The 57,671-nt window shown below is 53.1% G+C and carries 47 protein-coding genes and 1 pseudogene (1 of these 48 running past the window's edge); 8 read left to right on the top strand and 40 right to left on the bottom strand.

Features of this window, described 5'->3' with window-relative positions; all coding sequences use genetic code 11:
* From WBG83_RS10270 to WBG83_RS10215, 12 genes are all read right to left on the bottom strand, one after another.
* Positions 1–214: the 5' end (the start) of a sugar phosphate isomerase/epimerase family protein gene (locus WBG83_RS10270; RefSeq protein ID WP_336744928.1), read on the bottom strand. Its footprint begins 626 nt before the window's first position; 214 of the gene's 840 nt are visible here — the first part of the coding sequence; it begins with the start codon at positions 212–214; the stop codon falls past the left edge of the window.
* 130 nt (positions 215–344) lie between these two features.
* The gene (locus WBG83_RS10265) at positions 345–1,877 is read right to left on the bottom strand and encodes an extracellular solute-binding protein (RefSeq protein ID WP_336744927.1); all 1,533 of its coding nucleotides are present in this window, start codon (positions 1,875–1,877) and stop codon (positions 345–347) included.
* 110 nt (positions 1,878–1,987) lie between these two features.
* A complete protein-coding gene (locus WBG83_RS10260; protein ID WP_336744926.1) occupies positions 1,988–2,863 on the bottom strand; it encodes a carbohydrate ABC transporter permease in 876 nt (291 codons plus the stop codon).
* A 27-nt stretch (positions 2,864–2,890) separates the two neighbouring features.
* Positions 2,891–3,841 (bottom strand): ABC transporter permease, encoded by a 951-nt coding sequence (locus WBG83_RS10255; protein ID WP_336744925.1) that lies wholly within the window; start codon positions 3,839–3,841, stop codon positions 2,891–2,893.
* A 358-nt stretch (positions 3,842–4,199) separates the two neighbouring features.
* The gene (locus WBG83_RS10250) at positions 4,200–6,524 is read right to left on the bottom strand and encodes an AraC family transcriptional regulator (RefSeq protein WP_336744924.1); all 2,325 of its coding nucleotides are present in this window, start codon (positions 6,522–6,524) and stop codon (positions 4,200–4,202) included.
* Positions 6,525–6,878: 354 nt separating this feature from the next.
* On the bottom strand, positions 6,879–8,438 hold the full coding sequence (locus tag WBG83_RS10245) for a glycoside hydrolase family 43 protein (protein ID WP_336744923.1): 1,560 nt from the start codon (positions 8,436–8,438) through the stop codon (positions 6,879–6,881).
* A complete protein-coding gene (locus WBG83_RS10240; protein WP_336744922.1) occupies positions 8,435–10,672 on the bottom strand; it encodes a helix-turn-helix domain-containing protein in 2,238 nt (745 codons plus the stop codon). The genes WBG83_RS10245 and WBG83_RS10240 overlap by 4 nt, the downstream gene beginning before the upstream one ends.
* A 326-nt stretch (positions 10,673–10,998) precedes the next feature.
* Positions 10,999–11,760, bottom strand: coding sequence for a DeoR/GlpR family DNA-binding transcription regulator (locus WBG83_RS10235; protein WP_336744921.1), 762 nt, complete (start codon positions 11,758–11,760; stop codon positions 10,999–11,001).
* Positions 11,761–11,790: 30 nt separating this feature from the next.
* Complete coding sequence (locus WBG83_RS10230) at positions 11,791–13,263, bottom strand: rhamnulokinase (RefSeq protein WP_336744920.1); 1,473 nt, start codon at positions 13,261–13,263, stop codon at positions 11,791–11,793.
* Positions 13,260–14,480 carry an L-rhamnose isomerase gene (gene rhaI / locus WBG83_RS10225; RefSeq protein ID WP_336744919.1) on the bottom strand — a complete coding sequence of 407 codons (1,221 nt, stop codon included), beginning with the start codon at positions 14,478–14,480 and terminating at the stop codon, positions 13,260–13,262. The genes WBG83_RS10230 and rhaI overlap by 4 nt, the downstream gene beginning before the upstream one ends.
* A 30-nt stretch (positions 14,481–14,510) precedes the next feature.
* Positions 14,511–14,885 (bottom strand): sensory rhodopsin transducer, encoded by a 375-nt coding sequence (locus tag WBG83_RS10220; RefSeq protein ID WP_336744918.1) that lies wholly within the window; start codon positions 14,883–14,885, stop codon positions 14,511–14,513.
* Positions 14,886–15,217: 332 nt separating this feature from the next.
* Complete coding sequence (locus WBG83_RS10215) at positions 15,218–17,287, bottom strand: bifunctional aldolase/short-chain dehydrogenase (RefSeq protein ID WP_336744917.1); 2,070 nt, start codon at positions 17,285–17,287, stop codon at positions 15,218–15,220.
* Between the two features lie 193 nt (positions 17,288–17,480).
* Here WBG83_RS10215 and WBG83_RS10210 point away from each other — a divergent pair, with 193 nt between their 5' ends.
* Positions 17,481–18,596, top strand: coding sequence for a rhamnogalacturonan acetylesterase (locus tag WBG83_RS10210; RefSeq protein ID WP_336744916.1), 1,116 nt, complete (start codon positions 17,481–17,483; stop codon positions 18,594–18,596).
* A 69-nt stretch (positions 18,597–18,665) separates the two neighbouring features.
* Positions 18,666–19,541, top strand: coding sequence for a serine/threonine protein kinase (locus WBG83_RS10205; protein ID WP_336744915.1), 876 nt, complete (start codon positions 18,666–18,668; stop codon positions 19,539–19,541).
* Here the strand turns inward: WBG83_RS10205 and WBG83_RS10200 are convergent.
* The 3 genes from WBG83_RS10200 to WBG83_RS10190 all read right to left on the bottom strand — a co-directional run bounded on the left by WBG83_RS10200 (position 19,538) and on the right by WBG83_RS10190 (position 20,807).
* Positions 19,538–19,729 carry a hypothetical protein gene (locus WBG83_RS10200; protein WP_336744914.1) on the bottom strand — a complete coding sequence of 64 codons (192 nt, stop codon included), beginning with the start codon at positions 19,727–19,729 and terminating at the stop codon, positions 19,538–19,540. The two genes, WBG83_RS10205 and WBG83_RS10200, sit on opposite strands and share 4 nt — an antisense overlap.
* 298 nt (positions 19,730–20,027) lie before the next feature.
* Positions 20,028–20,339, bottom strand: a complete 312-nt coding sequence (locus WBG83_RS10195) for a YunC family protein (RefSeq protein ID WP_336744913.1) — start codon at positions 20,337–20,339, stop codon at positions 20,028–20,030.
* A gap of 366 nt (positions 20,340–20,705) precedes the next feature.
* On the bottom strand, positions 20,706–20,807 hold the full coding sequence (locus tag WBG83_RS10190) for a YjcZ family sporulation protein (protein WP_336744912.1): 102 nt from the start codon (positions 20,805–20,807) through the stop codon (positions 20,706–20,708).
* A gap of 245 nt (positions 20,808–21,052) precedes the next feature.
* On the opposite strand from WBG83_RS10190, the gene WBG83_RS10185 reads away from it, so the two are divergent.
* Positions 21,053–21,628 carry a hypothetical protein gene (locus WBG83_RS10185; protein WP_336744911.1) on the top strand — a complete coding sequence of 192 codons (576 nt, stop codon included), beginning with the start codon at positions 21,053–21,055 and terminating at the stop codon, positions 21,626–21,628.
* 20 nt (positions 21,629–21,648) lie between these two features.
* Here WBG83_RS10185 and WBG83_RS10180 read toward each other — a convergent pair whose 3' ends face one another.
* Together WBG83_RS10180 and WBG83_RS10175 are read right to left on the bottom strand one after the other, a co-directional pair.
* Positions 21,649–23,253, bottom strand: a complete 1,605-nt coding sequence (locus tag WBG83_RS10180) for a sensor domain-containing diguanylate cyclase (RefSeq protein WP_336744910.1) — start codon at positions 23,251–23,253, stop codon at positions 21,649–21,651.
* A 187-nt stretch (positions 23,254–23,440) separates the two neighbouring features.
* Positions 23,441–23,824: a DUF423 domain-containing protein gene (locus tag WBG83_RS10175; RefSeq protein WP_336744909.1), complete on the bottom strand. Its 384-nt coding sequence runs from the start codon at positions 23,822–23,824 to the stop codon at positions 23,441–23,443.
* 175 nt (positions 23,825–23,999) lie between these two features.
* Between WBG83_RS10175 and WBG83_RS10170 the strand changes: the two genes are divergently transcribed.
* Positions 24,000–24,542, top strand: a complete 543-nt coding sequence (locus WBG83_RS10170) for a hypothetical protein (RefSeq protein WP_336744908.1) — start codon at positions 24,000–24,002, stop codon at positions 24,540–24,542.
* Between the two features lie 185 nt (positions 24,543–24,727).
* Here WBG83_RS10170 and arfA read toward each other — a convergent pair whose 3' ends face one another.
* Positions 24,728–26,236: an arabinosylfuranosidase ArfA gene (arfA, locus tag WBG83_RS10165; RefSeq protein ID WP_336744907.1), complete on the bottom strand. Its 1,509-nt coding sequence runs from the start codon at positions 26,234–26,236 to the stop codon at positions 24,728–24,730.
* 411 nt (positions 26,237–26,647) lie between these two features.
* Between arfA and WBG83_RS10160 the strand changes: the two genes are divergently transcribed.
* Positions 26,648–28,177, top strand: coding sequence for a glycoside hydrolase family 43 protein (locus WBG83_RS10160; RefSeq protein WP_336744906.1), 1,530 nt, complete (start codon positions 26,648–26,650; stop codon positions 28,175–28,177).
* A 312-nt stretch (positions 28,178–28,489) separates the two neighbouring features.
* On the opposite strand, the gene WBG83_RS10155 is transcribed toward WBG83_RS10160, so the two are convergent.
* The 17 genes from WBG83_RS10155 to WBG83_RS10075 form a co-directional block, all read right to left on the bottom strand.
* Positions 28,490–31,021 (bottom strand): cadherin-like beta sandwich domain-containing protein, encoded by a 2,532-nt coding sequence (locus tag WBG83_RS10155; protein ID WP_336744905.1) that lies wholly within the window; start codon positions 31,019–31,021, stop codon positions 28,490–28,492.
* A 232-nt stretch (positions 31,022–31,253) separates the two neighbouring features.
* Positions 31,254–31,781 (bottom strand): hypothetical protein, encoded by a 528-nt coding sequence (locus WBG83_RS10150; protein ID WP_336744904.1) that lies wholly within the window; start codon positions 31,779–31,781, stop codon positions 31,254–31,256.
* 56 nt (positions 31,782–31,837) lie between these two features.
* On the bottom strand, positions 31,838–32,857 hold the full coding sequence (locus WBG83_RS10145) for an LPXTG cell wall anchor domain-containing protein (protein WP_336744903.1): 1,020 nt from the start codon (positions 32,855–32,857) through the stop codon (positions 31,838–31,840).
* Between the two features lie 31 nt (positions 32,858–32,888).
* A complete protein-coding gene (locus WBG83_RS10140) occupies positions 32,889–33,851 on the bottom strand; it encodes a hypothetical protein (protein ID WP_336744902.1) in 963 nt (320 codons plus the stop codon).
* Positions 33,844–34,713, bottom strand: coding sequence for a cell division protein FtsX (locus tag WBG83_RS10135; RefSeq protein ID WP_336744901.1), 870 nt, complete (start codon positions 34,711–34,713; stop codon positions 33,844–33,846). The genes WBG83_RS10140 and WBG83_RS10135 overlap by 8 nt, the downstream gene beginning before the upstream one ends.
* Positions 34,700–35,356, bottom strand: a complete 657-nt coding sequence (locus WBG83_RS10130) for a cell division ATP-binding protein FtsE (RefSeq protein WP_336744900.1) — start codon at positions 35,354–35,356, stop codon at positions 34,700–34,702. Before WBG83_RS10130 ends, WBG83_RS10135 begins: the two co-directional genes overlap by 14 nt.
* Complete coding sequence (locus WBG83_RS10125) at positions 35,356–35,961, bottom strand: hypothetical protein (RefSeq protein ID WP_336744899.1); 606 nt, start codon at positions 35,959–35,961, stop codon at positions 35,356–35,358. Before WBG83_RS10125 ends, WBG83_RS10130 begins: the two co-directional genes overlap by 1 nt.
* Entirely contained in the window at positions 35,958–36,590 is a 633-nt protein-coding gene (locus tag WBG83_RS10120) for a phosphate starvation-inducible protein PhoH (protein ID WP_336744898.1), read from the bottom strand. Before WBG83_RS10120 ends, WBG83_RS10125 begins: the two co-directional genes overlap by 4 nt.
* Before the next feature lie 56 nt (positions 36,591–36,646).
* Entirely contained in the window at positions 36,647–37,486 is an 840-nt protein-coding gene (locus WBG83_RS10115; RefSeq protein ID WP_336744897.1) for an ABC transporter ATP-binding protein, read from the bottom strand.
* Positions 37,473–39,218 carry a dipeptide/oligopeptide/nickel ABC transporter permease/ATP-binding protein gene (locus WBG83_RS10110; RefSeq protein WP_336744896.1) on the bottom strand — a complete coding sequence of 582 codons (1,746 nt, stop codon included), beginning with the start codon at positions 39,216–39,218 and terminating at the stop codon, positions 37,473–37,475. The genes WBG83_RS10115 and WBG83_RS10110 overlap by 14 nt, the downstream gene beginning before the upstream one ends.
* Positions 39,215–40,246: an ABC transporter permease gene (locus WBG83_RS10105; RefSeq protein WP_336744895.1), complete on the bottom strand. Its 1,032-nt coding sequence runs from the start codon at positions 40,244–40,246 to the stop codon at positions 39,215–39,217. The genes WBG83_RS10110 and WBG83_RS10105 overlap by 4 nt, the downstream gene beginning before the upstream one ends.
* Before the next feature lie 15 nt (positions 40,247–40,261).
* A complete protein-coding gene (locus tag WBG83_RS10100; RefSeq protein WP_336744894.1) occupies positions 40,262–41,905 on the bottom strand; it encodes an ABC transporter substrate-binding protein in 1,644 nt (547 codons plus the stop codon).
* 497 nt (positions 41,906–42,402) lie between these two features.
* On the bottom strand, positions 42,403–43,299 hold the full coding sequence (locus WBG83_RS10095; RefSeq protein ID WP_336744893.1) for a LysR family transcriptional regulator: 897 nt from the start codon (positions 43,297–43,299) through the stop codon (positions 42,403–42,405).
* Positions 43,300–43,349: 50 nt separating this feature from the next.
* The gene (locus WBG83_RS10090) at positions 43,350–44,051 is read right to left on the bottom strand and encodes a DUF1266 domain-containing protein (protein WP_336744892.1); all 702 of its coding nucleotides are present in this window, start codon (positions 44,049–44,051) and stop codon (positions 43,350–43,352) included.
* 20 nt (positions 44,052–44,071) lie between these two features.
* Positions 44,072–46,135 carry a J domain-containing protein gene (locus WBG83_RS10085; RefSeq protein ID WP_336744891.1) on the bottom strand — a complete coding sequence of 688 codons (2,064 nt, stop codon included), beginning with the start codon at positions 46,133–46,135 and terminating at the stop codon, positions 44,072–44,074.
* Between the two features lie 83 nt (positions 46,136–46,218).
* Positions 46,219–47,919 carry a molecular chaperone HscC gene (locus WBG83_RS10080; RefSeq protein WP_336744890.1) on the bottom strand — a complete coding sequence of 567 codons (1,701 nt, stop codon included), beginning with the start codon at positions 47,917–47,919 and terminating at the stop codon, positions 46,219–46,221.
* A 137-nt stretch (positions 47,920–48,056) separates the two neighbouring features.
* On the bottom strand, positions 48,057–48,743 hold the full coding sequence (locus WBG83_RS10075; RefSeq protein ID WP_336744889.1) for a hypothetical protein: 687 nt from the start codon (positions 48,741–48,743) through the stop codon (positions 48,057–48,059).
* 540 nt (positions 48,744–49,283) lie between these two features.
* On the opposite strand from WBG83_RS10075, the gene WBG83_RS10070 reads away from it, so the two are divergent.
* A complete protein-coding gene (locus WBG83_RS10070; RefSeq protein WP_336744888.1) occupies positions 49,284–50,552 on the top strand; it encodes an ankyrin repeat domain-containing protein in 1,269 nt (422 codons plus the stop codon).
* A 120-nt stretch (positions 50,553–50,672) separates the two neighbouring features.
* Here WBG83_RS10070 and WBG83_RS10065 read toward each other — a convergent pair whose 3' ends face one another.
* The 3 genes from WBG83_RS10065 to imm47 form a co-directional block, all read right to left on the bottom strand.
* Complete coding sequence (locus WBG83_RS10065) at positions 50,673–51,347, bottom strand: hypothetical protein (RefSeq protein ID WP_336744887.1); 675 nt, start codon at positions 51,345–51,347, stop codon at positions 50,673–50,675.
* Between the two features lie 295 nt (positions 51,348–51,642).
* The gene (locus WBG83_RS10060; protein ID WP_336744886.1) at positions 51,643–52,113 is read right to left on the bottom strand and encodes an SMI1/KNR4 family protein; all 471 of its coding nucleotides are present in this window, start codon (positions 52,111–52,113) and stop codon (positions 51,643–51,645) included.
* A 276-nt stretch (positions 52,114–52,389) separates the two neighbouring features.
* Entirely contained in the window at positions 52,390–53,196 is an 807-nt protein-coding gene (imm47, locus tag WBG83_RS10055) for an Imm47 family immunity protein (RefSeq protein WP_336744885.1), read from the bottom strand.
* A 216-nt stretch (positions 53,197–53,412) separates the two neighbouring features.
* Here imm47 and nfi point away from each other — a divergent pair, with 216 nt between their 5' ends.
* Entirely contained in the window at positions 53,413–54,099 is a 687-nt protein-coding gene (nfi, locus tag WBG83_RS10050; RefSeq protein ID WP_336744884.1) for a deoxyribonuclease V, read from the top strand.
* A 103-nt stretch (positions 54,100–54,202) separates the two neighbouring features.
* Here the strand turns inward: nfi and WBG83_RS22610 are convergent, their stop codons facing one another.
* Together WBG83_RS22610 and WBG83_RS22605 are read right to left on the bottom strand one after the other, a co-directional pair.
* Positions 54,203–54,505, bottom strand: a complete 303-nt coding sequence (locus WBG83_RS22610; protein WP_442955824.1) for a hypothetical protein — start codon at positions 54,503–54,505, stop codon at positions 54,203–54,205.
* A gap of 166 nt (positions 54,506–54,671) precedes the next feature.
* Positions 54,672–54,851 (bottom strand): annotated as a pseudogene (locus tag WBG83_RS22605) (DUF6444 domain-containing protein); the annotation flags it as partial.
* A 310-nt stretch (positions 54,852–55,161) separates the two neighbouring features.
* On the opposite strand from WBG83_RS22605, the gene WBG83_RS10040 reads away from it, so the two are divergent.
* A partial coding sequence (locus WBG83_RS10040; RefSeq protein ID WP_336744882.1) for an FG-GAP-like repeat-containing protein occupies positions 55,162–57,671 on the top strand: 2,510 nt, incomplete at its 3' end.

The following is a 57,671-nucleotide window of genomic DNA, read 5'->3' as shown; positions in this document are numbered from 1 at the left end:
AGCCAAGTACGGCAATCGAGACACCTTGGCGGTGAAACGCTTCCGTAATTCTCGTTGCCAGTCCCGGACTTAATTTACCGAGTCCGCAATCCACATCCGCGATAGCCTTGGACAGCGCCAATTGAACATAGGAGAACCCTGCTTCTCCAATATTGGCGGCTAGTTCCGCATAGGGTAATTTCCCGTAGTTATGTGCAAGCACTCCAAGTGACATGAACCTGTTCCTTCCTCTCCAGCTCAAGTTAGTATCAGTAGTATTATACCATGATCCTATAATCAAAAATATGCGCAAGCAATCCAGAGTCAAACTCTTCATTGCTTGCGCAGTCATATACACTTGACGATTATTTTTTGTTTTGTTTCAAATAGTCTGCTTTGTACTCAGCCAGCATTTTTTCGCCGCCGGCTTTTTTCCATTTTTCAATTTCGGCCTGGTAAGCGGCCTCATCGATTTTGCCCATAATAAATTTGGTTTGAGCATCCCAAATCATCTGCTCCAGCTCTTTCCCTTTTTCAGAGTAGGTCGCGGAAGTCAAGTTCAGCGCAGGGTTCGTAACGATGTATTTGACACCCTCGGATTCCATTTTGGTTCCTTTTTCACCAATAGCCACATCCTTGAGGCTTGGTACATTGTAGCCTTCGAGAACCGGCAGGTTATCACGGTAAGGCTTCACTTCACGTTGGAACACGTTAAAGCCGTCGCCTACGAATTCCGTGCGGTTATCATTTGTTTTTGCATAGTGCTTGCCTTCGATACCACGCAGCAGCAGGGTGGACATTTGCTCGTCACCAAGCTGATCCAGGAACTTCAAGACACGCTTCAATTCAGCCTCTGTTTTGACCGAGGATTTCGGGATAACGAAGAATCCGTTGTTACCACTTTCAGCAGCGATTTTCAGTCCGTTCGGACCTTCCAGCGGCATAACATCCACTACAGCGTTCGGGTTGTTTTTGGACAAGCGGTCTTGCTGGCTTTTCCCGTTGGTAGCAACAGCGATCCGGACACCCAGACGGTTTGTGTCAAACAGCTTTTCGGCTTCCGTTGCATCGAATACCGCGAAATCCTGGTTCAGCAATTTCTCGTCATACAGGCGTTTGTAGAACTTCAGAACATCGTTGTATTCTTTCGTGTAAAACTCCGGCGTGAAGTTGCCGTCTTTGTCCACCGCGTATTTGTTCGGTGCGCCTTGGCTTACGGCCAGACGAGTTGTCAGCGCTTCCGTACCTTCGTTATACTTTTTGAACAGCACCATGCCGTACGTATCATTTTTTCCATTTTTGTCAGGGTCCTGCAATGTCATCGCTTTCACAACATTGTACCAGTCATCGAGTGTTTTCGGCTGCTGCAGACCCAGCGCGTCCATCCAGTCTTTCCGATAAACCACCGCCGTACGGCCCATATTCCGGTAAATCGGCACCCCATAAACTTTTCCGTCAACCTTGATATTGCTGTAGAACTGCTCGCTCTTGGCGCTCAGGTTTTTGTAATCCTTCAGATAAGGTCCGATTTCCCAGAACAGACCGGATTGTACAGCATTAATAATGTTCGGCACATACTTGACGCGCAGGAGCGTCGGCATTTCATTGGAGGCAATCATCACGTTGATTTTGTCATCGTAAGCGGCACTAGGAATCCATTGAACATCCAGCTTCGTGTTCGTGTACTTCTCGATTGCTTGCTCAATCTCATTGCCCTTGTTCGGAATGTCTCCGACTTGGGAAATCGCGATGCTGAGGTTCAAAGGCGATGTATCCTCAGCCTGAGATTGCGGCTGATTGGCAGGAGCTTTCTCACCGGCGTTTCCGCAAGCGCTTGCAATTGTTGCTGTAGTAAAAAGCGCCGCACAGATCAATGCAAAACGGGATTTCACTTTCATGTTTCTTCCAGACCTCCTAATGGTTGTGCTTCATCTTTTTTTTATTAAAAGAGCGTCCCGGCATGAACCGGGACAGGCTCCCTCAACCTAATTTAACCTTGGCCTTGCCATTACCCTTTAACTGAACCGAGCATAACACCTTTTGCAAAGTGCTTTTGAAGGAACGGATACACGAGCAAAATCGGAAGTGTTGCGAATACGATAACCGCCATTTTGATGGTAAGCGGTTGAATCTCGGTTTCCTCAATGCTGGTATCGCCGACACGGCTGTTCGCATTGATAACAATTTCGCGAAGCAATACTTGAACCGGCCATTTGACGTTGTCATTGATGTACATAACCGCGTTAAAGTACTTGTTCCAGTGGTCTACCGCATAGAACAGACCGAAGGTGGCCATCGCCGGCATCGACAGCGGAAGCACGATACGGAACAAGACGCCGACATCGTTACATCCGTCGATCTTAGCAGAGTCTTCCAGGCCGTCAGGAATTTGCTGGAAGAAGTTTTTCAGTACAATCAGGTTGAACGCGCTGATTGCAGTCGGAATCATCAAGGACCAAAGCGTATTAATGAGACCCATTGCTTTAACGACATAGTACGTCGGAATCAAACCGCCGCTGAACAGCATGGTGAACAGTACAGCCATCAGCATAATCTGGCGTCCCTTCAACTGCGGACGGGACAGCGGGTAAGCGAGCAGGGAAGTAAAAATCAGATTGATCAAGGTACCGATGACTGTAACGTAAATCGATACACCCAAAGCGCGCATCAGCGTATTGGTGGAGAAGATGTACGTGTAAGCGGAGATCGAGAACTCCTTCGGCCACAGGATGAAGCCGCCTTGTGCAACAATGTGCGGTGCTGTAAAGGACACAGCAAGGACATAAATGAACGGAATGATAGTAACAAGCGCGATAATGGTCAACAGCAAATAGTTGACGCCGTCAAAGATGCGGTTGCCCCAGTTTTTATCATGAGTCGGCACGGTATTGGCCCTCCTAGGAATGATGGATTAATATACGCCTTCTTCGCCGAATTTCTTAGCCAGCCAGTTGGCACCAACGACAAGGACCAGACCTACTGCGGATTTGAACAAACCAACCGCGGCGCTATAGCTGTACTGGGCCTGCGTCAACCCTTTTACATATACATACGTATCGAACACTTCCCCGACTTCACGGTTCGTAGAAGTAAGCATCAAGAAGATATGCTCAAAGCCTGCATCCAGGAAGTTACCAAGACGCAAAATCAGCAAGATTACAATCGTACTGCGGATAGCGGGCAACGTAATGTGCCACAGCTGTCTCCAGCGGCCTGCGCCGTCCATACGCGCTGCTTCATAAAGCTGAAGATCGACACCGGCAAGAGCGGCAAGGAAAATAATTGTACCCCAGCCTACCTCTTTCCAAATCGATTGGCTGACAATCATGGTCCGGAACCAGCCCGGCTCCAGGAGGAATGCTATCTTTTCACCTGTAAGCGCGAAAATCAATTCATTAACTGCCCCGCCCTCTGTCGTAAACAGGATGTAGAAAATACCTACAACTACAACCCAGGATACGAAGTGCGGAATGTAAACTAGCGTTTGAACAAACTTTTTAAATCGTTCTCTTCTAACCTCATTCAGCATCAAGGCCAGTACAATCGGCAGCGGGAAGAAGAACACAAGGTTGTAAATCGCAAGCAGGAATGTGTTGCGGAACAACTGCCAAAACTGTTCTTCCCCGAAGAAACGAACAAAGTGCTTTACTCCAACAAATGGACTGCCAAGAAACCCGAGATGCGGTTTGAAATCCTGGAAAGCCATAATAAGTCCGTACATAGGAACATACTTGAAAACTACGAAATATAAGATACCCGGTAAAGCCATTAAATATAACCAGCGATCTCTTAAGAGGTCTTTCATTAAGTTGTTTTTGCGAATGGTTGCGGGCTGTGAGCTAACATTGGCTCGAGTACTCATCGCTGTTCTTCCCTACTTTCTCTCTGGCGTTTGAGCTTATTATCCCCTGCTCGTTCAGAACATGCTATCCTCTGATTTAAACCTGTTTACAGCACCATCCGAAATGGCGAAAAACCTTGTTAAATCAAGGACTGTGAGCCTTGCTATCATCTGAATTTAACCTTCTGAAGCCGGAGTGTAACTTTAGCATATCGGCCTTTATACCCAGATATATCCAGATATAAAGCTGCGCCGCAGCGGAATGTACATTTACTTTTCCCTGTTTATCCAATGAAAATACAGCTTATCCTCTCCTTGAATAAGGACAATAAAAAGAGCCCGCTGTATGGTAGCCATACGGACGGGCGCTGCGGAATTGCTATTCTTTTTTATTATGCTCTCTGTATTGACCCGGCGTCATTCCGACGATTTTGCGGAAGGTGCGGATGAAGGCGGTCGTGTTCGTGTAATTCAAGCGTTCGGCAATTTCCGATATTTTTAGACTTGTCGTCTCCAGCCAGGTCTTCGCAATATTCATCCGGTAATCGGCCAAATACTCGCTGAAGTTGATTCCCATCTCCTTCTTGAATACCCGGCTCAAATAGACAGGGTGAAAATTGAGCTTCGAGGCGCATGATTCCAGAGAGATATCCTGATCATACCGTTCATGGACCAGCTTGACCATTTGATTCGCGATGTTGATATATTGAGATTCCGCCTGTTCATTCAGGAACGCCATAATCGGCTCAAAAAGGTCTGATTTAAACCAGGCGATAATATCGTTCAGTGTGCTCAGCTTTAACAAACGGTCATAGGTGGCCCGTTCGCCGAGCACTTTTTTCACATTGCCGCCCTGCTCCTGCACCACTTGATACAGCTTGGACACAAGCTGCATCATCAGAACCGGATATTCGCCCGTGTTGACGTTCTTTTCCACCAAATCGGCGATATATTTATCAAACCATTCATGCACCTTCGCCGCATCCCCCAGCTTAATGGCGCTAATGAGCTGGTCCTCCGTCCATTTCAACTGTGTATACACCGTGGCTTCAAGCTCTTTGTTGCGCGCCTGCACATCCTCATAATGCAAAATGATGTTATTGCCGAGGTTAAGCCGGCTTTTGAGGGATTCCAGGCCTTCCCGGTAAGCATGGACGGAGCCGGTAACCTTCTTGAACGGACTGCTGATGCCGATACTAACCGAAATTTGCAGAAATTCCTGCACCTTGGACAAAATAAGCTCCGCCGTTTGATGGAATTGCTCCTTCAATTCAGCGCCCTGCTCCAAATCGCTCGTAATCAGGGTCACCTGCGACTGATCAAGCAGCACCGGACTGAACCGCTGGTGCGCCGGAATGAGCTCGCCCACCATATTGTTTATGGCAAACAGCAGCAGCTCCCGGTCATGATCCCGGTAACGCGTCCCCTGCAGGGTGTCGATTTGAAGCGTCAGCAGGCCAAGATTTTGCCATTCCAAAGGAAAGCCGTAATTTGTGCTGCGGTACGTAAAATCGCTTTCCGAGATTTGTCCTGTCAGCAGCTTGAGCACAAAAAACTCTTTCAACTGAACAAACTGCCCCTGAACCTGCTGCTCCAGCTGCTGGCCGGTGCTGAACAGCGTTTTGAACCGCTGCTCGATCGACACGAATTCGTCCTTCGTATTCGTCTCCCCCGCGTTAACATCCTTCGTGAACTCAAACAACCGTTTAATCGGGGAATACATTTTGCGACTCAGGAAAAAAGCAAGCAGACCGATAACCACAAAAATAATGCTGCAGGCGACGATAGTTGCCATCGCGATTTTGCGGGTTCCTTTGGTCAAATCATGAATAGATACCACAGATACGTAAATCCAGCCGTTGTAGGAAGATGCCCGGTATGCGACGCCGACCTCCTCCTGACCGATATCGGTATTAAAGAATCCGTTTTCCTTGCCTGTAGCCTGGACCATCTGCGCAATTTTTTGGTTTAGGCTCTCGTAGTAGCTGGCTTTAGCGTCCGATTCGGTATCGTAAGCCAAAAAATGCTGCCCCTCCCGGTTAATCACATAAATCGAACCGAGATCACGGCTTCCGGTAAGCTGAGTCAAAAGCTGGGATTTCAAAATTTCAATAACCAAAAATCCTCTTGGCTGCGCTGTAATCGGCACAATCGGCAGCTTATACACCATATTGACTGTAGCCTGCGAAGCTGCCGGGGTTGTATTGCCCTCCGGATCAACCTGATTGCTGTTATCCGCCGCGACCGGATTTGTATCCCAGAACAAGCTTGTCGGGTGCTTCGCATACTGCTCGATTAAGCTTTTTTTCTCGAACTCAGCAAACTTCTTGAAGGAAGTAAAGCTGACAACCCATTCCTTCTCCAGTCCGATCAAGTAACCGTCGCTTATTCCTGCAAAGGTTTGCAAATTGTACAAGCCCATAGATAAGTCACGAATTTTGTCGTATTGTATCGATTCCAGGTTTTCATTAATGGCAGATGTCACCTGGGGCGAATTAATATACTGAATGGAGGTCAGCTCCAGCGTCTTCAGCGTTTGCTCCATTCTCATTTGCGTTTGGAGAAGCAGCTGCTGATTGCCTTCCTTCACCTTCTGCTCCACATCCCCGGTTGCAATATAATAAGAAAAAATACCGAGTGTGATGACCGGAATCGCTCCGATTAAGAAACTAAAGGCGAGCAGACGCAGCATATATTTAGGCAAGTTCAAGTCTCCTCCCTTTAGCTCTGATTTGTCAAAAGTTCAACAGACAACCATCACTAGTTTATAACATTATTGAATCAGTTTCTAGTTTTTATAAAATCTTTTCAATCCAACGATTATCGGGATGACTTTTTTGGACACAAGACGTCGGGCCAAATCCATTTCGAGAGCGTTTTCTTTCTTATAGGCTCATAACTAAGCGCACAGGTGAAATTTACCGTTTCTCCCGTTATATCCGCTGATGAAAAAGCCCCTATTAAGGGGGACTCAGTGAGAAAAGCAGTCCCGGATGAAAGTTCCATCCGAGACCGCTTTTTAGGTTACCTTGCCGCTATAGTTTATTCCTGAATCGTCCTATTTCACAACAAACCAATCTGCATCCACATAGCCTTGGGAGCTGCCTGAAGCTGGATTAACCGCGAAAATACCGACCTTGGCGCCAACCCAGCGGCCTTCCTTGGCTTGGAAATCTGCGCCAATCCGTTCAAAATCAGACCCGTTCAAGCTGTAGCTGAAGCGGCAAACGGCTCCTTCTGCAATATGAACCTGCAAATATACAGGACCTTCCGGGATAGCACGGCTTTCGGTCACTTCCTCTACCCGGCTGCCGTCCTTTTCGGTTCCACATACAAAGTTCAAGCTCCACTGCCCCTGCGCATCCCTGCGGATAGCCGTATAAGCATAATTTAAGCCAAAAATAACGAGGCCCGTCTGATCCGCTTCATGCTGCGGCTTGAACTCCAGCTTCGCGGTTGCGCTGAACGCCAGTGCCGGGAATTTCTGCATCAGCAGCTGGCCTGCATCATACAGTGTTGTCCCGCCTTCCGGCAGCCCCGCGGCGAACAACCGGATGTGCCCCGGGTGATCCTGCAGGGAGTACCACGCTTGCTGCGGGTTCGACTGCCACTGCCATTGCAGCCCCAGCTTCGGCTCATCGAAATCATCCGAGGTGGCAGGAATAGCAAACGGCGCGACGTGGTCTGATTTCGGTTTTTTCCATTTCAGCACCGGCTCGCCTGTGCCGTCAACAATCCGGTCGCCCATCGCCGGCCAGTCATCCATCCATTGTACAGGCTGGAGATGCACGATACGTCCATACGCACCCTTGTCTTGAAAATGGACAAACCACGACTCTCCGTTATCCAGCTCCACCCAGCCGCCTTGGTGCGGTCCATTTATCGGTGTATCCCCCTGGTGCAGAACAATTTTGTCTTCATATGGGCCATAAATGGATTTGGATCGCAGAATGGTCTGCCAGCCCGTGGCGACACCGCCCGCCGGAGCAAAAATATAGTAATACCCGTTACGTTTATACATTTTTGGACCTTCCATCGTCGGATGATCCTGCTCGCCATCGAATATCAGAACGCCATCATCAAGCAATTGCTTGCCGTCCGGGGACATTTTGTGCAGAACGAGCCTGTGCTTAATCCCGCAGCGGCTTCTGGCGAAAGCATGGACCAGATAAGCCTGGCCATCTTCATCCCAGAACGGGCAAGGATCAATCCAGCCCTTCGCTTCCTTGATCAGGTGCAGCGGTGTCCATTCCCCATGCGGGTCAACCGCCGTGCTCATAAAAATCCCTTCATCCGGTGTGCTGAAAACAACCCAGAACTTCCCGTCATGAAAACGAATGCTTGGAGCCCATACCCCATCACCGTGTCGCGGTCGGTCATAGCCAGGTAAATCCAGCCTGGCTATGACATGATTGATGAGGGTCCAGTTCACCAGATCCGTAGAGTGCAGAATCGGCAATCCAGGCATGTGCGCAAAGCTGGAGGCTACCATATAGAAATCATCACCGACGCGGCAAACGTCCGGATCGGAATAATCTGCGTGCAATATCGGGTTTTGGTACATTCCGCTGCCAATATCTGCAGCCCAAACGGGGTTGCTGTTCCCTGCCCTGCTCATTTCTCAATCGCATCCTTTTCTGTGAATTGATAACTTGATGTCGTCGTATATTTCACCCGGTATTCCCCAGGCGTCATTCCCTGCAGCTTGCGGAAAGAACGGATAAAGTTTTGGGAATTGTTATACTGAAGTCTGGCCGCGATTTCCTTAATAGAATAATCCGTTTCGACAAGCCACTTGCGAGCCATTTGATGACGATATTTCGTCAAATACTCGCTGAATGTAATGTTCATTTCCTTATTGAAGATGCCGCTCAAATAGTTGGAATTGTAATGCAGCCGGCCTGCCAGCAGTTCAAGCGACAATTCCGTGTCGAATTCATTACGAATAATATCGACAATCTGATCCGAGATGCTTCTCTTTTTTCGGCCCATCTCTTCATTGATTGCACTGGCGGCCGGCTGAATCAGCATACGAAGGAACCAGTCCTCCGCCTCCTCCGCAGATCGCAAATGGAGCACCTGATGCAGCAGGGACATCCGGCTTGCCTGGAGCGGATTTTCATTTACGCCCCACCCTTGAAGCTTATTCATAAATTCCAGAAGCAGCCGGACAATGGAGATTTCAATAACATTCGGGTTCGGAACGCTGTGGTAAATGTCCTTCATGAGCTGCTTGAGAATCGTTTGCGCACGCTCCATATCCGCAATTTTTACCGCTTCAAACAGCTCGTTCTCCAGACCGCTTGAAGCCGGGAAATACAGCTCCTTGCTTCCGTGCAGCATGTCGAAATGTATCACTGAATTCTCACCGTACCATGTCTTGTATTTGAGCGCCTCCATACTCTCCTTGAAGGCTGCGCCTGCTTCGGCCAAATCCCGGTACAGCTTGCTTACGCCAAGGCTCACGTTTAATGATAAATAATGCTGAATCTGATGCTGAATCAGAGAAACGGTGCCAGCCACATACTCCTGCTGCTCCTGCTTGCCGACCGGCACGCCAACGAGGACAGTCACCTGAACCTGATCCAGAACGATAGGCATAAACCGCTCACTCGACGGGACCAGCTCTTCCACCATATTATTGATTGCATAAAGCAAAAGGCCCTGATCACGGGCAGAAAACCGGGTATGCTCGAGCGAATCGAGCTGCAAGGCCAGCACAATATAGGCGCCCGTGTCCACCTCATAGCCGAGAGCGGACAGCTGGCTTTCCAGCCCGGCGCGGCTCACTCCGCCCTGCAGAAGGGTATGGGTAAAATACTGCCTCATTTGCGGCAGCTGGCTCGTAATCTGCTGCTCCAGGCTCAGGTTTGTCTTTTGCAGCTGAAGCACCTGCTCTTCCTTGCGCTTGAGCTGATCCAGCGGCTTATACCCGTTGTAAACCAGCTTTCTGCGAAGAAACAGGAGCAATCCGGAAAGTCCGGCGGCCAGAGCAAGCCCCCAGCCGGTATACATCAAGGAGAGACCCGATGCAGGCGCTTTTTGAAAAAAGAGCCAGCCGCTTACGTCAGAGATGTCATAAGTGAGCTTCAAGCCCTGGTCGCCAACGGTCAGCACCCCGCCGGTTCCGGCGGCTTCGCGTGCTGCCAGAATCGCCTGATCCGCTTCGGCGTCACTTAGCGTAAAGCCGTCTCCTGCAAGAAGGATGCGCTCCTTTGTATCCATAATCACCGTGTCGCTCAGCAGTGTGTTAAGCGAGGCCAATCGTTCCATGCTGCAGGCGGGGATTTCAATCTTGGCCAATCCCTTGACTGCAATGCCGTCGAGCGGCAGCTTCCGAACAAGCTTGAACGCATAGCCGCATATCGCAGGCTGCCCCTGTCCTGTATCGCTGCGGCGAACAATCGTCCATGAAGAAGCGGCCGGATTTTTCAAATCTGCGCTGTACGCAAGCGGGTCGTCATAGCTGCTCCATCTGACCACACTGGTAGGCGTGACCAGCCAATCCTCCGCGAAATTGACGATCTCGATCGTGCTGATCCCCCCGTCAAAATCCTGAAGCGATACAAGCTGCTCCTGCAAAGGGCGGACCAATTCAAACTGCTCTGCCGATAGCGGCTGATCCCAGGTCCGCCGCACTTCATTCGAAGCCAGCACCTGATTTAAGGAATAATCAACGCTGTGCAGCCACTGATCCAGGGTTGCCCTCAACTGTTCGACAGAATGATTTGAAGATGATTGAGACTGGGATGTGTCAAAAATTGGAGCATACGAGTCCGAAACGAACGCACATACGGAAATTAAACCGCATAACAGACATAAAACCAGCATTTTTGCCAAAATGGGTTTCATGAATTAGGACCTCCTTGACAACATGCCCGTTACTAAGGCCATGCACTGCATGGTCCATATATGTCAATCATTCTATCTCTTTTCGCATGTCATTCAATAATCCGGATTTAACTTCATTCGGCCCGTCTGCGGCCCCTCCTTCAAAAACAACATTCCCTAAACCAATAGCCTGTCAGGATGTGACAGGCTAAATAAGTTGAATTTGGATGATGCCTTGTAATCCGCTTGAATTTAGATGATTTTTACATATAGTGGAAAAATAAAAAAGGGAAGGAATTTCCCTTCCCTTCATTTTACCCCCGGTTATTCCCCGGGCAATAAAATTATTAAACCTGGATCACCTTCACAGGAATGTCACGCAGTTGCTCAATTTGATCCTGCGGCGCTTCACTGTCTGTAACAACGGTGCTGATGCGGGATAACCGGGCTACATGCGCAAATGCGGAAACACCGAATTTGCTGTAATCGGCCAGCATATAAGCTTCATCCGCCAGGCCAATCATTTGCTGCTTGACCCTGGCCTGAAGCTCATTTGACTCGCTTATTCCCCTTTGCAAATGAATGCCCTTGCAGGATATAAACGCTTTGTTTACATGATATAGCTCCAAAGCCCGCTCCGCCAAAGGCCCTACATAGGATAAGGAACGCGGCGCCAAAATCCCGCCGGTAGAGATAACCTCCACCTTTTCTTTACTGCTAAGCTCAAGGGCAACCTTAATCGAGTTTGTGAGAACTGTTAGCGGGATATCGGGAATCATTGAAGCCATGTACCAGGCGGTGGTGCTTGCATCCAGTATAATTTTATCCCTTGGAAAAATATGGTTAACAGCTTCACGGGCAATCCGCCGCTTTTGCTCCATATTCGTGACCTCCCGTTCGAAAAACGGGACCTCCGGATTTTGATGCTCCTTGACGCTCACCGCGCCTCCATGACTGCGTCTCAGCCTGCCGGCCTGCTCCAATTTGTCCAGATCACGGCGAATCGTTTCCTCCGTTACCTCACAAATCTCGCTAAGCTCGGATACGCGGATACTGCCCCGCTCATTGACAAGCTGCACGATTTTTTCATATCTTTCCGCTACTAGCATTCTCACGCCCTCTTTTCCGACCGTTTAAATTTATCGTCCGATCAGCGGTACGAATGTTCCGTACGCACGTTCCCATGCAGTAGAATCCTGCGCTTCGTATGTTTCGATCGGGAACGAGCGGCGCACGATATCGCGTGCTTCACGGAGATTGGCAATTTGTCCAAGCGCGATTAGCTGCACAATGACATTGCCGATCGCACTGCCTTCTGTAGGACCGGCCCAAACAGGCTTGGCAATCGCATTCGCTGTAAATTGGCACAGCAGCTTATTGTTTATGCCCCCGCCGACCATATGAAGTCCGGCAAAGCGTTTGCCTGACAACGATTCGACACTTTCCAATACGTACCGATATTTTAACGCAAGACTTTCCATGACGCAACGCACGACAGCTCCGATCGTACCCGGCGCCTCTTGCCCGGTGCGCTGGCAGTATTCATGAATGGCACGCGGCATATGAACCGGATTCAGGAACAGCGGGTCGTCGGGATCGATTAGGCATGCGAACGGTTCGCTCGCCTCGGCAAGCGCAATCAGCTCCGGGAACGAATACGGCTGCCCTTCCTTCTCCCAAGTGCGACGGCATTCCTGCAAAATCCACAGCCCCATGATGTTTTTCAAAAACCGGTATGTTCCGTCCACGCCGCCTTCATTCGTGAAGTTCGCAGACAGCGCCTCCGGGCTCAACAACGGCTTGTTTAATTCCGTTCCCATCAAGGACCAGGTTCCGCAGCTGAGATAAGCGAAATCCGAGTCTACGGCTGGAACTGCCGCAACGGCGGAGCCGGTATCATGCTCTGCGCAGGTCAGGACCGGAATCGGACCAACCCCCAGCTCCTCCTGAACCGATGGCTGCAAATGCCCCGCAGGCTGACCGGGCTGCAGCACATCGCCGAACAAATGTGACGGCAAATCAAGCTTGCCGATGAGCTCCGCATCCCAGCTCTCCTCCAGCGGATTGTACAGCTGGGTGGTGGTGGCATTCGTGAACTCGCTGTGTGCTTCCCCTGTCAGGAAATACCGCAGCAAATCCGGAATCATCAGCAGCCGCTGGCCCTGCGCAAGCTGCGGCGAGCCTGCTTCCTTCAGCGCCACCAGCTGATAAATGGTATTGAAGGGCAGGAATTGGAGTCCCGTCCGGGAGAACAAATAGTCTTTTCCGAGCAAATCGCACACCTGATCCATCACACCGTCGGTATGATGATCCCGGTAATGGTACGGGTTGCCCAGCAATTCGCCGTTGGCTCCAATCAGTCCGAAATCAACCGCCCAAGAATCAATTGCCAGGCTGTCCGGCTGAATGCCCTGATGCTTCGCCTTCAGAAGTCCCTGCTTTATTTCATGATATAGCCGCAAAATGTCCCAGTGCAGCCGGCTGCCCACCTGCACGGGATCATTGGGAAAACGGTGAATTTCCTCGATAGTCAGCTTGCCGTCAGTGAGGCGGCCAATGACCGCCCGGCCGCTTCCCGCGCCGAGGTCATATGCCAGAACGCCTCCACTCACCAGCTCGCACCGCCCTTGCCGCGGCTAAGAATGCTTTGGCCGTAGCCGCTTTGCAGATATGCCTTCATCGGCTCCACAGGAACGCCCAGCTCTTCACGTACAGCATACAGCAGCGGCGTTACATCAAACTCAAACGCCTTCCGGACAGCATCCTCTGCAGCCAGCACATCACTCGCTTCCTGCGCGCGCTTCACTTCTTCGTGATCCACAAGCAGCGCCTTAGCATACTGGGTTTGAACATTGAGGATGGAACGGATCATCGCTGGAATTTTGGCTTCGATATTATGCGACTGGTCAATCATATAAGCAATGTTATTTACTGTTTCACGAATGCCTTGCTGCGAATCTTGTCCGGCTTCGATGATTTGGTAGAAAATAAGGAACAGCTCGTATGGATTGACCGAACCGACAATCAGATCGTCATCTGCATACTTGCGGCTGTTGAAGTGGAAACCGCCCAGCTTTTGCTCGTCAATCAGATAAGCAACGATGTGCTCAACGTTAGTGCCCGGCGCATGGTGGCCTGTATCCACAAGCACCTGAGCCTGCTTCCCGAGCTTGTTCGCCAAGTTAAACGCCATGCCCCAGTCAGCCAGATCGGTATGATAGAACGCAGGCTCGAAAAATTTGTATTCAATCAGCATCCGCATTTCCGGCGTCATCGCTTTGTACATCTCCGCCAGCGATTCATACATCCACTGCTTCCGCTGGCGGATGCTGCCTTGACCCGGATAGTTGGTGCCGTCGGCAAACCAGAGGCTGATATCCTTGGACCCTGTCGCTTTGGCGATATCCACGCACTCAAGCAGATGATCCGTCGCTTTGCGGCGTACAGCGCTGTCCGAATGGGTCACACTGCCGAGCATATACTCGTCTTCCTGGAACAAGTTCGGGTTAATCGCGCCGATCGACAATCCCAAGCCTTCCGCATGCTGCTTCAGCTTGCCGTAGTCTTCCACTTTGTCCCACGGAATGTGGATAGCGACTGAAGGACACGCACCGGTCACCTTATGTACCTGTGCGGCATCTTCAAACTTCTCGAACGGGCTGCGGGGAACACCGGTTTTTTGGAATACCTTGAACCGGGTGCCCGAGTCGCCATAGCCCCAGGATGGTGTCTCGATACGAAGCGCTTTCAGTTTGGCCTTCACGGCATCCAAATCAATGCCTCTTGCTTTTTGCTGTTCCTCAAACAATGCGTAAGCACGGTCTGTCATTTAGGATCATCCTTTCGGGTGGATTCGTGGTTAAGATGGAAGCGGATAAGCCATGGTGGACATCAACGCATTGGCAGCTTGTGTGCTGTCCAGACGGCTGTACTGCACAATGACCGGAACGTTGCTTTCGACTTCGATGGCGTATGGCACGCCGATCGGAATCGCCCGGCCGTCCCGCGCAAGCGAGCTGGTGCGAATATGCTTCGTCCGCTTGCCCGGCAGCGTCACGGAGATTTGTTCAATGGGAGGCTCGTCTTCAAAATAAATCGTAATCGACAGCAGCGCTTCCTCTTCATAGCAATTGAGCACGCAAATGGACTCGTGACTAAGAAGCTCTCCCGTGCTCAGCGGCGGAATATACCCGTCAGGGATAATCCAGTGAGTTTCCCCTTTTTGCTTCGGCATTGGCGTCCATGCTCCTTACGTTGTGGATTCAAATCCCGTTAATAATATACACCCCGGCTGCTTCAGCACGGGATACAAAAGCTGCAATACAAGCATCTTGCCTGAAAGTAATTCCCTGCAGTCTGAGCCTCGGGTTAAGCCACAACTAATGCCTGTCCGATTTCGAAGCTCGATGCCTGAGCCAGCCTGCAGGAGGTTTGCCTTCAAATTGCTGCATAAAGAAGTTAATCTAAACGCCTTGCGGAAGGGATGGGTTCTGTCTATTATACATTCTCATCCCGTCCTTCGGCTGCTTTTATTCAAGGTCCTAGCGGACTGTAATTGTATGAATCTTAGCGTGTAAATGCCGCCGGTACGCCGCCATCGATGGTCAGCATGCAGCCGGTTGTTTTGTCGGACTTGGACGATGCGAAGAAAGCGATGCCTTCTGCGATGTCTTTCGGATAAATATTCACCAGCAGGGTTGTACGCTTGCGGTAGTACTCCTCCAATTGATCCGGCTCAATACCGTAAGCTGCAGCGCGTTCGTTTCTCCAGTTGGAGTTCCAGATTGCCGAGCCCTGCAAAATAGCATCCGGCAAAATGGTGTTCACACGAATACCGAATTCGCCGCCTTCCGCCGCGATGCAGCGGGCCAGATGCGCCTCAAGCGCTTTGGCTGCACTGTAAGCCGAGGCATTTTTACCGGCATATACGGAGTTCTTGGAGCCGATGAATACCATGTTGCCGCCGATGCCTTGAGCTTTCATCAGGGAGAACGCTTCGCGGGCAACCAGGAAGTAGCCTGTGCCGAGCACGTTAATGTTCAGGTTCCATTCCTTCAGCGAGGTTTCATCAAATGGGCTGGAAGTAGCAAGCCCTGCATTGTTGACCAGAATGTCCACGCCGCCGTAAGCCAGGGAAGTTTGCGCATAAGCCGCTCGCACGTCTTCTTCCTTCGTTACATCCATTTTTACTGCAATGGCACGGCCTTCGCCATATTTGCCGTTGATCTCAGCGGCCACCTTCTCTGCGCCTTCCAAGTTCAGGTCGGCAAGCACGACGTGCGCGCCTTCGGAGACGAGACGGCGTGCTGTTTCACTGCCGATACCGCCCGCACCGCCGGTAATGAACGCTACCTTGCGGGAGAATTCCGCCTCAGCCGGAGCCAGTGTCAGCTTGTACAGCTCAAGCGGCCAATATTCGACATTATATGACTCGTTTTCACTGAGCGAAACGAATTTGCCCAGGGATGTCGATCCACGCATAACCGCAATTGCACGATGATACAATGCGCCGCTTACTTGGGACATCGCCCAGCTCTTGCCGGTATTGATCATCCCGACGCCCGGAATCAAAATCACGCGCGGCGCAGCTTCAAACATAACGTCGCCTTCGTTTTTGTTGCGGTTGAAATAAGCTTCATATTCTTTCTTGAAGCCTACAATGCTTTCGCGCACAAGCTGCTTCAAGCCTTCAACATCGCCGGATGCCGGATTCCAGTCTACGAACAGCGGCACCATTTTGGTGTGAACCAGATGATCCGGGCAAGCTGCGCCAACCTGGGACAGCTCAGCGGCGTCCTTGCTGCCAACAAACTGGAGCACATCATCGCCATCGTCAAAGCTGAGCAGCATTTTTTTCGAATCGCTTACTGCGCCGCGGATAATCGGCATAATCCCGGCAGCAACCGCCTGGCGCTCGCCTGCCGGCAAAGCGGCATATTTTTGACCGCCGAACAGCTTGGACTCGTCCACGCGCGCAGCGATATAATCTTCAGCCTCTTGGATAATGGCCAATGTTTTCAGATAGCTCTCTTCGCTGGTCTCGCCCCAGGTTACCAGGCCGTGCTTCTCCATCAGAACGAGTTCGGCTTTCGGGTTGGCAAGCACGCCCTCAGCGATCATTTTGGACAAAGTGAAGCCAGGACGAACATAAGGAACCCACACGAAGCGGTCGCCGTAAATTTCACGCGCCACTTGCTTGCCGTTGTCCGCGCAGCAAAGGCTGATAATGGCATCCGGGTGTGTATGATCCACGTGCTTGAACGGTAAAAAGGCGTGCAGCAGCGTCTCGATCGACGCGCGCGGATGCTTGGAATCGATCATGCAGTTGACCAGATAGCCAACCATTTCTTCATCTGTCATGCTATCGCGCTCAAACAGCGGACGGATATCGTCCATGCGCAGTCCGGTGAAATTGCCCGCTTTCATTGTAGCCAGGTCGGAGCCGCTGCCTTTGACCCACATGACTTCTACGTCACGGCCGCGGAAATCCTTCTCGATCGTTTTCATGGACGTATTGCCGCCGCCCCAGTTGCAAACGGTACGATCTGTTCCAATCAGGTTGGAGCGGTATACGAGCTCCTCTACTCCCGGCTTCACTCCGGCTGCTTGATCTTGCTTCCACAAATTTGCTGGCATGTTTTGTTTTCCTCCCGCGTGTTTGGTGTTCTCGTTTTTATTGCTGACTTCACTGTATCATATCTTTGTTTATTTTTGAATATTTATTTTTTCGCTTGTTTCATTCTGAAATATGTTGAGTTGCTCTCGAAAAGCAGTGATATAATGACAAAGTACAGCTGCTTTTTACAATAAAAGAGGGGAGTCAATGCCGATGCGCACTTCCAAAAGCTTTGTTTTTGTGGATATGGCGGGACAATCCCTGTCCGATCCGAATTGCATCCCCGTTCATGCCTGCGACTTGTACCGCCCTGGAGAAGCTGTCTTCGGGTTCGCCCTGCGGGAGCAGCCATGCAAAGAAGAGGATGAACGGGATTCCTGGCCCGGAGAATACCACTTCCCCGCTGTGCCGACCTTTTTCGTAGAGGTGCCAAGTGGAAATTACAAGGTTCAGATCGTCCTGGGTCATCCCTCTCGTCCGGGCAGCACCACAGTTAAAGCCGGGCAAGGCCACCTGCTGGCCAATGAAATTCCGAGTGAAGCCGGACAGTCGATTTCGGTTTCTTCGGCTGTTCATGTCGAGGACGGCCGCTTCAAGCTGGCCTTCATGGGGGCTGCACCCGCCGTCCAATCGGTCAGTATGGAGCGCGCGGCCGATGCTCCGACCATTTTCCTCGCGGGGGATTCTACCGTAACGGATCAGGCTTCCGGGCAGTATCCCTATGCAGGCTGGGGACAAATGCTGTCTTTGTTTTTGAATGCTTCCGTTTCCGTCTCAAACCGGGCCCGCTCCGGCCGCAGCTCCAAAAGCTTCATTACCGAAGGACGGCTGGACTGGATATGGAATCATATCAAACCGGGCGATTTCCTGTTCGTTCAATTTGCCCATAATGATGAGAAGGATAATGCCGGCGGCACCAAGCCCTTTACAACCTATCAGCAGTATTTGAAGCAGTACCTGGACGGGGCAAAAGCGCGCGGCGCGGCTCCAGTGCTCATCTCCCCCATGCACCGCAGATTCTGGGAATCGGATGGAAGGATTCAGAACACACATGGAGAATACATTGAAGCTATGCGGCTGCTAGCGGAGGCGGAGCAGGTAGCATTTATCGATTTGGCGGCTGAAAGCAAGCGGTTGTTCGAGCAGCTTGGCGAAGAGGAAACGAAGCGGATTTTCATGTGGACCGCTCCGGGCGAGTATCCGAATTTCCCGGAAGGGACAGCGGATAACACCCACTTCAAGGCGACAGGAGCCATAGAAATCGCCGGGCTGGTTGCCGGGGCGTTCGAGGGTGTTCCCCTATTAGCTGCTTTATTGAAACGCCCGTAGCCCCCGGCAGGAACGCGAATCACAGCAATCCGCTTCTAATTGAAGATGAAAAAGATACGAGGGACGGATATGGCACATATGCCGATTGACAAGGGGGACATGATGCCCGTTTTTAATTTTCCGGCTGCCGGGCTGTGGCTGCGCCGCCTGAGAGAATGGCGCTTCCGGCGGGGAGCTGTCATACATGGCCGTTACCGCATCTTGAAACGGCTGGGCGAGGGCAGCTACGGTGTTACGTATTTATGCGAAGACCGGCGGCACGGCAGCTACTGTGTGCTGAAGCGGATTTGTCCGGCCCGGGGAGGAAGGTCCAGAGCCCGCCGGGTCTTTGAACAGGAAACCCGGATTATGGCCAAGCTGCCGGCGCGGCAGTTTCCCAAGCTGCTCTCGCGCTTTACCTGCGGACAAGAGTCTTGTTTTACGATGGACTATGTACAGGGACAGAGCCTGGAGCAGCTGCTTTTTCAGGAGGAGGCTGCTTTTTCGGAAAAGCATTCCTTGTCTCTCATCCTGCAGCTGCTTGCTGTGGTGGAGGAGCTGCACCGGCTTCGGATTATTCACCGGGACATCAGCATCTCCAATCTCATTCTGAGCGGCGAATCGCTAGCCCTAATTGATTTCGGCCTGGCCCGGGAGCTCTCCGAGTCCCACTCTGAACCGCTTCCGGGGGATGACGTCTGGCCGGATGATCCACTAGACAAGCAGCTGCGGAGACGAATTGATGTGACCAGCGATTTTTATGCGGTAGGCCATTTGTTATTGTTCCTGCTCTACAGCATGTATCCGGATACGGACGAGGAGGCCCAGCGCAGCTGGGAGAACGAGCTGACACTGCATCCAGGCACAAAAAAGCTGCTCCGCCGGTTATTGCTAGCGGAGCAGCCCTATGCAAGCGCCGGGCAAATAATTGATGATATCCGGCACATTCTACGCAGCATCGGCTAGCTGCTGGAGAAAGAGCTTTTCTTATGCTTGCGTTTGTAATACCCATGCCCGTATTGATTATGATTCGAGGAGCCTGACCCGGATTGCCTGCGGCCGTAATCATCACTGCTGGAGCGGTAACGATGCCGGCCGCTGTGTCCATAATGCGAGGATTTGCCGAGAAGCTTTTGCAGCAATTTTTTTAACATGTCCTTCAACCTCCTGTCTTTGCCTTTTGCAGATTAGTACGGAATTGCCCCGCATTCGTTTCGAAATTCCTTCTGTCGTCACATATACCGGTTAAAATCAAGATCGACGGCTGCTGCCGAGAAGCTAAAAAAATCATGCTGCCGCAGCAACGAGCGCCCGGATTCAAATGCCTTGGAGACAATAAAGCCGGTTACAACCGCCAAACGGATACTGTCCGCATAAACAAAGCATACACAGGCCGTGCGATTCCATAAATAAAACCGTGAACCGGGACCTCGCCCTGTTCACGGTTATTCGTTATTGCTGCTCCAGCATACGCTCGACGGCTTGACGTCCGGTCATGCCGGCATAAATACCCAGCTGCTCCGCCCCGTGGGTAACAGACTCCAGCGGAGCGTCCAGCAGCGCCTCCAAGGTTCGGACCCCAACCGCGCGCCCGGCAATAATGCCGCGATCCCGCAGCTTATCGTTTAACAAGGCCACATCGAGCGCACCGCACATAATATAGCCGATTTCAGTCGTAACGGCGAGAAGTGTTGTTTTGGGGAGCAGCACTTCAATGCCGATTGCAGTGTGTCCACCGATGGCCACCGGCTTTGCCGACATCATGGAAACCAACTCCTTCTGCTGTTTGCCAACGGATTGACATTACTATACTATATGGGGTTCCGTACCAGCCGGGTACAACGTCATAGTAACTTGGGCCCGTGCCGAGGCTGCCGCGTCTGGCAGGTGCATAGCCTTGCGTGGCAGCAGCAAGCCGCTATGGCAGACAACCGCATACTGTTATTTTTATGTTATTATGGGTGCGGAATGTGAGATTTGAGATCACAAAGCAATGCCGGCTAAAATAAAATGCAGGAAGGCAGCATGAACATGAACAGTACAAGATCAAGGAAACAGAAAGCACCTGAACATAAAAAAGCCCTCCGTAAAGGAGGGGGTCAGGAGCGCATGCGTATTCTTTGTGCTAGATTAAACGAAAATGCCACAGCTGCAAAGAATGATAACCAGCAGGATAAACAGAACCAGAATCGCACCAGTGCTAGTAAAAGCTCCACCAACTACACCCGACATCTCTCCAACCCCTTTGTTGTGATGTGTACTACACGGTTATGATATTAAACGGAGCCCCGGTTTGTGTGGACGGTTTGGGGAGAAAATGAAAATGGGCTGGAGCTTGCGCCCTGATATGCTATTTATCCTGCGAATTTTTATTGTATATAATGGACATTTTTTTTAAATCCTGAATCTGTTATAGTATAAGATAACTGCGACCTTAGATATACCAGCGATTGACAAAGCAGGGCGGGGGTAACAAGATGGTACAACAATCGACAAAGGCCGCGCAGCACTTGTTTCATGTGGAACTACTAATTGAAGCTGAAACAAACGGTCTGGCTGTGGAGCAGCTGCTGCACGTATTAAACCGCTCCGGATTCAAAGACTTCCGTGTTGTCAGCGGAATCACGCTTGGACGAACGATTGAGGAGGCGCTTCAGGTCCATCCGAACAGTGCGCCCGATACCTCCAAGCTCATCAAAATCAAAGAAGCTTTAAAGCAGTCCGGTACACAACCCGCCAAAGAAACAACTAGCACGACAAAGGCAAGCAATCCCAAGGCCTCTGGTCCTGCCTCGTCAACATCATCAGAAAGCGCCTCGGCCGCTCCGCAAATGAAGGAGTGCGCAGAAGAGGAGCTCCCCAAATTCATTAGCCGAGTGATAAAGGAAGGTACGCTGGTCCGTCTGACCGTCATTAAGCAAAACGGCGTTCAGCTCAGTCTCCCCTGTCGTATCTTGAACTTTGATACGGAAATGCAGAACGTCTCGGTCTATCATGTAGACGAGAAGAACGTGTATATTTTCTCACTCAATGAAATTTTATCCTTCGACTAAACAGCAAACCAGCCGCCGTTCTATCCGGTCAGGCTGGTTTCATTCTTTCCGGCGATAACGGTCCGGTTCTTGCCCCCCTGCTTTGCTGCATACAGCGCCTGATCGGCCTCTTCCAGAAGCGCCTTCATTTCCTTAGCCGATGCGGGATAGGCCGCGATACCAAGAGATAACGTAATTTGTTTGCCGATCGGACTCGGCACCGCTCTCATTTTTTCTCTTAACCGCTCGGCCACCACATAGGCCACCTGCGCGTCCGCATACGGGAGCAGCAAAACGAACTCCTCCCCGCCAAACCGGCAGCATAGATCTCCCCGCCGGGATACTTGGCGCAGCAAGCCGGACAAGTGCTTCAGCACTTCATCGCCGTTCTGGTGTCCGTAGCTGTCATTAATTTGCTTAAAATCATCGATGTCGATCAAAATAATCGCAAACGGCTCCTCGTCCTCAAACCACTGCTCTATCTTCGTATTCATAGCGCGCCGGTTGAACAGCCCGGTCAACGGGTCGGTTTGTGCTTCGCTGGTAAGGTTATCCACCCGCTTGCGCATAAAATGCACCGCATGAAGCATCGCCCGCCGCAGCTCGACGATTTCCACATAATGGCCTGGCAGCACCGGCGCAGGTTCATCCCAATAGCCGCTTGAAATACGCGAGGCGTACCGGGAAAGCGTACGAATGGGTGTGGCGAGCCAGCCGGCAAACCACCAGGATACAAACAGCAGCAGCAGCAAAAACGGCGTTGCAATGACCATCAAATTTTGAATCAGCTTTAACGAAGGCTGCATGAGCAGATTTGCCCGTTTTTGCGCAACAATGCCCCAATTGGTCTCCGGTACACTGGCATACCCGGCCAAGTACAAGGTTCCCTCTTCATCAACCACCTCTTGCCCGCTGCCGCCCTGCATAAGCTGACGAACAACGGCATTGCCGGCCATATTTCGACCGATTCGCTCTGTTCTCGTGTGGTATACGATCGTCCCTGTATTGTCCACCACATACACCTCTGAGCTGTAATCATTAAAATGCTGGCTCAGCAGCTCCTGCAGCATATTGTTCTCATTCAGGTAAATGGTCCCGCCCAAAAAACCGGTATAATTGCCCAAACGATCATAAACCGGAGAGGTGACGAGCACAATCAAACGGCTCTCATCATCGGCATACGGCCTGGAAATCGTCGCCGTCTTATAAATGAACGCATCCCGCACAGCATCCGAATCCAGCTTCACATCCATATTCTGCGCGGACGATGCACCCGGAGCACCGGGAACGACAAGCAGAAGCTCCTCTGCGCTGTTGACGTAGACGACAGAAGCAAATACATCCATTCCCTTGCGTGCCGCCTCCATGTGGCGAAGCATCGCCTCTTCATCGGGAATAGCCTGCGAGAACGCGAGCGCGGACGCTGACAGCATCGTTTTCGCAGACATCAGAACCTCTTCGGTCATATCTCCAAGCTTGGACGCATACATATAATTCATTTCCAATGTACTGGCTGTCATGGCCGATTTACTGATGTAATAGCCCGCAACAAGACAAATCAGCAGCGTAAGCAGCAAAGAACCAACAACCAGAACATTAATCAAAAACCGCAAATTCAGCTTGTGTCCCTGATTCATCCCGGCCATCGGCCCCCCTTCCTCTTCAATTGAATCCGTGTGGCTTCGGCTTCCATCGTATCATCCAAGTAATACTTATTCGACGATAGGGACTTTTCTCCTGCCGTTGTCCAACCATCGTCATACAAAATCATTTGCAAAATAGGCAAAAAAAGACCCGCAGTCCGCTGTACCGCAGGTCCACTCGACTTTGATTTTACTTGGAGCGGCCAGCTCCGGCCGCAGCCATCGCCAGCAGCACCCAAGCCGCCAAAAAGGAAACGCCCCCTAGCGGCGTAATGGCCCCTAGTCCTTTGACCCCGCTAATCGCCAGCGCATACAGGCTGCCGGAGAACAAAATGATGCCGATCAGCATCAGCCGGGCCGACCATAAGATTCTCCAGCCGCTGCCCAGCTTATCCGCCGCAAGAGCAATAGCAATTAAACCTAGCGCATGAAACATATGGTACTGAACGCCTGTTTCATAGATTGCGATCAAATCGGCTCCGACATGGCTTTTCAGCGCATGGGCCCCGAATGCCCCGATAGCGATGCACAGGAACGCGTTAATACAGCCAATGATAAACCAGGTTTTATTCATCTTGACCTCCATAGAATGCTTCGATTTAGTTGCTTCTACCATATCGAACCGGGAAGCAGGAAGCAAGAGATGTCAACAATTTGCCACAGAGTCGCGAGGCTCCGGGCCATGTTTGTTTTTCATTTTTTAGCCAGCTGCTTGTGCACCGCATTTTATAAAAAATGGAGGATGTGCCATGAGTGAAAATCCCGAAAAGCCAAAAACCCCCAAGTCCAGCGATTCATTGACGTCTAAGCCCGGCCAGCCGGTGACGCCCGCAGCGGACGGGACTGACAATATTCAAGCGGGTGACGTTCCGGAGCAAACCGCTCCCCCCGAAGAACAGGAGCAGGAGGATCCTCCTCGCCCCCCGGGCTTGAAGCATTCCGGGCCCGGGATTGCCTCGTTCATTATCTCCGTCACGATGCTGCTCAGCGGCATTGCGCTGCTGGTGATTTCCACGACCTTGCTGAGCGATGGTTCGGGCGGCATTACCTCGGATACGTTCATTGATCCACGTGACGCCGGGATGCAGCAGACGCTTCTGCGAATCGGAACGGGGTTTCTGACAGTCCTGATGATGCTTCTGGCAGCCGCAGTGCTCGGTATACTGGGCCTTGCGCAGAAGCAGCGCAAAAAATGGTTCGCGATTCTGGGAACAGTAATCAGCCTGATTCCGCTAGTCGCATTTATCGTCCTGTATCTCATCGGTCTTGTGCTGGGCAGCTTGGCCGTTTAGCTTGATTTGAGTAGTCCGCGCCTACGGGCCCTCCAAAAATGGACCTGAATGGCCGCTTTCCAGCGGGATTCAAGGTCCGTTTCCTTGTTTAACCGTTTTTCCTGCCGGAATTTCTGAGGCCCGCTTGGGGCTTCAAGCCACGTCAGGGCAATGGGGCGATCGTTCACCGGTCCGATCCGCACGTCTTATTGGCTTAGTCGAATGACGTTCCAAGACAGCTTCGGCAGCAGGGCCTGCACATACCCGTCCTTCACGCCGGCATTGCCGCGGTTATGCGGAACTACACGGTCCGGTGCGGCAGCAGTATTCGCGGCCTTCACATCCGGGTTCTCCAGCACAAGATGCTCTACAACACGGTAACCCGCGAAGCCCCGGATATCCGCTTCGAGCAGTAACCCTTCCTCCGTATCCTTATTGACGGCGAATATCGTCAACGTCTCCTCTTCTTCGCTATAAACGGCTGTCGCCTCCAAATAAGGCACGTCGGTATATTCCTTGCTGTCATACTTCGGAGAATAAATAATCGGATTCAGGGCGATGCCTCTGCCGTAGACGGAAGCATGCATGTAGGGATAAAAAATCGTTTGCCGCCATGCCGCTCCCCCGTTCTCGGTCATAATAGGCGCGATGACATTCACCAATTGGGCCATGCAGGCGATTTTGACCCGATCCGCATGGCGAAGCAGGGTAATGAGCATACTTCCCACCAGCAGCGCGTCCTCAAAGGTATAGACGTCCTCCAATTGCGGCGGGGCGACAGTCCAAGGCTCCAGCTTTTTATCCGCTTCATGGGAATGATACCAGACGTTCCATTCGTCAAAGGACAAGTACATCGTTTTTTTGCTTCGTTTTTTCGCCTTGACATAGTCACAAATGGCAATCACTTCACCGATAAAAGCATCCATATCCAGGCTTTTGGCCAGATAGCTTCGGATATCGTCCGTTCGGTTTCCATAATAGGTGTGCAGGGACAAAAGCTCCACATGATGGTACGTATGATCCAGAACCGTCGCTTCCCAATCGGCGTAAGTAGCCATCCCCCGGCCGGAGCTGCCGCAGGCAACCAGTTCAATGGCCGGGTCTACCCACTTCATCACCTTGGCCGCCTCCTGAGCAAGCCGGCCGTATTCATCCGCCGTTTTATGGCCGATTTGCCACGGGCCGTCCATTTCGTTGCCAAGGCACCATGTCTTGATCGCATGAGGCTCCCGTACGCCGTGGGAGATGCGCAGATCGCTCCAGTAAGAGCCCGACGGATGATTGCAGTATTCGACAAGGTTGCGGGCATCGTCAATGCCGCGGGTTCCGAGGTTAACCGCCATATTCACTTCGGCCTGGACCGATTTGGCCCAGGCCATAAATTCATTCGTGCCGATAACATTCGGCTCGACCGTTCTCCACGCCAGATCCAGCCGCTTGGGGCGCTGCCCGACAGGGCCGATACCGTCCTCCCAGTTGTAGCCGGATACGAAATTCCCCCCCGGATAACGGATTATCGGCACGCCGATTTCGTTAATCAAATCGATGACATCCCGGCGGAACCCGTTCTCATCCGCTGCCGGATGGCCCGGTTCATAAATGCCGCCATACACGGCACGCCCCAGATGCTCGATAAAGGAGCCGTAAATTCTTTTATCAATTTCGCCAATACGAAAATCCTTTTCCAAAATCATTTTTGCCTGTTTGGTGGACATGACAAGACACCTCATTTCTTTTATTTAAATAATTTTAAAATAAAATAAAACAATTACCGTTATTTTCATCATAAAACTGAATTTAAATGGCGTCAACACGATTTATCCACGGGGTATTTCTGTATTATTTTAAATATATATATAATAAAATTTCTATCTGGTGATGCATTTCTTCTGTATCGCTTGCTTTGGAGGCTTTGCTTCAGCCCTCCATCCGCTCGTTTTCGCCCCTTTCCTCCATGATGGTACAGCGAAAAAAGTGATGAAATGATTATCGCCGTGCACATGTAACCTCTTATATAATTTGCGTGAACCTACAAGAACCTCTTTTGAGAACAGGGGAAAAGCACGCTGCTTTCTCCCGCCTTGCAAACCAAGACCAAGACGTTAAACTAAGGAGTGCTGCAAGTCATGACAACCCGAACCTACACGAACCCGATTCTGCCCGGCTTTCATCCCGATCCGTCCATCGTGCGCGTCGGCGACGACTACTATATGGTGAATTCCACCTTTCAATTTTTCCCGGCTATTCTGATCTCGCATTCCCGCGATCTGGTTCACTGGGAAACGATAGGGCATGCGGTGACGCGCAGCGAGGATCTGGATTTGTCCACCCTTCCCGATTCCTTCGGCATTTGGGCGCCGGATATTTCATACCACGACGGCACGTTCTACATTATGGCGACGCTGCGTCTGCACGGGATGGACCGCGTCAATTTTATGGTCAAAAGCGATCGCCCGGAAGGGCCTTACTCCAAGCCTTACATCCTGAACGATTTCGGGCTGGACCCGTCCCATTTCATCGATGATGACGGCACGCATTATATGGTGTACGGAAAAGACGGCTTCTACGTCCAGAAGCTGACAGACGACTGCACAGAAGCCGTAGGGGACCGCATTCACATTTGGGAAGGCACCGGCCGCCATTCGCCGGAAGGTCCGCACATTTTGCGCAAAGACGGGTACTACTACTTAATTATTGCGGAAGGCGGCACAGAGTATGGACACTGCATGACTGTCGGACGCTCCCGCGCTCTGCTTGGGCCTTACGAGCCTTGTCCGGCCAATCCGGTTCATACCCAGACGAACCCCGATGCACGAATTCAGCGCGCAGGGCACGGCAAGCTGGTCGAGACCCAGAACGGCGAATGGTGGGTTGTTCATCTGGCAGGACGGCCGGTGGACGGCAGCTTCTGCGTGCTTGGCCGTGAAACATGCCTTGAGCCGGTTCAATGGACCGAGGATGGCTGGTTTACGGTCAACGGGGGGCATGGGCCGAGCGATGTGCAGACGGCGCCGGATTTGCCTGAGACGGTCTATGAACAGCCCCGGCTGGATACGTTCGACAGTGAGCAGCTGCCGCTGCACTGGCAGTTTGCCCGCAACCCGGATGCAAGCGGCTGGTCCCTGAAGGAACGCCCGGGACATATGCGGATATGGACTGGGGACGGCGATATTAACGCCATTGAGACTAAAAACGTCCTCGTGCGCCGTGAACAGCACCATCGCTATACCGCCAGCCTCAAGCTGGAGTTTGCACCGCAGCAGGACGGCGAACAGGCCGGACTAGTGTGCTATTATGACACCCGCTGCTTTATTAAGCTTTGCCTGACATTCGATCAAGGGCTGAAAATCAAGCTAATCGAAAATCGTGCCCGTGTCACAAGCGAGCTGGCGGAAATTTCGCTGCTTGATCCGGTTCAAACCGTGTATTTGAAGGTGCAAACGGATCGCTCACGGCGGATGTTCTTCTACAGTCTGGATCGAGAAAACTGGATTCAAGCAGGCGTGGTGGAGGATGCCCGGTTCCTAAGCGATGAAGGCACACAGGAGAAAAAAGCATTCACTGGCACCATGGTCGGCCTATACGCTGTAAATGCCGGTTCCGGCCGAAGGATTCCTGCGGATTTCGATTGGTTTCAATACGAGCCTGCGGAATAAGCGGAATCAAGGCTTGTCTTGTAAATAAAACCAACGGCTGCTTCCCCCACAAATAGAAAAAAAGCCTCCGATATCCGCTTTTCAAGCGAGCTGGATTCCGCCGGTTAGACTCGTTCAAACCGGCGGAATCCAGTTCCAAGTGGATATGGAGGCTTTTTATAATGCGGGCTTATTTCTTCGCTGCAGCAGGGCGGCGGACGGTAATCGTGTAGACTTGCTCTTTGAGCCCCTCTGTTGTAACCGTCAGCTTTACCGCCTGATCCCCCTGCACAAGCTTCATCGGCATCACCAGCGGCTGTCCGCCTGAGCCTGTTACCTTGACCTGGCGGTCGGGTCCCGGGTTACCGGTGCCCAGCTCAATGTGTCCGTTCCTGCCGGCACGATAAGCATATAATCCAGGGTTGCCGGGGCAAAGGTTGTCGTGAGGCTGCCCGCGCTGTTTCCAAGCCCCGTGAGTGCTGCGGAAGCCCGGTGTACTTTGACGGTATATTCCTTGGCCTCAAGCCCGGGCGAGCTGATTGTAAATTTCAAAATCCGCTGGCCAAAGGCTACCTCAACCGGACCCGTTAACGGCTGGCCCTGCTCATCTGTTACCTCTAATTGAGCTGTCGGGTCCTTCAGCACCGGCGCCCAGCTCAAGCTCCCGGTACCCTCCGGCACATTCAGAGTATAGCTGACTGTATCCGGCTTAAACAAATCATCCAGCTTGCCTCCGCTAAATCCGAAGCCCGTTACTGATACCGAAGGGCGGCGGACCGTCACGGTATACGTTTTGGCAGCCAGGCCGTCGGAAACGACCTTCCATTTCAAGGTCTGATTGCCGTACTGAACCGGCAGCGGCGAAGAGACCGGCTGGTTGCGCTCATCCAGAACAGCAACCGAAGCGGCAGGATCAAGCAGCACGGGAGCCCAGCTAAGCTTGTCAGCCGTTTCCGGCAAGGCAAGCAAGTAGGACAAGCCGCCGCTGCCCTCTATCGGCTCAAGCGTACCGTCACTGAAGCCGAAATCCTTCACTTCTACGGAAGGACGATGCACCTTTACCGAGTATACGATATCGTTTAGTCCTGCGGAGCTGACCCTGAACAAGAGCGTTTGATTGCCGAACTCCACAGGCACCGGGGATGATACCTTCTCATTCTGATGATGGATGACCGCGACGGTAGCGGCCGAATCACGCTGTACCACGCTCCAGCCAAGCGTTTCCGTCTGTTCCGCCGTTGTCAGAGTATAAGAAGTCGTCCCGGGAGAAAATACCGTGCTCCATTCCCCTGTGTCAAAAGAAATATTCGTTAGAGCCGCTGAAGGGCGATGCACGATGAACGTATAAACCCTGGACTCCCGCCCCTCGGTGCTTACCGTAAAATTCACCTGCTGCTCGCCATAAGCAAGCTGTACAGGGCTTGATATCGGCTCCCCGTTCTGGTCCGTCACAGCAACGGCAGCCGTCGGATCACGCTGTTCCAGCTCCCAGCTCAATGCTTCGACGCTCTCCGGCAAGGTCAGCCGGTATTTGTAAACCTCAGGATCGAACCGGCTGTCCAGCGACCCTGAGCTAAAGGTTACCTTAGCTAAGGCTGCCGAGGGACGGCGCACCGTGACTGTGTAGGCTTGGGACGGCAATCCGGCCGTTGCGACCTGAAGCCTCAGCTGTTGTTCGCCATAGCCTGGCTTCATATTCGAAGCAATCAATGTCTTGCCTTCATGGTCCGTTATACGCAGCGCCGCTGTCGGGTCCAGCTTCACAGGCGCCCAGTCAAGGGTTCCCGCATCCTCCGGCAGCGTCAGCAAATACGACAAGGTTTCAGGGCTGTATTCGGGCTGCAGCGTCCCGCCGCTGAAGCCAAGGTCCACCAGCGATGTCGAAGGACGGCGCACCGTGACCGTATAGGCTTGGGCCAAATGGCCGTTGCTGCGAATCGTAAAATTCAGCCGCTGCTCCCCATAAGGCACCTCCAAAGGCATCGCTGCAGGCTGGCCCCCCTGATCAGTCACGGTGACTGAAGCAGCCGGGTCCCGTGTACGGAGCGACCAGTTCAGCTGCTCTGTGCTTTCAGGCACTGTCAGCGTATAGTCAATCGTATTCGGATTGAACGGGGTTTGAAGGCTTCCCGAATCAAACTGCAGCTCCTCCATCAGTACAGAGGGGCGATGAATGACAGCCGTGTAGACCCGGTCCTTCATCCCGTCAGTCCTTACATGAAGCTTCACCTCTTGTTTGCCGTAAACAAGGGGCAAAGGCTGGCTTACCAGGCTGCCTTCCGCATCCGTTGCTGTAACGGATGCGGAAGGATCGCGCAGCACCCCCACCCAGCTCAGCGTATCCGTATTTTCAGACACCGTCAGCACGTAAGACAGGTTATCCGGTGTAAACCGGTTATCCAGCACCCCTGTGCTGAAGCTTAGGCTTGATAGCGCTGTGGAAGGACGGTGAACGGTGACCGTGTAGGTGGTCAGCTGTCCCCCGGCGGCTGCGGCTTTAAACTTCAAGGTGCTTTTGCCGTATCCAAGAGGCGACAGCGAGTGGATGACACGATCTTCCCCATCGGTAACCCTGATGGTAGCGGCAGTATTCTTTTTTTGCGGGCTCCATGTCAGCTCCTTCGCCGTTTCCGGCAAGGTCAGCGTGTAGGCTGCAATAGCCGGATCAAATGCCGGCTCCAGTGTTCCGGCGCTAAAGCCAAAGCCTTGAAGCACGGAGGCATCCGCTCCGGCCTGGATGCCGGTGTTCCCCGCCTCCGCCCGGGCTGGCGCCGCGCTGCTGTAGCCGACTGCCGCTGCCACTAGCAGCAAGGCCATACCGGCCTGAAGCAGCAAACGATGGGATGAGTTCAGGATACGTAACATATTCTCCCTCCTATTCTATCCCATATTTTACTATAACCCTTCCGAAATCCCAACCCCTTCCGACCAAAGGAATTGGAAGTGTGCCGGTGAGAAACCGTTTTTGGGTTATGTCATACTGAGCGCTGCGCTGCAATCCGCGCGCAGGACGAAAGCCTTGAAGCAGCAACCAGGCTGTCCCCGGCATAGACATAGACTATGAACGGGGGCAGCCTGTTTGCCTGGGACCGGCTATCTAGGAAATGCGTCTTACGTCGAGCAGCTCATCCTGCGGCAAAGCCAGCGCTTGCTCCGAAAGGGACAGCTTCAGCTGGCGGAACTGCTCCTGTTCGGCATCCGTCATCGTGCCTTCCCGGCCTTTTTTCAAATAGTCATAAAAGACGGCGGGCAGGAAGCTCTCTTTCAATACGACCTCTACTGCGTCCCCCGCCAGCGTGGAAATAACAAATGCATACGCCTGCGGACGGTGCGGGTCATACTGGCCCTGCGGATATTGAACATCCACGGTATATTGGCCCCGTGTCAGCGCCCGGGTAACGAATTCGAACGAATCCCGGAAGCCGGGTCCCGCATGACCCGAAATAATCTTGATTTCTTTCCGCTGCGGCACTCTGTCGCCGAACAGCTCCTTAAATGCCGCTTGCTGAGCCCGGAATGCCACAGCAACCGCCATGAGCGCCAAACGGCCGTGATATTTTTCAATATCCGAAAAACCGATTTGCAGCTCGTCCTGGTCATCCATAATGTGAATAACAGTCATCATTGCAGCCCTCCGCCAAATAAGTAATATGGAGTAATGTAATTAATGGATTGAATCATTTATTGCTTTCGTTTCCGTAGAAACAGCCAGCCGGCTAAAAGCAAAACTATTCCCCCTATGACGATAGGAACAATAGGTTCTCCAGCAGAAGACAACGTCTCCAGTGTTTCCTGACCGGACGTTAAACCCGCCTCACTGGCATGGCTGGGTTCATTTGTATGACCCGCATGCCCGGTATGGACGGAAGCTGAGCCCGTAGATGCTGCCGCTTCGGACGCTTTCGCCAAGTCCCGCTGATCAGCGGCGAGTCCATTGGGCGTCCCCGCCGAATCGGCCTGCAGCCCCGCAGCGGAGGAAGACGGCGCAAACACCAGCACCTGAAGCTGCCGTTTGCCGTCCTGCTCCGGTCCGAGCCAGGCCGCCTGAACGGTCTTGCCTTCCCACAGCGCGGCATCCGACGGAGCATGCAGCACCTTCGGGTGGGCATTCAGCTGGGCTTGTTGTCCGCCGATAGTGAGCATGATCCGGGCTGACGTTCTGCCGTCCGCCCCCTTCGTCTCCTGTGCTTCCACCTTCTCCACAGTGCCGGAAGGGCCTGCTGCATAGCCGGCGGCATCAACAATCGTTTTCCCGTTTACCTGTACCGTCAGCAGGGTGCTCATCAGCGTGGCGAAGCCTTCTCGGCTCAGCTGTCCTGACGGTGCCTTGATGCTCGCCTGGCCTTGGAAAAACGCCCGGTTAACGTCCTCCGGAGTGGCATTTCCCTCCAGGCCGGATACCAGCCCTTTGGCCAAAGCCGCCTGGCGGACAGCCTCAGGCTCTGCCCCATCTCCCGCCGCCTTTGCGAAGGAACCGGCCCAATAGGCCAGATCCGCTCTGCTCAGGGGCTCCTTCGGCTTGAATAACGACGCCCCGTGGGCATAAGGAATGATACCGAGCCCGCTCAGCAGCACGATGGAATCACGGGCCTCCGACCATGCGATATCCTCATACAGGCTATCCTCATTGGCGATGTGGGCCCAGGCGGCGGAAGGCAGCAGCAGGACAGCCAGCAGCAGCGAGAAAAAACATGTGCGCATATACAATCGTTCCCCTCCGTAACCATCAGCTCTAATTATGTGTACGCAGCAGAAGCGCGCCGCCTGACTGCTGCAAATAAGCCTGCGTGCCGACCCCGGCCAGGGCCAGCAGCTTGTCGCGGGCAATCCGAAAGCCCTGCAGCTCCTCGATCAGCGTGTCCGGCATCAGGAATCCGTTGAAAAATCCGGCTTCAAACTGCAGTTCCGCCGCCCCGCCGCTCCCGCTCAAAACCTGTCCGATCAAAATGACATGGATGTCCTTTTTCCGGTATACGACATACACATGATCCGGGCGAAAAAAATAGTCCAGCCCGCTCCGGTCGTTCAGCCACTGCTCCTCCAGCCTGTATGGCGCGCCGGGCATGCCGCTGTTGGCGGCGGCCCATTCCTCCAGCCTGGAGTCGGCCAGCTCCCGGTCCTGTTCCAGGCTGCGGAGCAAATGGGGCTCCACCTCGGACATCCAATCAATATCCAGGTAATTGGCAAGCTGTTCAAGCGAAACATCCGGGCTGGCGGCAAGAAAGGCCTGACGCGCATTCAAGTTTTGCTCAATCATGGATAACAGGCGGCGATGCCCCTCCAGCGTCTGTTGGGTGGCCGACAGCCGCAGGAGCTCCGTGTACAGCTCATCCAGCTCCCTCAGGTAGGCTTCCAGATGACGCTCGGCGAGCCGCTGGTTCGCCAGCACATCGACGGGTTCCTGCGCCTGCAGCAGCAGGCCTAGCCACGAGTCAAGCCCCATATCACCGTAGAGCCGCAGCTTCCGTGAGGCCGTCTCCCGGTTGGCTCCGTACTGCCGCTCCAGCTCCCCGACCTGCGGAGCCAAGGCCTCGATTTCCGCTTTGGTACGCTCCAGCTCCGTCTTTAATTTGACCGTCGTCTGCTCATCATGAACGGAGATTAAAAAATCGGCGAATGCTCCCGTCAAATGGGCATAAGCGATTGGCGCCGACAGCAGCAGCAATATCCCGAACATCATCGCCAGCTTACGCATGCTTCATCAGCTTCCCGGTACAGAAGTAACCCGCCGCCACCCCGATAGCCGTTCCCGTTACCAGCAGCCCCAGCAGCAGCCCGTAGAGTCCAGCGGCCGAAATATGAAGAATACCGTGCAGCTGCCGGGACAACCGTTCCAGAACGGACACGTACAGTGCGTAGACGGCAAGCGATGCGCACAAGCTGCCAATCCCCCCCATCAAGCCGCCCTCAAGCACAAATTGCGCCCGGATATGGGCCGGCTTTGCTCCGAGAAGCAGCTTGATGCGGATTTCCTTTTGCCGCTGCTTCATCGCCAGCGAAATGGCAAGCACAGCCGTGAGAAAGGAGAGGGACGCGAAAAAAAGAAGCAGAAGCAAGCCATAACGGCTGATGCCCCCGGACCAAAAAAGTAAAGCTTCCGCCAGCTGCTGCGGATAAATAATTTCCGTGATGCCCCGAACGGTGCGCAGCTCCTCCGCAAATAAGGCGGCATCCGCGCCCTTGACCAGCTCCAGACGTATCGCATCGGGCATATCGCTGCTTTGGAAGCCGGCCAGAAGCTGCTCCCTCCCTTGAAAAAAAAGGCTGAGCCGCTCCAGCTGCTGCTCCTTCGTCTCTACCGCCGCCGTCTGAACAAAGCGGTTGCCCTGCAGGATGCGCGCGACCTCTCCCGTATTTACAGCGGGGTCCACATACACCTTCATGCTGACCTGTGCCTGCAAATAAAGCAAAATATCGTTTGCTCCGGCCCGGACCATCAGGAGTACACCCGCCAGCGTCATCGCTGCAAAAATAAGGGCTGACGCCGCGAGGGCCGCCGCCCGGTTGCGCCGGATGCCGTCGCAGGCGTCGCGCCAAATGTAGTTAGCCAGCCGCATGAGCCGTAATCCTTCCTTGCTCCATAACCAGTCTCCGCGCCGGGAATGCCTCCACCAGCAGCTCCGAATGGGTGACAACGAGCATCGTCATATTCTCCTCGCGCTGAAGCTCCTGCAGCAGCACGAGCATCGCCATAGCCGTTTCGGGATCCAAATTGCCTGTCGGCTCGTCCGCCAGCAAAATCGGCGGACGATTCAGCAGCGCCCGGGCAATGGCTACCCGCTGCTGCTCACCGCCGGACAGCTGGTGCGGATACAGCCCTTGCTTGCCGCCAAGCCCGGTCCGTTCCAGCAGCCGCTGCGCCTCCGGGGCAATGTCTTCGCCGGTTCGTCCCAGCACCTCTCCGGCAAGGGCAACATTTTCGTAGACCGTTTTCTGCTCCAGCAGCTCAAACGACTGGAAGATAACCCCCATCCTGCGCCGCAGCTCATACTTGGGCAGGGCCTGAGCCGGAGTGTCCCCGATCACGATCTCGCCCGTATAATCGCCAATTTCCTGATACAGCAGCTTCAAGAGGGTGCTTTTTCCTGAGCCGGATCGCCCTTGAAGAAAAGCGAATTCCCCGGCCGCAACATGCAGGTGAAGATCGTGCAGCACGGTGAAATCCCCGTAACGCTTGGTCAGCCCTTGAATCCGTATCACTAGAATTTCCCCTCCGCCAGCCAGGGCAGGAAGCCGTCCAGAAACTTCTCGGTAGCCGGCATAAAATAGGAGCCGTAATGGAAGTCCGGGTCCAGCGTCGTAATAATGAGCGTTCCTGACGTGCTGACCTTATCGATATACAAAATAGCCCCGTCATTCTCTACGGAAATCAGCACATCAGCACCGGCCGGCGGCCAGAATACGCCATGATAATGCCAGGTGGCGTCAGCCATCGTCAAATAGTCAAATAAGTTGTGATCGGCCTGATGCTGAACGAGCCCGCTTTTGGCATCCTTCTCCAGCCACCACCAGAAGTTGGTCGGGCGAAACTCCCAGTTCTGGCCGGGAAACCATTCCGTGGACTGTGGACCGAACGCGACCACTGTTCCCCCCGCCTTCGCGAAGGCCTCGATTTTGTCCCGGGATTGCCGGACCATCCCCTGATGGAGCTGGGACGGAAAGAACAGCACATCAAACTCCTCCAGCGGCGTATCCGCGAATTCGGGCAAATAAATAATTTTCTCGAAATAACGGCGGTATTTCGGCTCATGAAGCGTGCGGTGATGCTGAACACAACCTCCATACAGCACTGCAATTTTCCTCATGCTTGCGGGCCCCCCCTTTCCTGCAGCCGTTGATGCTCTTCCCGTATCCAGCGGATTAGCTGGCCCCCGATTCGCGAAGCGGTGCTGGCCGGGTTGCTGTAGCCGAACAAATCGTTGCCGGCATGCAGCAGGATAGTGCCGTTCGTGCTGCTGCGGTCAATGTACACAATGGGTTCCCCGCCGGGCAGCGTCAGCAGCACCTCGGCGCCGGGCGGCACGGGATGGTGTCCCCGGGCGAAGAAGCCCGCGACCCCTTGGTTGAACGTCATATCCTCCGGGCGAACACCTTCAAAAATCGGGTGCGGCTTGGCCACCGATACGATGTAATCGTGATAGCTGCGTATCGTTTTCGGGACAAAATCAGACCCGCCCGGGACCCAGGCCCGGAACAAATGCCCGCTGAACACCAGCAGCTTGCCGCTGTCCAGGAACGCGCGAATCACCTCCCGGTGCTTGTACAGAAATTCCTGGTCAATCAGGTTCGGGACTACCATCGCAATATAGGGACTCAAATCACAGGATGGCAAATCGTAGCCATCCATATAGGCGAAATGCTCCTTGTAGCGAGGGTCCTGCTTCCGGGCTTCCACAAAATTGCTGCCGGAGCTAAGCATCAAAATATTGTTCATGGCGTTAGACGCATCCCCCTCAGCCCTTTCAGGCGTTGTGATGATATAACCGGCTCTTAAAACCGGTTCAGCTCCAGCAAGGATTGAATCAAGCCTTGTGTAAACGGATGCCGCGGCCGGTCGACTACCTGTCCGGTACTGCCGGACTCCACGATGACGCCCTGATCCAGAACGATCATCCGGTCACAAAAGCCCCTTGTAAGCGCAATATCGTGTGTTATAAACAAATAGGACATGCTGTGCCGCCGGCGCAGCTGCTCCATCAGCTGCAGCAAGTCCAGCCGCAAGGACGGATCAAGCATCGATGTCGGCTCATCTGCGACAATGAGCCGGGGGCGGCTTACGAAAGCCCGGGCTAATCCGACCCGCTGCCGTTCCCCGCCGGACAGCTCATGCGGGTAGCGGCTCAGGTAACGATCCGGCGCCAGCGATACCTCCGACAGCGCCTCCCGCACCAGCTGGCGCCGGGCCGTCTTATCGCCCGCATGAATCCGCTGTATCACAAGCGGCTCCGCCACCAGCTGCTCAATGGTCATCCGGGGAGACAGCGACTCATACGGGTCCTGAAACACCATCTGAACGGGCTGCAGCGCCTGCTTGCGCGCCTGCCCCTTCAGCTTCCAAATGTCCTGCCCCATGAAGGTCATCGTCCCGCTGTCCGGTCTTTCGAGACCGGCGATGAGCCGCCCGACCGTGCTTTTGCCCGCACCGCTGGCACCGACGAGTCCGACCGTCTCGTTCTCATGCACGGAGAACGAGACCCCTTGAAGCACCGGCGACTGCCGGGTCCGTATTCCGGGCGCCGCATAAGCCTTGTGCAGCCCGTCCACGCTCAGCAGGCTTGGATAAGATGACCGCTGCACCTTGCGAGGCTGTTCCTGGTTATGAACCGACATGAGCTTCCCCTCCCGTAATCGCAGAATGGACAGCCGCCGTTTGTCCTGCTGATCCGGTCAGCCGGGGAATGGAGCCTATCAGGCGGCGTGTATACGGATGGCTGGAGCCTTGGACGATGGCGGCGGCTTCGCCTTGGTCAACGATTCGACCCTGATTCATGATCAGAATCCGGTCGGCCAGCCGCAGGACGACCGGCAAATCATGCGAGATGAAAATCATCGATAAGCCCAGCTTTTTCTGCAGCTCATCAAGCAGCTTTATAATTTCAATCTGTACCTTTACATCCAGCCCCGTTGTCGGCTCATCGGCAATGACAAGCTCCGGCTCATTCACCAGCGCCATGGCGATAATGGCCCGCTGCCGCATCCCTCCGCTCAGCTCATGCGGGTAGGCGAGCCCCCATTTGGAATCAAGCCCGACCTGGGCAAGCAGCTCATCCACCCGCTGCTGCACAGCTTCCTTTCCGAGACGCCTGTGAGCAGCAATCGCTTCAGCCATCTGCCTGCGAACCGTCATAACCGGGTTGAGCGCATTCATCGCCGCCTGCGGAATAAGCGCGATCCGCTTGCCGCGCAGCTTCTGCATGTGCTCCGGAGACAATTCAGTCAATTCCTGGCCGCCGAACCGAATAGACCCCCTCAGCTCGGCAGGCGGCTTAAGCAGCTGCATGACCGAAGATCCGATCGTCGTTTTGCCGCTGCCCGATTCGCCGACAATCCCCACAATTTCCCCGCGCCGAACCTCGAAGCTTACTGCATCAAGCGCCTGGACAATGCCGGAATGCTGCGGATATGCCACAGAAATCTCCTTCACCTCCAGCACGAGCGAAGCCTCCTGCTTCAGGGCTCTTGCCTTGTCCGCCGCCGGCCGCCTGGCCTTGTGCAGCAGCGAGCGGACTCCGTAAGGATTCGAACGCAGGCGCGGGCTGACCCGCTCCTCCAGCACATAACCGATAAACGAAAAGCCGAGCATCGTCATGACGATACACACTCCCGGCGGCAGCACCCACCACAGCCAAGCATCCGTCAAAAACGCGCTGCGGGCATTGGCATAAAACAAAATGCTGCCCCAGCTTTTGGCGAGCGGATCGCCGAGCCCGAGAAAGCTTAACGACGATTCCATCATGATGGAGGCGTTCACCGCCCGGACAAACTGCGGAATCAGAAGCGGAAGCACGCTCGGAAAAATATGCCGCCGCAAAATATACAAATGGCCGGCGCCCATCGACCTTGCGGCCAGAACCGGCCCTCTGCCGCGTACAGCCATGATTTGAGAGCGGAGCTCCCGGGCTTTGCCGGCCCACATGACCAGCGTAATGACAAGCACCTGCGTCGTCAGGCTCGGGCCGATATAAACGCCGATGACAATCATCAGCGGCAGGAACGGCAGCGTCAAAGTCACATCCACCGCTCTCATCAGCAGCGCGTCCGGCCAGCCGGACCAATACCCGGCCAGCAGCCCGACCAGGGCTCCGATTAAGGTAGCCAGCAGTGCCGATACGATGCCGACTGTCAGCGAAACCCGGGCACCGGCAACCAGCTCGGCCATAATGTCTTGGCCCATATCATTGGTGCCGAGCAGATGCAGCCGGCTTGGGGACTCCAGCGGGCCTCCGGTTTGCTCCGATGCTGAATAAGGCACCAGCAGCGGTCCCAGCACTGCGAGCAGCAGCACTACAGCGAGCAGCACGATGCCAGCAGCGCCAATGGTTCTCGTCATCTGTCCGTTCATGCCGATCCCTCCAAATGCTTCGTTGAGCGGGCCCGGGGATCAACCAGCGGATAGGTCAAGTCGGCCAGCAGATTAGCCGCAATAACGCCTACCGTAATGATCAGGAATACCCCCTGCATCATCGGAAAATCCCGCGCTACGACGCTCTCATACAGAAGCCGTCCGATGCCCGGATACGAGAACACCGTTTCAACCACTACAGCGCCGCTCACCAGAATGCCCAGGCTCATCGTCAAGTGTGTGTATACCGGCAGCAGCGCGTTGCGAAGCGCATGCCGGTATATAAGCCCGCGCCGGGTAACCCCCTTGGCTTCCGCCATCAAAATGTAGTCCTGGCCTAGCGTATCCAGCATGGACGAGCGGGTCAGCAGGAAATGTGACCCGACCGTCGCCAGCGTAATTGTAGCTACCGGGAGAAGCATACGGCGTATAATTTCGATGACGTATTGGCCTGTCCCCGTATGGACAAGCGGGACGGCGCCGTAGGACGGAAGCCAGCCCAGCTTCACGGCGAATACCGCAATCAGCAGCATGCCGATCCAGAAGCCGGGCAGCGACTGCAGCGCCAGCATCGTCGTCAGCAGCGCAACCTCCCGCCGCTTGCCGCGGCTCCAGGCTGCATAAGCCCCGGAGATAACGCCGATAAGCGAGCTGAGCAGCAGAGCGGGCGCGACCAGCAGGAAGGTCCATGGCATTCTTTCGCGCAGCACCTGCGTAACCGGCTTGCCGAGCTTGGTCGAGCTCCCCAAATCAAGCCGGAATGCGCCGGTTATAAAATCCTGATACTGCTTCCAGACAGACCGGTCAAGCCCGAGCTCCTGCTTCAGCCGTGCGCGCTGTTCTGCTGTAAGCGTATTAATTTCCTGGCCGGCAAAATAGTTGATCGGGTCCCCCGGCGCAAGGCGCGGCAGCGCGAAATTAATCGTAAGCGCAATCAGCAGCACAAGCGCATACTGGAGAAATTTCCGGACAAACCAGCGGGAGAGCGTGCTGGCCGCCGCTCTCCCCGGATGTATAGTGCTCTTCATACAACCGCTCCGTTCTTATTTCGCGACCGTCGCCGCTTTCCGCGCTTCCGCGGATAGCAGCGAATATTTATGCACGATTCCATAGCCGGGCGACTCCACCCAGTTGTCATACTTATCCGCCCGGAACGCATAATTTTCCTTCGGATAATAAAGCACAATGCTTGTCGGCTGACGATTAAACAGAGCCTGCATTTCAAACGAAACCTGCTTCCGTTTTTCAACATTCGCTTCGTTCATCCATTTCTGAGTGAGTGCGTCCATCTCCGGATACGCAAGCCCCTTGGACCACAGGTAGCCCGAGCGGTGGGACATAATAAATTGGTCCGGGTCCGCCACACCGTGCGGTACGATGCTGTTCATGTACATATCGAATTTGCGTGATTGAAGCAGTGTGCTGATGGTCGCAGAATCAAGCACCTCGACGTTCACTTTAATGCCGGCCTTGGCGAATTGCTCCTTCAGCAGCTCGGCGGAACGAATCCAGGTCGGCTCTGTTGCGGAGGATTTCAAATTCAATTCAAGCGGCTGACCGGACTTGTTCTCCCGTACGCCGTCGCCATTGGTATCCTTGTACCCCAGCTTATCGAACACCGCTTTAGCCTTCTCCAGATCGAACGGGGTGCTCAAATTCGGATTGGTCCACGGGGAATCCGGATGCGGATAGCCCTGCAGTCCAGGACGGCCCTGTCCCAGAATCACCGTATTCGTAATCGCTTGACGATCCACTGCATACGAGAGCGCCTGTCTGAATTCCGGCTCGTTAAACGGCTCCTTCTCATAATTGATCCGCAGCTCCACCAGCGACAGATCTGTCGTATTGATCACCTTCATATTCGGCAGCTTCTGGAACGATTCCAGCAGCTCCGGCGGCACACCCTTGCCCGCTACGTCCACTTCTCCCGAGCGCAGCGCGTTAAACATCGCGGTCGGGTCCTTGATCACCGGCATAACCAGGCTGTCTACCAATGGCTTTCCTTGGAAATAATCCGGGTTCGCTTCAAATCTGTAATATTGATCGTTTTTGTATTCCACAAGCTTATACGGGCCGGTACCAATCGGCAGCTCCGTGTACTTGCGCGGGTTCTCTACCTTCTCCCAAACATGCTTCGGCAAAATCGGCAGGTCCGCCATCGTAATGCTGGCCAGCGTCGGGCAAGCATAAGCGCAAGTGAACCGTACCGTCGATGCATCTTCGGCGACAATGGTCTCCACCCGCGGCACTTCGCTCACATGGTGTGTATACCGGTTGGACGGGCCATCCCGGTAATACTCGAACGTGAATTTCACATCTTCGGCAGTAAACGGCTGACCGTCCTGCCATTGGATACCCGTGCGCAGCTTTACAAGCCACGTCACCTCATCCACCTGCTTCGCAGATTCCGCCAGCCAAGGCTGCGGCTCCTTCACAAAGGGAGAAGGAGAAAACAGCTTATCGTAAACCAGCTCCAGCATACTTTCGTTGCCGGAATTCAAATACAGATTCAACGGGCCTACATCGCTCGGCACCGCAATTTTCAATTCCGCGGCATGCGGCACCTTGCCCCGCGCGCTGTCCTGCGCCGCCGATGACTCGTCTGTCTTCGTGCCGCAGCCTGCCGCAAGCATGGTTGCCGCAACCAATCCAGCCGCGATCATTCGCTTTGACGTTCTATCAAACATTGTCTTAAACCCTCCCATGAATGGTACTGCCTGCTTATTGATGATTCGACATTCCATATCTTAAAATAGACGATAATGAAAATCAATCTCACTATAGAGCCGCAATTTTGAATTTTCGTTGGTCCTTTGCCTGGAAATCGCTCTTATTAAATTTTTAAATCCATCCATTAAAAAAACTGATACAGCCTGCCCAGCACGCGCCGGACTTCGAAAAGGCCGCTCCCTCACCCTTCCCTCCCTTCCTCCCTCCTCTCCCGCAGCATTTCCCGGCCGTACCTATCATCCCGCCATCTTTCTTCGATAGAACCGGGCTCAGGCTCGTGGTTCGACCGACCGCCGTCGTGCAGTAAAGCACCTCGCGCCGGGAGCTGCGCGAGGTGTGCCTGCAGGCTGAACAAACCGAATACCGCCCGAAGGACAGCGATTATTTATTCATCAAAAAAGACATCCCCCGCCGGGAATGTCCGGTTACTTCTATGATTTGGAAGCAAAAACTTCTATGATTTGGAAGCAAAATACTGCTCCACGACCCTGCAAAACGTCTGCTCCGCGGATTGAAGCTTCGTATTTTTGCGAATGACAAAGCCGTTTTGCCGCCGGATGCTCACACCCGAGACGGTCCGGACCGCCAGCTCCCCCTTCTCCACATCGCCGGCTGCCGCCTGCTCAGGCAAAAAAGCAAGGCCCAAATGGGATTTGACCGCCTGCTTCATCATTTCGAAGTTGCTCATCTGCAAGAAACGGACCCTGATCCGGTGGCGCTGCAGCTCGTGGACGATATACTGCTGCAAATAGCTGCTTCTTGGCAGAAGTATCGTCTCATTGTTCAAATCCCGGCAGTAGATCGCCTTGCGTCCGGCCAGCGGGTGGTCGGCAGGAACAACAAACGGAAAATGATCCTCAAACAAGACTGCCTGGTCAAAATGAGTCTGGATGTAGTCATCCTCCGGATAAAAGGGCATTAAAGCAATATTGGTCCGCCCCTCCTGCAAAGATCGCTTTAAATCCTCATAGCAAAACGTATGAATTTCCATGTGCTGCTTCGGAATTTCATGCTGGAAATTCTCCAAGATATCGGAAAAGAAATATCCCGCAATATAGTTGCTGACATACAGCGCCAGTACGTCCTGCCGGTCCGCAGCCTTCATTTTGATGGACGCTTCTTCGACCAGATTCGTGATTTGCTTGGCATAACCAAGGAAAATCTCGCCCTGCTTCGTCAGCTGCACGGTTTTCCCCGACCGGTGAAACAGCTTCGTCTTAAATTGGTCCTCCAGCTGATGAATATGATTCGTAATCGTCGGCTGTGAGCAGTACAAGCGTTTGGCCGTCTCCATAAAGGAGCTGCATTCGGCAAGAACAAGGAACGTTTCGATTTTCTCCAGTGTTTTCAAGGCCTTGCACCCCGGCAATACACGTTATTTACTGAAAAAGATTATCATTATCACGAAATGATGTCAATGGGATAAGCTCCCTGTAAATCCACATTCCAGTCGACTTGGCGAAAAGGACTGTTCGGACCGGCAAATCTGAGGCTGATGTACATAAAATAGGTCCGCGTCATATCAAGCGACATATTCGCCAGGGTAAAATGATGTCCCGCGACGCAGGCGCCGAGATATTCGTTCCAGCTGCCATACGCTTGCTGCAGCAGCCGGGCAGCCTTCAGCATCCGTTTGCGGGCTTCCGCCTCATTCAAATAGCCCAGTACGCTGCCCACCCGGCACATATGAATGTACCAGGCATAGTCCAGCGCCGCAATGCCGCCTGGTGGCAGCTTACGCAAATAAAAATGGGCGATTCGGGTCCGGTTCGCCTGCTCCTGATCCGCGGGCAGCGCAGCAATATAGGCTTGGCGCTGCGTTTCGGACATCAGCGCCAGCTTGCGGACGATCAAATCGTATGGCGCCCGGTTCCCCTCATTTAAATACCAGCCGAGCCTATGAAGGAAGGTTTGCGTATCGCTGATGCCCCACTCCTTCTTTACCTTTCTCGCCAGCATGGCTTTGCCTAAAAAGCCTTCGCGGACTTTTCCGTAAGGATACCAGGTGTAATAGCTGGCCATCGTTCCTGAGATGCATATCGATGAGACAGCCTGCAGGTACAGCTGGACGGCTTTGCGCTGTTTTTTGGCGGATACGTTCATGCCCCGATGCTCCTCCTGTCTCAAAATCTCAAGATTTTAAAGCTCCTCCACACTTCCCGCAGCAAAAAGGCATATATGACCGGCAGCACAATGGCAAACAAAATCAGGATGAGCATTTTCTGCTTTTCATCCTGCCAATCTACATTCGAATCCCCATAAAAATCGGCGGTTAATTTATCGGCGTAGGCCACATTTTTGGTGCGCTTGGCGTAATCGTGCACGGCAGCCGCCACTTCCCCGCCTTCTGTATGGTGCAGTGCCGTCTTCAGCTCAATCGTTTTATTCTTATAAATTTCCATGGCCTGATCATAGTCGGTCACGACGACAAGGGCCCGATCCCCCACATAGCCGACGCTGGTATACCCTGTGCTGCTTTTGCGGATGTCCTTGTCCGCCACTTCGTTTTGAAACGCGTATTTCGCCTGCTTGTGACCGGCATCGTCCTCTACATAAATCCGAAGCATGCTCATATAGCTCGCCCCGGTCAGACGCACTGTCACGATACCGCCATCCTTCAGCGCTTCATCCAGCTGCTCTCCGGTCTCGATAATCACCGAATTTCCGGAATCGGTCAGCCATTGCACGGCATACTTCAACGGAGTTGTCCCTGTAGTCTCGACAAACTGGGCATGCAGCGTAAACTGCCACACAATCAGAAACAGGGCGTAAATCCACGTTCGCCGGATGAGGATGTAGATGAAAGAAAGAAATATCGGCAGCTTTCCCGGCCTCATAATTTCCTTTTGGATCTCGTCGATCTGCTGCCGATTAGCCCCGCGCCGGGATGCTTTCAAATCCTGAAGCAAATCTGCATTAATTTGAGCCAGGTACGTCCTGGCCTCGATATGAACCGGATTTTGCTCCAAAACCTGGTTGAACAGCGTCTTGGCTTCGGACAGTTCCCTCTGTTCATATCTGCATTTGGCCAGCAGGGCCAGCGAGTCCAAGCTGGCGGGAAAACGATCCAGAATGAACCTGCACACCTCCGCCGCCTCACCCGGCCTGCCAAGCCGAAACAGAAGCCTGGACCGGTACAGGTAGCCGTCCAGCTCATCGGGCACGATCCCGATCAGCTCCTCAGCCGCACCCAGCGCCCGTTCATACTCTCCTGTTCGCTCATACCGTTCGGCACGCAGCCGCAGCAGATCCGGATCTTGCGCATACAGCTCATAGGCTTTGTCCAGAAGCTGGCCCGCCCTGTCCGTTTCCCCGTCCAGCAGTGCAAAGAAGGCCAGCTCCCGGAAATGAAGAAATGTATCATATTCCAGCGTCCCGGCAGCCTGCAAAAAGCTGTACCGCAGCTCCCATTGCGCATTCAGCTGGTTTTGCAAATAATGAACCCATTGGGCGGAGCAGCTTTCCGACAGCTCCTCCAGCTGGTCCAGCCATTGAAATTGCTGCTCCAGCAGGTTCCATACCGTTCTTGGCAAATAATGGTGATCCTCCAGGAAGTCGAGCACCCGATCATTCAGCTGCTCCTTGCCGCCAACCTGCCACATCACCTCAGCATCCAGCAGCACCCGCCACTGTTCCAAATCCAGGCGGGAATCGTAATCGGCATAAAGCGCCTCCAGCCGCTCCATAAACTCATCAAGCTGCTCCGCGCGGGTTCGCCGGCCACCGTTATAGCTGTCCCGCAGTTCAATGTGAGGCGGCACATTCAGCTGCTCCTCAGGACCTTCCTGGTCTTGGAGGCTGGACAAGATGCGGTAGGGAGCCTGCTGCCGGTTTTCGTTCTCGTCGTAGATGCTTTGTTCCTCAAATACGATACGGGGAGGCGGCTTCAGCTCCGTTTCCGGAACGCTCTGCTCCTCCCGGTTCAAATAAATAGGCGGAGAAGTATACGCTTGCCCGGCTTCCTCCACAAGCGCTTCCACACCGTCGTCCTCCTCCCGCCGGCTCCGGTTCAGCCTTTCCTGCTTCTGCTTGCGCCCGGCCTGCTTGACGGCCCTGTCATAAGCTTCCCGCAGACGCTGGAACCCCTCCGGGTCATCCTCGGGATGATACACCTTCAACCTTTTGGCGTAAGCCCTTTTAATCTCGCGCACATCCTCAGTAGGGTCAATACCTAGAATTTCCCACATCGTCATACCTGCTCATGCCGCCTTTCCCCTGCTGCCGGTGAAAACCGCCTGTATCGTCCGCCGCCGTCCATGCCGGATCCCCTTTAATAATCGCGCCACCGCTCCAGATGATCCAGCTCCCGCTTCAGCTCGGCGGCTGCTTTGCGGATTTCCTTATCCTTCTGCGTCGCCAGCAAGCTCTCGAAGCGCTGCAGCAGCTCCGCGATTTCGTGACGCCGCTCCCCAAGCGCTTCTTCATACAGCCGTTCTCCCTTGGCCAGCAGCAGCCGGTTCTCCGTACGATCCCGGGGATGAATCTTCAAATCCTTCAGCGCCAGAAGCCGCTCTTCAATTTGCTCCTTGGTCAGGGTGCCCGGGCTCTTCTCGATGACCAGACGGTTTTTGGCGCCGGTGTGAATGGTCACGACCTCCACCTCCAAAATCCCGTTGATGTCATAGGTATACCGGACATCAATGGGCTGATCGCCTGCCGGAGCAGGAGGAAGCGCAATACGCAGCTCACCCAGCTTGATATTGTTTTCTACACGGCGGCTTTCCCCTTGATACACCTTCAGCAAAATCTCCGTTTGATTGTCATAGATCGTGTACAGCCGTTCGACCCGGCTGACCGGAATCGGCGTATTGCGTTCAATAATCGGGAGGAAATACCCGGATTGATGCGAGCCATCCCCCATTTCCTTCGCCACATTGGTTCCCAGCGTATAGGGGCATACATCGGTCAGCACGACCTCCTGCAGCGCTTCGTGTCGTTCTTTGAGCGCTACCTGAATTGCGGCCCCCAGGGCAACCGCCTCGTCCGGATGAATATGGGAATACGGCAGCCGCCCGAACATTTTGCTGATGACCGATTTAATGACAGGCATCCGGGTTGCTCCCCCGATAAGCACAATGGCATCCAGCTCATTCGGGGAAAGCGCGGCATCCTTCAGCGCCCGCTCAATCGGATGGCGCAGCCGGACCAGCAGTTGGCCCGCCAGCTTCTCGAAATCAGCGCGATCCAGACGAAGGCTATACGCGTTGTCTCCCAGCTGCAGGTGCATCTCTGCGGCCTGCTCCCGGCCCAGCGCAAGCTTGCACAGCTCCGCCTGCTTGTTCAAGGCAGAACGCGCCTTGTAGTCCAGAGACTGGATATCGATTCCCTTCAATTCGGCGAAATAGGAAGCAAGCAGGCCTGTAAAGTCTTCTCCCCCTAGAAAGTTGTCTCCGGCAATGGATTTAACCTCCATTACGCCTTCGAACATTTCCAGCACCGATACGTCGAAGGTGCCGCCGCCCAGATCGAATACAAGAAATTTGGTTTCCGCTTCCTGCTGGTGCAGGCCGTACGCTATCGCCGCCGCTGTCGGCTCGCTGATAAGCCGTTCTACCTTCAGCCCGGCGAGCTCGGCCGCTTGCTTGGTGGCGTTGCGCTGGGCATCATTGAAATAGGCAGGCACACTAATCACCGCTTCGTTGACCGGCTCCCCCAAGAACGCCTCCGCATCCGCCTTCAGCGCCTTAATGACAAAGGAAGACAGCTCTATTGGCGTGAACGCGTGCTTGCCCAGATGAAACAGCTTTTCAGTACCCATATACCGTTTGAAGATGGCAGCGGTTACCTGCGGGTGGGTGATGAGGCGTTCCTTCGCTATTTGACCGATCAGAATATCGCCGTTATCATCTACGCTGACAATGGAAGGCGTCAGATGCTCTCCGAGCACATTCGGAATGATGGCCGGCCCCGCTTCGGTCCAGTAGGCAACCAGGCTGTTTGTTGTTCCAAGATCAATTCCAATCGCTGGCATAATGATTTACCTCATCTCATTTTGTATTCAATGGTCATACAGAACTGATGCATGAAATGAAACAAGCCGGTGCCTGCATGACGCAGAAACCGGCTTCCTGTCTACTACCTCGGGGGCTCCCCCGAGCACAGAGGCGCTCAAAGCCATAGCTGCTTTTTTTCAATAACGAGCCGCTCGGAAGGATTCATCAGCTTCTTCACCAGAGCCGCTGTGACCAGCAGCAGCAGCCCGCCCGTAAACATAAGAAACGGGATATAGCCGATAAGCTGAATCATGACGATAAGTGCATGGAACAATTCCGGGAGCCGGTCCGAATAATCCTCCATCGTATTCATATAAAAAGCAAGCCATGACAAAATTCCGCCAAATACGATCGTCTGGACCAGCATGATCAGCAGCTTGCGAATGGACGGACACACCCTGTTCTTTACCCGTTCACACGTAAATTCATGCGCCATGTGCGAGTACACCTGATCGATAAATTTGTTTTTTTCACAGGAAGAAATAAACCGGAGCGTTCTTCTCATAAACTGGCCGGTTTGAAAATGGCGGTATACAATGAGCAGCGCTTCATCGTGCTGATCATCGGTATAAATACCGACGATGGAAGTCAGCTTTATTGCTTTTTTGTGGTATTTAGTTAAAATCAGCTGCTCCAGCTTATCAGATTCACTGATTTCCATCGGATCGGAGACCATTTGCCGAATCAGCTTGACCGACTCGTCTCTCTTCAGATCGCTCAGCATAAACACCGGATATAGAACAAGCACTTCCTGATTTTCCAGCTTAAACACAGACGGATTTGTCAATTCATTCGTTGTCATCGCCCGATTCCTCTTCTGCAGCTTGGCTTTTCGCAGGTTAACTTCCTTCTATTTACCAAAACCCCTTACTATTTTACTGTTCTTTACAAAAAAATGCATTGTGTATTTTGTCACATTTGTGAGTTATTCCACAAAAAAAGTCGAATGGTGTGAACGTACAAATGAACCCCAGCAACCACCTTGCGGTGATTCCGGGGTTCTTTGTTCAGTCCAATTGTTCTTTGTATAGAAATCCGCCTCGGTGTTATGTTGCAAGAAGATTCGTTGCCGCAGTACAGCTTCAAGGGCAAAGCTCCGGTAAGGGAGTCATGATACGCTGTGACATGAGGGACCTCTCTGGACTTGATGTCATGGGTTACATTCATAACCCTTTGCAATGCAGCTTGTCCGCCAAAGCCCATACTCCATTTTTGTAGATGATTGTAAAAGCTTCTCAATCAACGCCCAAATCACACCCGTCTCATTGACGCACTTCTACACACCCTCTATAATGAGCATCGTAAAAACAAGAAAAAAATGCCAATAAGGGGGATACAAGGGATGCTAAAGCTTCTTGCCTGGCTATGGCTTGGACTCTTCACTGCCGGAACAATAAGCGGCTGCTCGGAGCACGTGCAGTCTGTGCCAAGGGGGCCGGATGCCTATGAAGAGTTCAGTATCCCGGACGCGTCCTTGATGCAGGCGGTCCAAAGCGGGAACCCCGATCAGGTCAGGGAAGCGTTAGAGGCGGCAAGGCCGCACATGAACCATATTGATGCATACACCCGGCGGACCGCGCTTCAGCAGGCACTGCAAATCCCGCCGGCGTACCGGGCACAAATCGTTACGATGCTGCTGGAGGCCGGAGCAGACCCCAATTTGACGGAAAACGGGAATATGCCCCCGATCTCCCTTGCTGCGGCCAACAATGATGTCGCTATTATGCAAAAGCTGAAAGCCGCAGGTGCCGACCTTCATAAAGGAGATTCGGCCGATGCCTCTCCGTTGCTTTACGCAGCTGCGAACAACGCCCGGGAAGCCGTCGACTATCTTCTTGGCGAGGGAGAGCGTGTCAACCGGCCTGATCGGCATGGGCTATATCCAATCGATCATGCGCTTACGACAGGGCAAGCCGAAATGGCGGACTATTTACGCAGTCTCGGTGGTCTAAGCGCACTGGATGCGGTAAAAACGAAGGCCGACGCCCAGGAGCTGATGAAGCAGGCGAAAGCCGAGGAAAGCCAGGGCTTCCTGGAGCTTCAAGTGGTATACAACAATGTATTTCTGACCAAGCTCATGCTCCAAGCGGGTTATCCTCTCTCTGCGCCGATGGAGGCGCTCATTCCCGAACTTGCCAAAGATGGGCGAATCGCCATGCTGAAGACGCTTCTGGAAGCCGGTGCGGACCCGGCAATCCGGGTCGGCGGCAAAACCGCGCTGGAGGAAGCGACCAAGAACGGGGATCAGGAAACCATCCATTTGCTGCTGCATTATGGAGCCGCGCTGAGTCAGAGCCAACGGGCCGCAATGTTGCCGTTTCGTACAGATATGCGGAAGCCCGTCCTTCCTGATGAAGTGCTCAAGATCGGCTCGGAGGGCTCGGGGGTTCAAGCCTTCCAGCACATCCTGCTTCAATTGGGAGAAAGCATCCCGGGAGGAGCGGACGGCCGTTTCGGCCAGCAAACGATGGAGGCGCTCCAATCCTTCCAACGCAAGCACTATTTGGACGACGACGGAATATACGGACCGTCCACGCAGGAAATGATGAAGCAGCTGCTGCACAATCTTGCGCCCTCATGCCAAAAAGCCGCTCCTGCCTCCAGGCAATAAACGGCTCTTTGCGGACAGTCGCCATCTTCGATTGACAGCCGGTTTTGGTCAACGCACGTCTTACTTCATGCTGCATTCGTACCCCGTCCGAACTTGAGTCTCAGGCTCACAGTGGAGGTATTACACACCAGCCTGCCTTTTCTCGATGATAAGTCTCTGCGTCGGACGCAGGGCTCTTCGGACAAGCCAAATCAGCACAACAATCACGATAAGCCCCGTAACAGCCATGAACGGAACGTAGCCGATATATTCCATCAGCCTAATGACGAAGTAGAATACCGCCGGGACGCGGAAGGAGTATTCCTCCGCTGTTGTGATATAATAGGCCAGCCAGGACAAGCCGCCCCCGAAAATGATGGTTTGCAGCAAGGTCACGAGCGGCTGACGAATCGAATTCCAGACGGTATTGGTCCGTTGCTCGTAGGTATATTCCTTCTCTCTGGTGCTATACCAGTTCTTAATAAACCGCTCCTTCTCTTCTTTCGAGGCAAAGGTGCATTCCTTTTGAACGGTTTGACCGTTCTCCTGACGGAAAACAAGCTGCAGCTTCTCGTCATCGCGGGGATGCGTGTACACGCCGGCAATGGAGGAGAGCCGGAAGGCCTCCGCAAAAAACTTCATCTGGATGTCCTGCCTGATTTGCTGCTCTTCCTCTGAATCGCTTGCAAGCTCCGAGATTAATCGCTGCACCTCGGATTGCTTGACATTCGTAATGAGCAGGTCCGCATAAACAAGCCACGCTTCCTCTTTTTCTAATTGATAAACCTCCGGGTTGGATAAATTTAATTGTGCCATCTGCTTCAGCCCCATTCTCGTTGTCCAATTGCATGACTAGACGATTTTGTATTTATTTCTTTTTTGAAGAACGATTTCTATATATTACTATTTCTTCAACCTCCATTTCAATGTGAATTTCTTCACAGAAAATAAGGTGATCCAGACCCTTTCCAAACCAAAACATACTGCTCTGACGGCCATCTACCTCGAAAAAAGATTTATTTGCAGCTTCAACCATCTGGATTCATTTTTGAGTTTTCAATTTATTAGTCAAAAAACCGGAGCCAATCCGCTCCGGTCCTGCCGCGTAATGCTATTCTCTTAACATAGCGATAAAATCATCAAAGTTATCTGCAACCTGGCTTGTTACCGGACTAAACTCACCGGACTCCTCGTGATACCAGACCGCCATCGCCGGCATTGTACGGTTCCGGTAGTCCAGACACAGGAAATCTCCGGCAAACAGCGCAGCAATGGGAATAAGCTCTGCGCCGATTAAATCCTCGTTATCGGTTAATCTTTCACCCAGCTGGGTCAGTACAACAGAAAGATCGTACCAGCCATTCACGTCATCGTCCTCGCAATTGTCCAACAGGCAAAGAAAACGCTCAACTACAAATTCATTGCCCCGGTGCTCGAACACATAGGTCTCCGGTACAGCCCCGTTGTACTGCCTTAAGAATTGCTTATATTCACCGGGCAGGATTACCCGACAATACTGTTCGAATTTTTGAATACACTTTCCACTAGGAGGCGGCAGTGTGCAGCCAGGTTGAACTCTCATAGCGCTTCCTCCATTATTTTTTTCGGCCCATTCTTCAGGAGACCGTTACCTGGCGCCCTATTTGCGATCAAACGTTCGTTCTCCCGCCTCACGGCAAGTCCATTCAAAAATTCTAGCTGCCATGCTGCCTTCCGGCGTAATACGGCTCCCCCGGATCAATGTCAAGCACGAACCGTCCGGGACCAGCCAGCGCATACTGATGCTCGCACCGCCACCGCTGCATCCGAGGCATTCCTCCTGTCATCTATCGTATCGTCTGCATACCGTTTCTTGCTGCTATACCGGGCGGCCAAAAAAATATTTTGTGCCCCGCTCCCACCTTTGTCCGGTCATCTGCTTCACATATTCATACAGCCGTTCGATCGTGGCGTCATCAATAGGGTCCGAATCATACGCCGGGCAATCGGTCCCCGTCCACAAGGACAGCAGGGTCGGGACATAGGTCATGTATAACGGCTCCTTGTCGTATCTGGCCTGCATCGCCCTAGCTAATAATTCCTTGGTCCAGACACCTGGAAAGACAGGCTCCCCCTCATAAAAATACAAAGGAGATTCCAGCACATCAAACTCCGCTTCAAAGGCGCTCAAAATATCCTCCACCGTCGTCTCCTCCGCCAGAAAGCTCCGGTACGGAAACAGCAGATCCAGTACAACCCGCACCCTTTCTTCTAGCTCCTCATCCTCCCAGCTTTCCAGCACTGCCAGCAAATATGGAACAACCTGGGGAGACAGCGTATACGATGCGCAGGACAGCGCCCGTTTAAGCTCTTCTTGATTTCCGGCTTCGATGAGCCGGGTTACATACTGGCCCCAAAGAGGGATGTCCTCATGCCGTGCGGCACAACAAAAAATGAGGCAGCCTAGCTCCCGAAGCGCCTGGACCGGGCTGTGCAGCATGAGCTGCGCCAGCTCCTGCCTTGCCTCAAACTCTCCGCGTTTGACCAAATCAACGGCCGCTAGCAGCCGGTCCTCCCCGCTCACGGCGGAATCCAAACGCTGCCATAATTGCACCGGGCTAAGGTCCGATACCGGCCGCTCAAATAAAACACTAACAAAGGTAAGCCGTTCCTGGTTGACGTTCATAAATTCTCCTGTTCTATCGATACAATTTCTCCCGTTTAACCGCCAATAAACCGACAGTTAAACATAATTTTACAGATTAAATGAAGACAAATCGTGAGCACATCGTCATATTTTGTCATTTTATTTAGCTGCGCTGTTCCCAGACCTGGCTGCTCCAACACGATGCCTCCTCCCTATGGTAAACTGTTCGTAACCTTCACTTTTGGGAGGATTTAAATGAAGCCTGTAATTCCCCCTTCTTGGCCATTAACCGAACAGGAGGCTCTGACCCTCCAGCGAGAGCTTGCTTCAAAAATAATTTCTGCCGGGCCGCTGCCGGACATTCGTTACCTAGCAGGAGTCGATGTCGCTTACAGCGAGCGGAGCGATCAAGTTATTGCAGCCGTGGTCGTACTAGAGGCCGCTTCACACACAGTGAAGGAGTCGGCTGTCGTTCAGGACACCGTTCAGTTTCCTTACATTCCCGGCCTGTTCTCCTTCCGGGAGCTGCCTCCGGTCATCAAGGCCTTCGAACAACTGAAGATAATCCCTGATTTGGTCGTCTGTGATGGACAGGGCTTCGCCCATCCCCGAAGATTCGGAATGGCGAGTCATTTGGGCGTTTTGTTTGATGTACCGACCATCGGGTGCGGCAAAACGAGGCTGCTCGGGGAGTATAACGAACCGGGGGCCTTACGGGGCTCCTTCACTGCTTTAACGGATCAAGGGGAAACCATCGGCCACGTGCTTCGAACACAAGACGGCATTAAGCCGGTCTTCATCTCCGTCGGTCACCGCATTTCTTTGGCAGAGGCCAGCGAGTGGATTATTCGACTGACTCCGCGGTTTCGCCTGCCCGAAACGACCCGGCAAGCCGACCAGCTCGTGCGCAGAACGATGGCCTGCATCGAGGAACCCGGCTAAAGCCCAAGGGAAGCAGGCCGATTCGGTTAGGCGAGGATCTGCAATTGCCTTCGCCCTGGCGGCGGATTTGATGATTGCCACAGTTTTAAATCAGATAAAAACGCTACAGCAATTTAAACCGTTCCAGATGCTCCCACAGCCGCTCCTTTTGCAAAATTTCCTTCTGCCTTCGTCCGATGAGATCGAAATGGGGAAATGGCTGGCGGCGATGAATATATTTCGGGTCCAGGCTGTTTTCAGTACACCACGCCGCCAGCCGCTCCAGATTGGAGCAGCCTACCTTCGTTACACTGTGAACCTCGGGAAACCGGGGATCGTACCAGAAATGGGTCAGAAATGCGATTTCCCCCCGGGACACGGCGTGCTTCCACCGGGCCAACTCTTCTTTTTTCAAGCCAAATGCCACACCGCTTCATCCTTTTCCTGAAATTGTTCTGCCACCGGCTACCATTGCAGAATAGCTGCTTCCCCCGTTTGATACACTCTAGGCCCGGCGTCAGCCCGATGCGTGAATACATTGTTATCTGGGCGATCCCTTTTTGCCGCCCGCCCGTTGAGCGTAGATTGGTCGGCTTGCGAAGACCATCGCTGGATGGCGGCTTGCTGCTGTTATTGCTATTTTGTCCAAGTTGACGTTCCAATTTATGAACACGTTTCTCTAACTGTTCGATACGTTCAGCTTGTCGATCGATGATATCGAGGAGCGTGTGGAAATAAGCTGCGATTTCTTTGTCACCTTTGCATATCGTCATAACCTGTTCCGGTGTTAGCTTCTTCCAGTATCCCTCCTCGTTCGATAAGTAGTTGTAAATAAATACTTCTACACAAGGTGCGGAAAATCCTTACAGAAGGCAAAAAAATATCTTCCGAAGCCTGGGAGACCTAAGTAGTAACGAGAAGAAACTCTATCTCATTGGATGTTAAGCCACTAATCAAGAACGATTTTGAGGTTGAGCCAATTTTAAAAAGTAGAATTTTTGTTGAACAATGTAAATTTTCTATTCTATAATTATATTGAACTGCACCCATGGATCTTCAAGATATCGTCAGACAGTCAGACCATTGGGGGGATCATCACAAAATTTCAAAGGCTGGGTAGAAAGGAACTGTGAAAGGTTGAGAAAATTGAATGGTAGATCAAAGGCTATAAATCCAATCAATCCAATTGGATTTGCTCGTGAAGGCACCATGAAACAGAGAAATTCATTGCGTAAAAAATTATCCAAAGTAAGCGCTTGTTTTTTGGCCCTCACCTTAACGGTAATGTCATCGCAGCTTCTGGAACTGAAGGTACTGGCTTCCTCAAGTGCTTTATCCGCCGGTTCCTTGCCCATCACAGACAGCGGTACAACCAATGCGATACAGTTTCAGGTCGGGGATTTTGACAATGATGGGGATATTGATATCCTGACACAGGATGGTGGTACAGGGACCAGCATTACCTTCTGGGAAAATAACGGGAGCGGTTCCTTCACGGATTCCGGGACAGGTCGGTTTACAGGAAGCTTGGCGGGCCTTGCAATGACTATTTTGGCTACAAAGGTCGCCGATTTTGATAATGACGGAGATTTGGATATATACTGCCGGGTAAGCGGTGCTTCTAATGATGTCTACTTTGTGAATGACGGATCTGGAAATTTTTCTCCCGGAACCTTGCCAATCCCGGACAGTGGAACAGGAAACCCTGTGATTTACGCAGTAGGGGATTTTGACAATGACGGCGATATCGATATCTTGACCCAGGATGGCGGTGCAGGAACGAGCATTACCTTCTGGAAAAATGACGGGAGCGGAGTTTTCGCTGATTCGGGAACCGGATATTTTCCAGCAACCTTGACCGGATTGAATATAAACAGTACCTTCACGAAGGTTGCCGATTTTGATAATGACGGAGATTTAGATATATATTCCAGAGTTAGTGGTGCATCCAATGATTGGTTTCTGGAGAACAATGGAAGCGGAACGTTTACTTCTGGAACACTTCCAATCCTTGACAGCGGGACAAGTAACGCTGTGTGCTACAATGTAGGGGATTTTGACAATGACGGCGATATCGATATCTTGACCCAGGATGGCGGTGCAGGTACTGACGTAACCTTCTGGGAAAACGATGGCAGCGGAACTTATTCAAATTCGGGAACCGGACGTATGACCGGTATCTCGACTGGTGTGAATCTAGCGATTACTTCGAGCAAAATTGCTGATTTTGACAGTGACGGCGATTTGGACATCTATAGCCGAGTGAGTGGTGCGACTAACGACAAATATTATGTTAACGATACCAAGCCTCCTCTGGTGACCGCGAGTATACCTGGCTCCAACGGAACCAATGTGGGTGTTTCAGACAACATCACACTGTCTCTCAGCAACAGCAGTTCTGTCAGTAAGGGCTCGGGGACAATCATGATCAAGGTGGATGACGGGGACGGAAACTTTCTTAACGATACTACCTTTGAATCCATTCCTGTAACAGATACGCGTGTATCCATAACCGGCGATTCCTCTTCTTCGACGGTTACCATTAACCCCAGCGGAACCTTTGCATCCAATACTACCTATTATTTAGTGGTACCACCGACTGTTTTTTTGGATGCGGAAGGGAGAGGCTTTGTGTCATTTGCGGGCTCCCGATTTCATCCCGGTATTCCGGACCCGGCCAGAAAACAGGCGGGAAATTCGCTGCACAGTATTTCCGATAGAACGGTGCTTAGCTTTACAACCGGCTCTGCGGCATTAAGCAGTGATGCAACCTTGAAGGCAAGCTCAACAGTAAAGGGCCAAACTGCCAGCCTAGGGACACCTGATGCAGCATGGGATGCCGAAGCAGCCGGTTCAGTCACGCTTACTGCGGAACAGGCAGCGGACACCAGCAATATGGGTTCCTACATAACACGGTTTGAGCAGAATGATAGTCATGCAAATGTTAAAGTAGTTAAATATGCTTCGGGTAGTACACCGACAGCAGTCGGCTTTGACGGTGCAACAGCTTATGCCAACGAAGCAGTAAGTAACGGCGATTTCTTTATCATCAAGGTGGTTGCCCAGGATGGAGCCACGGTCTTGTATTATAAGGTGAATGTAATTGTGAACGCAGCGCCGACTTATACGGCCAGTGTCAGCCCGTCCAGCAAAGCCTTCCCTGCGGCTACCGCAGGATATGGCGCGCAAACAGCGCAGGAGATTACCATCACCAACACGGGAAGCGGAACGATTACCGGGTTGGCAGCGGCATTGGGCGGCACGGATTACGAGATCAGCACGGCGTTGTCGGCGACCAGCATCAACGCAGGCGACACGGCTACGGTGAGCGTCCGCCCGAAGACCGGCCTGACCGCTGACACCTACACGGACACCCTGACGATTACCGGAGATAATGGCGTATCCCAGACGGTGAGCCTGAGCTTCACCGTGAACGCAGCGCCGACTTATACGGCCAGTGTCAGCCCGTCCAGCAAAGCCTTCCCTGCGGCTACCGCAGGATATGGCGCGCAAACAGCGCAGGAGATTACCATCACCAACACCGGCACCGGAACGATTACCGGGTTGGCAGCGGCATTGGGCGGCACGGATTA

The sequence above is a fragment of the Paenibacillus sp. y28 genome (assembly GCF_037137075.1).
In the GTDB taxonomy this organism is placed as follows: domain Bacteria; phylum Bacillota; class Bacilli; order Paenibacillales; family NBRC-103111; genus JBBBNV01.
The sequence above is the reverse complement of the archived record's forward strand: the minus strand, read 5'-3'. Positions and strand labels throughout refer to the sequence as shown.

What these genes read in the sequence shown, in the direction of transcription:
- WBG83_RS10265 (WP_336744927.1), bottom strand. Translation starts at nt 1,877, where the DNA reads ATGAAAGTGAAATCCCGTTTTGCATTGATCTGTGCGGCGCTTTTTACT.
- WBG83_RS10255 (WP_336744925.1), bottom strand. Translation starts at nt 3,841, where the DNA reads ATGAGTACTCGAGCCAATGTTAGCTCACAGCCCGCAACCATTCGCAAA.
- WBG83_RS10245 (WP_336744923.1), bottom strand. Translation starts at nt 8,438, where the DNA reads ATGAGCAGGGCAGGGAACAGCAACCCCGTTTGGGCTGCAGATATTGGC.
- WBG83_RS10240 (WP_336744922.1), bottom strand. Translation starts at nt 10,672, where the DNA reads ATGAAACCCATTTTGGCAAAAATGCTGGTTTTATGTCTGTTATGCGGT.
- WBG83_RS10235 (WP_336744921.1), bottom strand. Translation starts at nt 11,760, where the DNA reads ATGCTAGTAGCGGAAAGATATGAAAAAATCGTGCAGCTTGTCAATGAG.
- rhaI (WP_336744919.1), bottom strand. Translation starts at nt 14,480, where the DNA reads ATGACAGACCGTGCTTACGCATTGTTTGAGGAACAGCAAAAAGCAAGA.
- WBG83_RS10220 (WP_336744918.1), bottom strand. Translation starts at nt 14,885, where the DNA reads ATGCCGAAGCAAAAAGGGGAAACTCACTGGATTATCCCTGACGGGTAT.
- WBG83_RS10215 (WP_336744917.1), bottom strand. Translation starts at nt 17,287, where the DNA reads ATGCCAGCAAATTTGTGGAAGCAAGATCAAGCAGCCGGAGTGAAGCCG.
- WBG83_RS10210 (WP_336744916.1), top strand. Translation starts at nt 17,481, where the DNA reads ATGCGCACTTCCAAAAGCTTTGTTTTTGTGGATATGGCGGGACAATCC.
- WBG83_RS10205 (WP_336744915.1), top strand. Translation starts at nt 18,666, where the DNA reads ATGGCACATATGCCGATTGACAAGGGGGACATGATGCCCGTTTTTAAT.
- WBG83_RS10200 (WP_336744914.1), bottom strand. Translation starts at nt 19,729, where the DNA reads ATGTTAAAAAAATTGCTGCAAAAGCTTCTCGGCAAATCCTCGCATTAT.
- WBG83_RS10195 (WP_336744913.1), bottom strand. Translation starts at nt 20,339, where the DNA reads ATGATGTCGGCAAAGCCGGTGGCCATCGGTGGACACACTGCAATCGGC.
- WBG83_RS10190 (WP_336744912.1), bottom strand. Translation starts at nt 20,807, where the DNA reads ATGTCGGGTGTAGTTGGTGGAGCTTTTACTAGCACTGGTGCGATTCTG.
- WBG83_RS10185 (WP_336744911.1), top strand. Translation starts at nt 21,053, where the DNA reads ATGGTACAACAATCGACAAAGGCCGCGCAGCACTTGTTTCATGTGGAA.
- WBG83_RS10180 (WP_336744910.1), bottom strand. Translation starts at nt 23,253, where the DNA reads ATGGCCGGGATGAATCAGGGACACAAGCTGAATTTGCGGTTTTTGATT.
- WBG83_RS10175 (WP_336744909.1), bottom strand. Translation starts at nt 23,824, where the DNA reads ATGAATAAAACCTGGTTTATCATTGGCTGTATTAACGCGTTCCTGTGC.
- WBG83_RS10170 (WP_336744908.1), top strand. Translation starts at nt 24,000, where the DNA reads ATGAGTGAAAATCCCGAAAAGCCAAAAACCCCCAAGTCCAGCGATTCA.
- arfA (WP_336744907.1), bottom strand. Translation starts at nt 26,236, where the DNA reads ATGTCCACCAAACAGGCAAAAATGATTTTGGAAAAGGATTTTCGTATT.
- WBG83_RS10160 (WP_336744906.1), top strand. Translation starts at nt 26,648, where the DNA reads ATGACAACCCGAACCTACACGAACCCGATTCTGCCCGGCTTTCATCCC.
- WBG83_RS10155 (WP_336744905.1), bottom strand. Translation starts at nt 31,021, where the DNA reads ATGTTACGTATCCTGAACTCATCCCATCGTTTGCTGCTTCAGGCCGGT.
- WBG83_RS10150 (WP_336744904.1), bottom strand. Translation starts at nt 31,781, where the DNA reads ATGATGACTGTTATTCACATTATGGATGACCAGGACGAGCTGCAAATC.
- WBG83_RS10145 (WP_336744903.1), bottom strand. Translation starts at nt 32,857, where the DNA reads ATGCGCACATGTTTTTTCTCGCTGCTGCTGGCTGTCCTGCTGCTGCCT.
- WBG83_RS10140 (WP_336744902.1), bottom strand. Translation starts at nt 33,851, where the DNA reads ATGCGTAAGCTGGCGATGATGTTCGGGATATTGCTGCTGCTGTCGGCG.
- WBG83_RS10135 (WP_336744901.1), bottom strand. Translation starts at nt 34,713, where the DNA reads ATGCGGCTGGCTAACTACATTTGGCGCGACGCCTGCGACGGCATCCGG.
- WBG83_RS10125 (WP_336744899.1), bottom strand. Translation starts at nt 35,961, where the DNA reads ATGAGGAAAATTGCAGTGCTGTATGGAGGTTGTGTTCAGCATCACCGC.
- WBG83_RS10120 (WP_336744898.1), bottom strand. Translation starts at nt 36,590, where the DNA reads ATGAACAATATTTTGATGCTTAGCTCCGGCAGCAATTTTGTGGAAGCC.
- WBG83_RS10115 (WP_336744897.1), bottom strand. Translation starts at nt 37,486, where the DNA reads ATGTCGGTTCATAACCAGGAACAGCCTCGCAAGGTGCAGCGGTCATCT.
- WBG83_RS10110 (WP_336744896.1), bottom strand. Translation starts at nt 39,218, where the DNA reads ATGAACGGACAGATGACGAGAACCATTGGCGCTGCTGGCATCGTGCTG.
- WBG83_RS10105 (WP_336744895.1), bottom strand. Translation starts at nt 40,246, where the DNA reads ATGAAGAGCACTATACATCCGGGGAGAGCGGCGGCCAGCACGCTCTCC.
- WBG83_RS10100 (WP_336744894.1), bottom strand. Translation starts at nt 41,905, where the DNA reads ATGTTTGATAGAACGTCAAAGCGAATGATCGCGGCTGGATTGGTTGCG.
- WBG83_RS10090 (WP_336744892.1), bottom strand. Translation starts at nt 44,051, where the DNA reads ATGAACGTATCCGCCAAAAAACAGCGCAAAGCCGTCCAGCTGTACCTG.
- WBG83_RS10085 (WP_336744891.1), bottom strand. Translation starts at nt 46,135, where the DNA reads ATGTGGGAAATTCTAGGTATTGACCCTACTGAGGATGTGCGCGAGATT.
- WBG83_RS10080 (WP_336744890.1), bottom strand. Translation starts at nt 47,919, where the DNA reads ATGCCAGCGATTGGAATTGATCTTGGAACAACAAACAGCCTGGTTGCC.
- WBG83_RS10075 (WP_336744889.1), bottom strand. Translation starts at nt 48,743, where the DNA reads ATGACAACGAATGAATTGACAAATCCGTCTGTGTTTAAGCTGGAAAAT.
- WBG83_RS10070 (WP_336744888.1), top strand. Translation starts at nt 49,284, where the DNA reads ATGCTAAAGCTTCTTGCCTGGCTATGGCTTGGACTCTTCACTGCCGGA.
- WBG83_RS10065 (WP_336744887.1), bottom strand. Translation starts at nt 51,347, where the DNA reads ATGGCACAATTAAATTTATCCAACCCGGAGGTTTATCAATTAGAAAAA.
- WBG83_RS10060 (WP_336744886.1), bottom strand. Translation starts at nt 52,113, where the DNA reads ATGAGAGTTCAACCTGGCTGCACACTGCCGCCTCCTAGTGGAAAGTGT.
- imm47 (WP_336744885.1), bottom strand. Translation starts at nt 53,196, where the DNA reads ATGAACGTCAACCAGGAACGGCTTACCTTTGTTAGTGTTTTATTTGAG.
- nfi (WP_336744884.1), top strand. Translation starts at nt 53,413, where the DNA reads ATGAAGCCTGTAATTCCCCCTTCTTGGCCATTAACCGAACAGGAGGCT.